The sequence below is a fragment of the Sphingomonas limnosediminicola genome, assembly GCF_039537965.1.
In the GTDB taxonomy this organism is placed as follows: Bacteria; Pseudomonadota; Alphaproteobacteria; order Sphingomonadales; family Sphingomonadaceae; genus Sphingomicrobium; species Sphingomicrobium limnosediminicola.
The window spans coordinates 999,678-1,057,348 of sequence record NZ_BAABBM010000001.1 but is presented as its reverse complement, the minus strand read 5'-3'; the positions used below and the strand labels follow the sequence as shown (position 1 = coordinate 1,057,348).

The 57,671-nt window shown below is 58.9% G+C and carries 49 protein-coding genes and 1 tRNA gene (2 of these 50 cut by a window edge); 27 read left to right on the top strand and 23 right to left on the bottom strand.

Going from position 1 to position 57,671, the window contains the following annotated elements; genetic code table 11:
* The 3 genes in view from ABD704_RS05405 to ABD704_RS05395 are tightly spaced (at most 2 nt apart) and all read left to right on the top strand, a layout consistent with a single transcriptional unit that may run on beyond the window.
* On the top strand, positions 1–218 hold the 3' end of the coding sequence (locus ABD704_RS05405; protein WP_344698656.1) for a Gfo/Idh/MocA family protein. It extends 862 nt beyond the left edge of the window; 218 of the gene's 1,080 nt are visible here — the last part of the coding sequence; the start codon falls outside the window, past its left edge; it ends in the stop codon at positions 216–218.
* Positions 215–1,045, top strand: a complete 831-nt coding sequence (locus ABD704_RS05400) for a WecB/TagA/CpsF family glycosyltransferase (protein WP_344698655.1) — start codon at positions 215–217, stop codon at positions 1,043–1,045. Before ABD704_RS05405 ends, ABD704_RS05400 begins: the two co-directional genes overlap by 4 nt.
* Positions 1,046–1,047: 2 nt before the next feature.
* Entirely contained in the window at positions 1,048–1,917 is an 870-nt protein-coding gene (locus ABD704_RS05395) for a hypothetical protein (protein ID WP_344698654.1), read from the top strand.
* Positions 1,918–1,920: 3 nt separating this feature from the next.
* Here ABD704_RS05395 and ABD704_RS05390 read toward each other — a convergent pair whose 3' ends face one another.
* Together ABD704_RS05390 and ABD704_RS05385 are read right to left on the bottom strand one after the other, a co-directional pair.
* Positions 1,921–3,417: an exopolysaccharide biosynthesis polyprenyl glycosylphosphotransferase gene (locus tag ABD704_RS05390; RefSeq protein WP_344698653.1), complete on the bottom strand. Its 1,497-nt coding sequence runs from the start codon at positions 3,415–3,417 to the stop codon at positions 1,921–1,923.
* Positions 3,417–4,853, bottom strand: a complete 1,437-nt coding sequence (locus ABD704_RS05385) for a tetratricopeptide repeat protein (RefSeq protein ID WP_344698652.1) — start codon at positions 4,851–4,853, stop codon at positions 3,417–3,419. The genes ABD704_RS05390 and ABD704_RS05385 overlap by 1 nt, the downstream gene beginning before the upstream one ends.
* A gap of 102 nt (positions 4,854–4,955) precedes the next feature.
* Between ABD704_RS05385 and ABD704_RS05380 the strand changes: the two genes are divergently transcribed.
* From ABD704_RS05380 to ABD704_RS05365, 4 genes are all read left to right on the top strand, one after another.
* Complete coding sequence (locus tag ABD704_RS05380) at positions 4,956–5,552, top strand: polysaccharide biosynthesis/export family protein (RefSeq protein ID WP_344698651.1); 597 nt, start codon at positions 4,956–4,958, stop codon at positions 5,550–5,552.
* Positions 5,553–5,623: 71 nt separating this feature from the next.
* Positions 5,624–6,781 (top strand): porin family protein, encoded by a 1,158-nt coding sequence (locus ABD704_RS05375; RefSeq protein ID WP_344698650.1) that lies wholly within the window; start codon positions 5,624–5,626, stop codon positions 6,779–6,781.
* Positions 6,778–8,211, top strand: coding sequence for a GumC family protein (locus ABD704_RS05370; RefSeq protein ID WP_344698649.1), 1,434 nt, complete (start codon positions 6,778–6,780; stop codon positions 8,209–8,211). The genes ABD704_RS05375 and ABD704_RS05370 overlap by 4 nt, the downstream gene beginning before the upstream one ends.
* Positions 8,212–8,383: 172 nt before the next feature.
* Positions 8,384–9,037, top strand: a complete 654-nt coding sequence (locus tag ABD704_RS05365; protein WP_344698648.1) for a P-loop NTPase family protein — start codon at positions 8,384–8,386, stop codon at positions 9,035–9,037.
* Between the two features lie 153 nt (positions 9,038–9,190).
* Here the strand turns inward: ABD704_RS05365 and ABD704_RS05360 are convergent, their stop codons facing one another.
* Positions 9,191–10,021, bottom strand: a complete 831-nt coding sequence (locus ABD704_RS05360) for an EpsD family peptidyl-prolyl cis-trans isomerase (RefSeq protein ID WP_344698647.1) — start codon at positions 10,019–10,021, stop codon at positions 9,191–9,193.
* A 69-nt stretch (positions 10,022–10,090) separates the two neighbouring features.
* On the opposite strand from ABD704_RS05360, the gene ABD704_RS05355 reads away from it, so the two are divergent.
* On the top strand, positions 10,091–10,348 hold the full coding sequence (locus tag ABD704_RS05355) for an XrtV sorting system accessory protein (protein WP_344698646.1): 258 nt from the start codon (positions 10,091–10,093) through the stop codon (positions 10,346–10,348).
* 6 nt (positions 10,349–10,354) lie between these two features.
* Here ABD704_RS05355 and epsI read toward each other — a convergent pair whose 3' ends face one another.
* Both epsI and xrtV read right to left on the bottom strand, forming a co-directional pair.
* Positions 10,355–11,038: an exosortase-associated protein EpsI, V-type gene (gene epsI, locus ABD704_RS05350; protein ID WP_344698645.1), complete on the bottom strand. Its 684-nt coding sequence runs from the start codon at positions 11,036–11,038 to the stop codon at positions 10,355–10,357.
* The gene (gene xrtV / locus ABD704_RS05345; protein WP_344698644.1) at positions 11,035–11,916 is read right to left on the bottom strand and encodes an exosortase V; all 882 of its coding nucleotides are present in this window, start codon (positions 11,914–11,916) and stop codon (positions 11,035–11,037) included. The genes epsI and xrtV overlap by 4 nt, the downstream gene beginning before the upstream one ends.
* 222 nt (positions 11,917–12,138) lie before the next feature.
* Between xrtV and ABD704_RS05340 the strand changes: the two genes are divergently transcribed.
* On the top strand, positions 12,139–13,266 hold the full coding sequence (locus tag ABD704_RS05340; protein ID WP_344700496.1) for a glycosyltransferase family 2 protein: 1,128 nt from the start codon (positions 12,139–12,141) through the stop codon (positions 13,264–13,266).
* On the opposite strand, the gene ABD704_RS05335 is transcribed toward ABD704_RS05340, so the two are convergent.
* Genes ABD704_RS05335 through ABD704_RS05315 form a run of 5 tightly spaced genes read right to left on the bottom strand, consistent with a single transcriptional unit; the run spans position 13,263 to position 19,320 of the window.
* Positions 13,263–14,003, bottom strand: a complete 741-nt coding sequence (locus ABD704_RS05335; RefSeq protein ID WP_344698643.1) for a glycosyltransferase family 25 protein — start codon at positions 14,001–14,003, stop codon at positions 13,263–13,265. The genes ABD704_RS05340 and ABD704_RS05335 overlap by 4 nt on opposite strands.
* Positions 14,000–15,220, bottom strand: a complete 1,221-nt coding sequence (locus ABD704_RS05330; protein WP_344698642.1) for a glycosyltransferase family 4 protein — start codon at positions 15,218–15,220, stop codon at positions 14,000–14,002. The genes ABD704_RS05335 and ABD704_RS05330 overlap by 4 nt, the downstream gene beginning before the upstream one ends.
* On the bottom strand, positions 15,213–16,229 hold the full coding sequence (locus ABD704_RS05325) for a glycosyltransferase family 2 protein (protein ID WP_344700495.1): 1,017 nt from the start codon (positions 16,227–16,229) through the stop codon (positions 15,213–15,215). The genes ABD704_RS05330 and ABD704_RS05325 overlap by 8 nt, the downstream gene beginning before the upstream one ends.
* Positions 16,229–17,953, bottom strand: a complete 1,725-nt coding sequence (locus ABD704_RS05320) for a glucosamine inositolphosphorylceramide transferase family protein (RefSeq protein WP_344698641.1) — start codon at positions 17,951–17,953, stop codon at positions 16,229–16,231. The genes ABD704_RS05325 and ABD704_RS05320 overlap by 1 nt, the downstream gene beginning before the upstream one ends.
* On the bottom strand, positions 17,950–19,320 hold the full coding sequence (locus ABD704_RS05315; protein ID WP_344698640.1) for an oligosaccharide flippase family protein: 1,371 nt from the start codon (positions 19,318–19,320) through the stop codon (positions 17,950–17,952). Before ABD704_RS05315 ends, ABD704_RS05320 begins: the two co-directional genes overlap by 4 nt.
* Before the next feature lie 133 nt (positions 19,321–19,453).
* On the opposite strand from ABD704_RS05315, the gene ABD704_RS05310 reads away from it, so the two are divergent.
* Both ABD704_RS05310 and ABD704_RS05305 read left to right on the top strand, forming a co-directional pair.
* Positions 19,454–20,533 (top strand): glycosyltransferase family 4 protein, encoded by a 1,080-nt coding sequence (locus tag ABD704_RS05310; RefSeq protein WP_344698639.1) that lies wholly within the window; start codon positions 19,454–19,456, stop codon positions 20,531–20,533.
* A gap of 69 nt (positions 20,534–20,602) precedes the next feature.
* A complete protein-coding gene (locus ABD704_RS05305; RefSeq protein ID WP_344698638.1) occupies positions 20,603–21,934 on the top strand; it encodes an O-antigen ligase family protein in 1,332 nt (443 codons plus the stop codon).
* Positions 21,935–21,985: 51 nt separating this feature from the next.
* Here ABD704_RS05305 and ABD704_RS05300 read toward each other — a convergent pair whose 3' ends face one another.
* Together ABD704_RS05300 and ABD704_RS05295 are read right to left on the bottom strand one after the other, a co-directional pair.
* Positions 21,986–22,363 (bottom strand): retropepsin-like aspartic protease family protein, encoded by a 378-nt coding sequence (locus ABD704_RS05300; RefSeq protein ID WP_344698637.1) that lies wholly within the window; start codon positions 22,361–22,363, stop codon positions 21,986–21,988.
* A 141-nt stretch (positions 22,364–22,504) separates the two neighbouring features.
* A complete protein-coding gene (locus ABD704_RS05295) occupies positions 22,505–23,590 on the bottom strand; it encodes an acyltransferase family protein (RefSeq protein ID WP_344698636.1) in 1,086 nt (361 codons plus the stop codon).
* A 301-nt stretch (positions 23,591–23,891) separates the two neighbouring features.
* Between ABD704_RS05295 and ABD704_RS05290 the strand changes: the two genes are divergently transcribed.
* Positions 23,892–24,827 carry a UDP-glucuronic acid decarboxylase family protein gene (locus ABD704_RS05290; protein WP_344700494.1) on the top strand — a complete coding sequence of 312 codons (936 nt, stop codon included), beginning with the start codon at positions 23,892–23,894 and terminating at the stop codon, positions 24,825–24,827.
* A gap of 36 nt (positions 24,828–24,863) precedes the next feature.
* The gene (locus ABD704_RS05285) at positions 24,864–26,258 is read left to right on the top strand and encodes a mannose-1-phosphate guanylyltransferase/mannose-6-phosphate isomerase (RefSeq protein ID WP_344698635.1); all 1,395 of its coding nucleotides are present in this window, start codon (positions 24,864–24,866) and stop codon (positions 26,256–26,258) included.
* A gap of 195 nt (positions 26,259–26,453) precedes the next feature.
* On the opposite strand, the gene ABD704_RS05280 is transcribed toward ABD704_RS05285, so the two are convergent.
* Both ABD704_RS05280 and ABD704_RS05275 read right to left on the bottom strand, forming a co-directional pair.
* Complete coding sequence (locus ABD704_RS05280) at positions 26,454–27,053, bottom strand: FxDxF family PEP-CTERM protein (protein WP_344698634.1); 600 nt, start codon at positions 27,051–27,053, stop codon at positions 26,454–26,456.
* 396 nt (positions 27,054–27,449) lie between these two features.
* Entirely contained in the window at positions 27,450–28,274 is an 825-nt protein-coding gene (locus tag ABD704_RS05275) for an N-acyl amino acid synthase FeeM domain-containing protein (protein WP_344698633.1), read from the bottom strand.
* 623 nt (positions 28,275–28,897) lie between these two features.
* Between ABD704_RS05275 and ABD704_RS05270 the strand changes: the two genes are divergently transcribed.
* The 3 genes from ABD704_RS05270 to ABD704_RS05260 all read left to right on the top strand — a co-directional run bounded on the left by ABD704_RS05270 (position 28,898) and on the right by ABD704_RS05260 (position 33,097).
* A complete protein-coding gene (locus ABD704_RS05270) occupies positions 28,898–29,701 on the top strand; it encodes a PEPxxWA-CTERM sorting domain-containing protein (protein WP_344698632.1) in 804 nt (267 codons plus the stop codon).
* 220 nt (positions 29,702–29,921) lie between these two features.
* A complete protein-coding gene (locus tag ABD704_RS05265) occupies positions 29,922–30,809 on the top strand; it encodes a class I SAM-dependent methyltransferase (RefSeq protein ID WP_344698631.1) in 888 nt (295 codons plus the stop codon).
* Between the two features lie 1,127 nt (positions 30,810–31,936).
* Positions 31,937–33,097 (top strand): glycosyltransferase, encoded by a 1,161-nt coding sequence (locus tag ABD704_RS05260; RefSeq protein WP_344698630.1) that lies wholly within the window; start codon positions 31,937–31,939, stop codon positions 33,095–33,097.
* 135 nt (positions 33,098–33,232) lie between these two features.
* Here the strand turns inward: ABD704_RS05260 and ABD704_RS05255 are convergent, their stop codons facing one another.
* Positions 33,233–34,003 carry a hypothetical protein gene (locus ABD704_RS05255; RefSeq protein ID WP_344698628.1) on the bottom strand — a complete coding sequence of 257 codons (771 nt, stop codon included), beginning with the start codon at positions 34,001–34,003 and terminating at the stop codon, positions 33,233–33,235.
* Between the two features lie 377 nt (positions 34,004–34,380).
* Between ABD704_RS05255 and ABD704_RS14665 the strand changes: the two genes are divergently transcribed.
* Both ABD704_RS14665 and ABD704_RS05245 read left to right on the top strand, forming a co-directional pair.
* Complete coding sequence (locus tag ABD704_RS14665; protein WP_425565402.1) at positions 34,381–36,327, top strand: acyltransferase family protein; 1,947 nt, start codon at positions 34,381–34,383, stop codon at positions 36,325–36,327.
* Between the two features lie 325 nt (positions 36,328–36,652).
* The gene (locus ABD704_RS05245) at positions 36,653–37,549 is read left to right on the top strand and encodes a class I SAM-dependent methyltransferase (protein ID WP_344698626.1); all 897 of its coding nucleotides are present in this window, start codon (positions 36,653–36,655) and stop codon (positions 37,547–37,549) included.
* A 135-nt stretch (positions 37,550–37,684) separates the two neighbouring features.
* Here ABD704_RS05245 and ABD704_RS05240 read toward each other — a convergent pair whose 3' ends face one another.
* The 4 genes from ABD704_RS05240 to ABD704_RS05225 all read right to left on the bottom strand — a co-directional run bounded on the left by ABD704_RS05240 (position 37,685) and on the right by ABD704_RS05225 (position 41,495).
* Positions 37,685–37,978, bottom strand: coding sequence for an excalibur calcium-binding domain-containing protein (locus tag ABD704_RS05240; RefSeq protein ID WP_344698624.1), 294 nt, complete (start codon positions 37,976–37,978; stop codon positions 37,685–37,687).
* Between the two features lie 213 nt (positions 37,979–38,191).
* Positions 38,192–38,515 carry a putative HNHc nuclease gene (locus tag ABD704_RS05235; RefSeq protein ID WP_344700493.1) on the bottom strand — a complete coding sequence of 108 codons (324 nt, stop codon included), beginning with the start codon at positions 38,513–38,515 and terminating at the stop codon, positions 38,192–38,194.
* 291 nt (positions 38,516–38,806) lie between these two features.
* On the bottom strand, positions 38,807–40,135 hold the full coding sequence (locus ABD704_RS05230; RefSeq protein ID WP_344698623.1) for a sensor histidine kinase: 1,329 nt from the start codon (positions 40,133–40,135) through the stop codon (positions 38,807–38,809).
* A complete protein-coding gene (locus tag ABD704_RS05225) occupies positions 40,125–41,495 on the bottom strand; it encodes a sigma-54-dependent transcriptional regulator (RefSeq protein ID WP_344698622.1) in 1,371 nt (456 codons plus the stop codon). Before ABD704_RS05225 ends, ABD704_RS05230 begins: the two co-directional genes overlap by 11 nt.
* A gap of 193 nt (positions 41,496–41,688) precedes the next feature.
* Between ABD704_RS05225 and ABD704_RS05220 the strand changes: the two genes are divergently transcribed.
* From ABD704_RS05220 to ABD704_RS05205, 4 genes are read left to right on the top strand one after another with little or no spacing between them, the layout of a single operon-like run.
* Positions 41,689–43,002, top strand: coding sequence for an efflux RND transporter periplasmic adaptor subunit (locus ABD704_RS05220; RefSeq protein ID WP_344698621.1), 1,314 nt, complete (start codon positions 41,689–41,691; stop codon positions 43,000–43,002).
* Between the two features lie 25 nt (positions 43,003–43,027).
* Positions 43,028–43,699 (top strand): ABC transporter ATP-binding protein, encoded by a 672-nt coding sequence (locus ABD704_RS05215; protein ID WP_425565453.1) that lies wholly within the window; start codon positions 43,028–43,030, stop codon positions 43,697–43,699.
* Positions 43,700–43,745: 46 nt separating this feature from the next.
* Positions 43,746–46,238, top strand: a complete 2,493-nt coding sequence (locus tag ABD704_RS05210; protein ID WP_344698619.1) for an ABC transporter permease — start codon at positions 43,746–43,748, stop codon at positions 46,236–46,238.
* Positions 46,239–46,275: 37 nt separating this feature from the next.
* Positions 46,276–48,771, top strand: coding sequence for an ABC transporter permease (locus tag ABD704_RS05205; protein WP_344698618.1), 2,496 nt, complete (start codon positions 46,276–46,278; stop codon positions 48,769–48,771).
* 305 nt (positions 48,772–49,076) lie between these two features.
* On the opposite strand, the gene ABD704_RS05200 is transcribed toward ABD704_RS05205, so the two are convergent.
* From ABD704_RS05200 to ABD704_RS05185, 4 genes are all read right to left on the bottom strand, one after another.
* Entirely contained in the window at positions 49,077–49,694 is a 618-nt protein-coding gene (locus ABD704_RS05200) for a response regulator transcription factor (protein ID WP_344698617.1), read from the bottom strand.
* A 2-nt stretch (positions 49,695–49,696) separates the two neighbouring features.
* On the bottom strand, positions 49,697–50,797 hold the full coding sequence (locus ABD704_RS05195) for a sensor histidine kinase (protein WP_344698616.1): 1,101 nt from the start codon (positions 50,795–50,797) through the stop codon (positions 49,697–49,699).
* A gap of 74 nt (positions 50,798–50,871) precedes the next feature.
* Entirely contained in the window at positions 50,872–51,159 is a 288-nt protein-coding gene (locus ABD704_RS05190; protein WP_344698615.1) for a hypothetical protein, read from the bottom strand.
* A 325-nt stretch (positions 51,160–51,484) separates the two neighbouring features.
* Positions 51,485–51,558: transfer RNA gene (locus tag ABD704_RS05185), tRNA-Cys, on the bottom strand.
* 208 nt (positions 51,559–51,766) lie between these two features.
* Between ABD704_RS05185 and ABD704_RS05180 the strand changes: the two genes are divergently transcribed.
* The 5 genes in view from ABD704_RS05180 to ABD704_RS05160 are tightly spaced (at most 37 nt apart) and all read left to right on the top strand, a layout consistent with a single transcriptional unit that may run on beyond the window.
* Positions 51,767–52,417 (top strand): protein-L-isoaspartate O-methyltransferase family protein, encoded by a 651-nt coding sequence (locus tag ABD704_RS05180; RefSeq protein ID WP_344698614.1) that lies wholly within the window; start codon positions 51,767–51,769, stop codon positions 52,415–52,417.
* Between the two features lie 9 nt (positions 52,418–52,426).
* Positions 52,427–53,923 (top strand): TolC family outer membrane protein, encoded by a 1,497-nt coding sequence (locus ABD704_RS05175; protein ID WP_344698613.1) that lies wholly within the window; start codon positions 52,427–52,429, stop codon positions 53,921–53,923.
* Positions 53,924–53,938: 15 nt separating this feature from the next.
* Entirely contained in the window at positions 53,939–54,370 is a 432-nt protein-coding gene (locus ABD704_RS05170; protein WP_344698612.1) for a DUF2497 domain-containing protein, read from the top strand.
* Between the two features lie 37 nt (positions 54,371–54,407).
* Entirely contained in the window at positions 54,408–56,492 is a 2,085-nt protein-coding gene (locus tag ABD704_RS05165) for a dipeptidyl-peptidase 5 (RefSeq protein ID WP_344698611.1), read from the top strand.
* 31 nt (positions 56,493–56,523) lie between these two features.
* Positions 56,524–57,671: the beginning of a valine--tRNA ligase gene (locus tag ABD704_RS05160; protein WP_344698610.1), read on the top strand. Its footprint extends 1,471 nt past the window's final position; the window shows 1,148 of its 2,619 coding nt (coding positions 1–1,148); the start codon lies at positions 56,524–56,526; its stop codon lies beyond the right edge, outside the window.

The window sequence follows — 57,671 nt, the reverse complement described above, 5'->3', positions numbered from 1 at the left end:
TCCGCGGCGAGGAATATTCGGCGCAGCTTGAGACATTCCGCGATCGGGTGTCCGGTAAGTCGAAGGAAGTGGTGAACAGCTTCGCCGACGCGGCGATGACGGACGCGACCATTCGCATGATCCGGTCCGCTGCCGGTGGCGATGTGACGGTGGCACGGCCGGTTGCGGCCAATGATGCGAAGCGCGGCCTGCTGTCGCGTGTGCTCGGGCGGTCGTGAACAGCATCATCCCAGTAAGCTCTTCGCGGTACCCGGCCTGGAAGAAGTGCCGGATCCTCAACGCGTGGGTCGATGATTTGATGGTTGAGCAGGTTGTGGATCGCCTCGATGAAGGCATCTTGTGGACGCTCAATCCTGATCACCTTTACCACCTTCAGCGTAATGCGGATTTTGTGGAGGCCTACCGGCAGGCCGCGATCGTCTCGTCCGACAGCAAATATGTCTATTGGGGCCTGAAGTTTCTGGGCCGCGCCATTCAGTCCAAGGCCTCCGGGTCCGACATTGTCCCCGCCTATTGGCGCCGGCACGCGGACAATCCGGACGTTCGCATTTTCATGCTCGGCGCCAAGCCGGGCATTGCTGAACAGGCGCGGCAGCGCATCAATGGCATCGCCGGACGCGAAGTGGTGGTCGGCGCACACGGTCCGTCGATGAACTTCGTCAATGATCCCGGCGAAACTGCTGAAGCGATCCGCATGATTAACGAATGCAAGGCAACTTGCCTCATCGTCGGGCTTGGTGCGCCGAAGCAGGAAATCTGGATCGTCCGCAACCGGCACCTGATGCCGACCGTGAAAGTCTGTATGGGAGTTGGCGCGACCATCGATTACGAAGCCCAGGCAGTCGTGCGCGCCCCGCAGTGGATGGCGCAGAACGGCCTTGAATGGGTCTATCGCATGGTTACGGAGCCGCGCCGCTATTGGCGCCGCTATGCGAGGACGCTCGAATTCTTCTGGCTCGTCCTGTTCGACCGGCTCGGCCTTTACCGGCCGCCAGCCAAGCTCGGGCAGACGATCGCCGTCGCGAATGAAGTAAAGGCAGCTTAGGCGTGGACAGGATTCTCTTCGGCGACAACCAGTTCTTCGGCGTTAACCACATGTCCGAGGAAAAGGCGCGCCAACAGGCGATGCGCTTCCAGGACCTCGGCGAGATCATGCGCGTGCTGGAAGCCGCGAAGGAACTAGGCGCCGGCGGGTTCATGTGCACGACCCACGACCGCATCGCCGACGTCTGCGACCTGATGCGGACGGCACCGGCCAAGTGGGAAGGCTTCAACCTCCTTCCGTGCATGCCCTATGCGCACAAATACGCGAACGCGGTGACCGAGCTCGGCTATTTCGATGCGCTCCGTAAGTTCCTGCCCAAGGATGGCCTGGTCGACACCGTGCTTCGCGGCGGCAGGGCGCTCGCGACGCAGGACATGAGCGCGATGATCGGCTTGCTCGTCGATGCCGAAATGAAAATGTTCCATGGCCTGCCGACGCCGATCATCTTCCTTCAGAACGTCGTCACCGACCTTGTAATCGGCCTTCGGGCCGTCGACGCGCTGGGCGCTTTCGCCCGGCACGTGAAGAAGAAATATGGCGCGGAACCCGGCTTCATTACGATGAACGTGCCCATGTTACTACCGTTGCTCGACGAAGCAGGGGTCAAGAACCCGATCGTCTGCGCCAACGTCAACAAGATCGGCTTCCGCATGAGCGGTGGCATCCAGGGATATCGCGATGCGGCCGAGCGGTACTCGCCGCGGATGATCGCCATGTCGATCTTCGCGTCGGGTGGCATCGCGCCGCGCGAGGCAATCGAGTGGGTGCTCGATGAGCCTTACGTCCAGTCGATTGTGTTCGGTGCATCCTCGCGCGGCAACATCCAGAACACGATCAGCCTGATCAACGAGAAGTTGGGCGAGCCCGCTTAATAATTAATAAGCGTCGGCGTCGTAAAGGACGGCGCGGAAAGTCGCGAGCAAGATCCCGAGATCCAGCCAGACCGACCAATTCTCGATATATTTCCGATCATATTCGACGCGGAGCTTCGCGCGCTCGATCGTGCGGATCTCGCCGCGCACACCCTTAACCTGCGCCAGTCCAGTGATGCCGGGCTTCACGCGATGGCGACCGGCGTAGCCACGGACCGCATCCTGATAATAACGCTCGCCGACCTTCATGTGCGTCGCGTGCGGGCGCGGCCCGACGAGCGACATGTCGCCCTTGATGACGTTCAGCAGCTGCGGCAGCTCGTCAAGGCTCAGGCGTCGCAGCCAGCGACCGATCGGCGTCACGCGCGGGTCGTTTGCCGTCGTGGTCTGCTCGGCCTTCAGGTCCGACCGGTCGGCAAACATGGTACGAAACTTGAGCACGCGGATGAGCTCATTGTTAAAACCAATGCGCGGCTGAACGAAGAAAACCGGGCCCGGGCTGGAGATTTTCACGAGTAAGCCAACGATCAGCATAACCGGTGAAAGAAGGGCCGTCGCCGTGCCGGCGATAAGCAGATCCTCGCCGCGCTTTACTAGACCGTTGATGTCACGGAACGGCCGTTGCCACAGCGTCAGCACGGGCAGCTGGCCGAGAAGGTGCACGCGATAATCCGGTGCTAGCTGAATGGCCTCGGACGGGACGACGGCAACGTCGACGGAGACGTTGCTGAGTTCTTCAACGATTGCGTGAAGACGCTGCGGGGGCATGTTCGGCACGCAGAACAGAACCTGATCGAGTTCGCCCTGACGCGCGAGTTCCAGCACTTGGTCCAGCCCACCGATCATCTTCAGGCCGTCGACCGACTTCACCTTCGGCCGGTCGTCGGCGACTCCCAAATACTTAAGGTGCGGTAGGTCCATCAGCTCGATGATGCGGCGGATCATGGCTATCGAAGCCGGATCCGCGCCGTAAAAGACGATCCGCTGTTCGATCGATCCGCTGCCGGCAAGGTACCGAACGGCGCCGCGAACAATGGGTCGCGATGCGAGAAGCAGAGCACTGAAGGAAAGCAGGAAAAGTATCGCAATGCCCCGCGAGAGATTCTCAATCATCCCGAACTGCCAAACGAGTGCAGAGGCGATGAGCACTGCTGCGAGCGCGTCAATCACAGAATCCGCTTCGTGCTCGAAGAGGTTCACAAGCGTGCGATTGTAAGCGTGACGTGAGGCCCGGATCAGCAGGTAGGTCGCGCCAGCAGATGAAAATGCGAATATGCCGACCGACGTGACTAGCCGGTCAGCGAAAAACAGACGGTAGGCGATTAGTGAAAGGGGTACGCTGAGGCCAAGGCAAATCAGATCGGCGACGAAGAAAATCGGCCCTGCAATGTTTGATGTGAATCGGATCCGATGCCGTGCAAATGCACCTGTGTTCAGGCCGCTTTGCGAGGACGGCCGATCCGTCAAAGCCGTTACGGCTGACTCGCCCGCAGAGCGCATTACAGAAATTCCTTCTCAAGAATGCTCGATCGTCGATCTTCAACTTCGCGCCTCAGACGACGCTCACCGTCTGCATCGCCAGTGGACACCAAAACGCTTTTTAAGGCGGAGAAAACGCGGTTGTCTTGCGGCATGTCCTGAAATGCATCCCAGAGAGTCCGACGCACGTCTTGCCGACGTCCTGCCGCAAAAAAGGCGCGTGCGAGAAGAATGCGATCTCCGCCATCCTTCGGATTTGCAATGACGAGCCGTTGAGCGTCGATGATCGCCTGCTTTGTATTTCCTGTCTGCATTAGTAGTGCGGAGCGGCCGCGCAGCGCCTGCGGTTGATCGGGTTCAACCGCCAACACTTCGCCAAATAATTTCAGTGCGTCAGCCCGACGCCCCTGGAGAGCCATCGATTGCGCGATCACGGCGTTGAGCCCGGCGTTGGCCTGTTTTAGCGGCAGCTGAGGAGGACCGAGCAATTGCTCGGCCGAAGCTGGCTTTCCAACTCGATTAAAATAATCGGCGAAAGCTACGCGCCGGTCTCCCGAATAACGCTGAGCCAAGTGAATTGCATTGGGCAGAGTGACCTCTTCGGGCGCGAATTCCGCCCATAGTCCAAGCGTCGCGTAGATCGTTTGTACGGGCGCATCACCACTTAGGATTGAGTTCGAGACGCTCGCGGCACGGCCGAGGTCGCTCGATCGAAGCGCCGCCTCGAGCAATTGCTGCGAGATGCGACTATCTTTGCCATTGAGCTGATAAAGCCTTGTCGCAACGCGTGTGGCGCTAGGCCAGTCACCTCGGCTCCTGTAGATAGCGGATAACGCTCGGAGCGCCTGCCCATCGTCTGGCACCATCTGTAATTGCTGCTCTAACAAGGCCACAGCGTCATCGGGCCGGCCAGCGCCCATCAGCACCTTAGCCTTTAGAATTTTCGCGATAGGGTCAGCCGGAGCGGCTCTTAATAGCTGGTCGGCCGCAGCGTTCGCCTTGTCGAGATCGCCTCGTTTCAGATCTACAAAACCATTGACGAGAGTGATCGTGGGGTCGTCGGGTGCGAGTAGCTCGAGACTTTTTGCTTGCTCTTCGGCAAGATCTAACTGACCTGCATATATCGCAAGCTGAGCCAGAGTCGCGACCACCTGAGCATTGGTGCGATCGAGTTCATGCGCGTGAGCGAACGCATCGTAAGCCCCTCGGAAATCGCCCAGCTGCAAGTCGATCTTTCCCAGCTGCACCCACCAGTCGCTGACATCTTCTTGGGTTTGCACGAGCGACAATAGCGCAAAACGCGCGCCCTGGAGGTCTCCATTGGCGGTCGCGGTCTGATACTGGGCGTAGTATTTCTTCGCTTCGTACGTTCGCCAGTAGCCGCAGCCGGACAATGCGGGAGCTACGATCGTCAGCGCCAGGACGGTCAGCCGGAAAAAGAGGGTTCGTTTTGCCACCTTCTGCTTATATTACTGGAATGAAGACATTTGTAACCGGGCTCGAGTAGGGTTGAAGCGTGATGTGCCGCGCCGGTACGCCAAGGGGAGGGTATTCGTGAAATGAAAAGGTTCATCGCGCTCGTCGTCGCGCTATTCCTGATTGCCCTCGGCTCCTCGGCCGCTCCCGCGCAGTCGAGCCCGACATCAGTTCCTGGGCCTGCATATCGGATCAATCCCGGCGATGATCTTGAAATTCTTGTGTGGGGGGACGAGCGCCTACAACGAGTGGTGCGGGTCCTTCCGGATGGAACTTTCGGTTTCCCACTCGTGGGCCAAGTGATGGCTGCCGGTCTTCTTCCCGCGGACCTCCAGCGAATCATCACCGCGGGGTTGCGGCCGCAATACAAGGACGCTGTTCCCCAGGTCACCGTGCTCGTGAAAAACCCGAGCGGCTATTCGTTTTCTGTGATCGGGAAGGTCAAAGCTCCGGGCACGTTCACACCAGGGCGTTATGTGAATGCACTCGAAGCCCTTGGCGTCGCTGGGGGGCCAACAGAGTTCGCCCAGACGAGCCGCATACGAATTATCCGAAAGGTCGGGCAGCAACTCCAATCGATCCCCGTCAGGCTCGGTGACGCATTGAAAGGAGATTTGGAAGGCATAGGGCCTGGTCAGATTCCCGCGATTCAGAGCGGCGATACGATGGTTGTACCATGATTAGCGTGCGTATGTATAAGGCGTTCAGGTTCGCGCTGGCTGCGGGGACCGCTTTCGCTGTCACTGCGCCAGTGGCGGCCGAAACTGTCGACATTCTTGATCTGAATGCGGGACTCGGAGCGGCGACGAATCCGTTCCTGAGCATTCCGAGTCATTCGAGCGCCTTCGGGCGCGTGAGCCTGACAGGGACCCATTCGATCAGGTCCGAGCATGGGAGTACGACCCTAAGCGCCTTCGTTGAGAACACCACGTACTTGCAAGACTACGGTTCCAAGCAAATTTTTGACTTGAGTGCACAAGCCAGCCGCGCAGTGAGCCCAACCGCGCAGATCTTTGGGAGTCTCAATTTCTCGGGCGATTTCGCCGGGCAACTTTCGAACCGCATCATCGGCGTGCCGACCGAACCCCCGCCCCCCGACGAGGGCAATCCCATTCCACCGGCCGGGGCACCTGACCTGCTCGGCTTGACTGGCCGCAATTACCGAGTGAGCGGCCAAGTAGGCGCGACGATTCGAAGCGGAGCATCCGGCACGATTTCGCTGTCCGCGGGTGCACAGCGCAACTGGTACAGCCACAGTAGTTTTCCGGGATATAATACCTATTCTACTGACGCTGGTTATTCCCGGCAGATATCGGAACGCACGTCGGTGGGCGCTTCCCTTGCGCTTCAGCGTCAAGATTACGCGGGCAGCGATTACACCAATATTTTGAACCCGGCCTTGACGGCCCAGATCTCGCTAAGCGAGCGAATGTCGGCACATGGAGCCGTTGGCATCATGGTCGTTAACGAGCACTTTGATGGTGGATCGCAGAGCACCGTGACTCCGTCCTTCAGCGCTTCGCTTTGTGATCACGGGACGGTCAGCAATCTTTGCGCTAGCATCACTCGCGACGCGCGTTCGTCATTCAGCCCGGTATTATCAGGTGGAGGCCGAGGTCTCGCGACGATCACCACGTCACTTGGATTGAGCTATTTTCGGAAGCTTGGAGAACGAGATACCCTTCAGGCATCGATTAACGCGAGTCACTATTCAAACGCTGCGGCGGCGCTTTCCGATGTGAAATCAACCTATGTATCTAGTGAAGTGGAATACGACCGGACTCTTGGCGCTCGAATGTCCGCTGGAGTCTCTGTGGGCGCGCGTAAGCTGTTTCAGTTTGGGGCAGACCCGAAAGCCGATATCAACGGATCGGTATACCTGCGGTATCGCATCGGTAGGCACTTATGATCGAATCACATAATTTCGAGCAGACCTCAGCAGGTTTCGGCTGGGTCATCAATCACTTGCCCCACATTATGTGGGAACGTCGTTATTATGCGGTCGGTGTCTTCATCGCTTTTTTCGCAGTTGCTCTCATCGCCGCGTTCATGCTCCCAACGCAATATCGCTCAACCGCGACGTTGCTTATCGAGTCTCAACAACTTTCGACCACCGTGGCACAATCTCCGGAAACCGGCGCGATCGAACAGCGCATATCAAAAATACGCGAAAAAGTGCTCAGCCGAGGCGACCTAATTGCCTTAATCGAGCAATACGATCTGTATTCGTCAGAGCGCCGTTCGCAGCCGCTGTCGAAGATCATCGATAAGATGCGCACTGCAACGAGCGTCGGCGCTCTCCAACAGGACATCGGCACGGCAAATCCGAATCAAAGCAACGTCATCGCCATCAATATGAGCTTCGATTATCCAGACCCCATCAAGGCGCAGGAAGTTCTCCAGAGCTACGTCGCTAGTTTCCTGCGCATGGATAGTGATGTGGTGGAGGACCAGGCGACATTAAATGTGCGTTTTCTTGAAGATCAGGCGGGAAGATTGCAGGGCCAGATCCAGCAAATTGAGGGGCAGATCAGAGATCTTAAAGCGCGCAACGGAAGCGTCCTCGCACCCGGCGCGGCACCGTCGATGCTCGATACAGGCAGCTACAGTGCGCAAATCGTGCAATTGGAAAACGAGAACCGCCAGTTGATCATTCAAAGCAAGCGCCCCGCGGCGCGGGATCAGCAACTTGCGCAAGCCGAGGCGGCCCTCGCGGCGGCCCGCGCGACTTACTCGGACTCTCATCCGGACGTCATCGCAGCGCGCCAGCGGCTTAACGCAGTGAGGGACGCAATACAGGGCCCGGGCGATTCCGGTGATCAAGGGGCGCTTCAGGCCCAAATCCAGGCAAACAATCAGGCGATTGCACAGCTCCGAGGCGAGCGGCAGGTTCAAATTGCTCGCGCTACTGCTAGCGCGGCAGGCCAAGCGCGGGGGCCGGCTATTTTAGAGCAGGCATCTCAGCTCGAAGATCGGGTTTCCCAACTTCGAACGCAGTACAAGCAGGTGTCGGATGATCTCCTAAAGGCGCAGACCGGGGCTCGTATGACTGGCGAGCAGCGCGGCGAACACCTCTCTCTTGTTGAACCGGCGAGCCTTCCTGACCGCCCCTATTCACCGAACCGGCCGCTTCTGATTGCAGCTGGGGCAGCCGCGGGCGCGGCGCTGGGTTTGCTTCTTGCATTGATCGTCGAAATGCTGCGGCGACCCGTCCGCAGTCCGGCTCAGATCGAGGGGCTGGGCTTCCCGATACTGGGTATTGTTCCGGTCGTTGGGCGTCCTGACCCCAAGCGTCGCACCTGGTGGCTCTTCAAACGTCGGGAGACAGGGATTGCGTAATCCGGTGACGTACCAACAAGAGCATTCGCAAGGAGCGTCCGAGCGCACGCCAACAGCGCTTGCGGTTCCAACACTCCGCGAGTGCGAAGTGTTACAGTGGGACTCTGCTATCGCTAAGTCCCGGGGGGTTTACGGGTTTGATAGCTTGGACCCGCGGTCGCGTTCGTTCAACATGATCCGGGCGAAAATACATGAGCTCCGTACGCAACGAGGCTGGCGACTTTTTGGTGTGCTTTCAGCGACCCCGAAGGTTGGCAAGTCATTCATCACATTCAACGTCGCGGCCGCGCTCAGCCGGGATCCGCGATTTAACACCACCGCAGTTGATCTCGACTTAAGGCGCGCATCACTCACGGAAGTGCTCGGAGTGGACCCCCCTGTGAGCATCAGAGCGTTTCTGGAAGAGCGTCCAGGCGCTTCGATGCCAACTGCGTACGCTCTCGACGGTGAGCGCCTGGTGATACTCCCCACCACAGCTGGCCCGATCCGATCAGCCGAATTGCTGGCTGGCCCCCGCGCTCAGGCATTGCTGCGTTCGTTCCGCGCCACTAGCGAAAATAGTTTGTTCATGGTCGATCTGCCGCCGGTTTTTGCAAACGACGACGCGGTGACAACCATGGCGCAACTCGATGGCTACATCGTCGTTGCCGAAGAGGGCCGAACGACAACTCGCGAGGTGAAAGACGTGATCGGGTTGCTTGGTGCTCAGCGGTTAGCGGGCGTTATCCTCAATAAGTACCAGGGCGGCATCGTGAGCGAGGGCTACGGCTTCGACAGTTATTATGGTGCGGGCTATTACTTTGAGCCACCTGCAGTAGACAGCTGAACAGCTTCTGCCGACAGTTATTCTGAGCCTCGCGCATAAGATTCAAGCTGCCTGCAATTGTGCTCAGAGCGTGAGCGAACGCTCAATCGCAACAATCCGAGGAGTGCCAATTGAGTGTCGCCGGAGTCATAGCCGAGGGTGGAGCTAAGCGCCTTACTTTTTAGCGGGCGGGGCGTACCCAGGCTGATATTCCAGTTTTGCCGAACCGCGCAGCGAGTTCACCAGGCCCTCAAGCGCCTTGGCAGTCTGAGTTTTGCGGATTGTCTCAACGGCGAGGGGATTGGCTTTCGGACCCGAGATGGGCTGTGGTTGTTTACCAGTGATCACGCTAGCGACTGAGTTTTTGCCGGCCGGAACGACGAAGGGCTCGCCCGGCGGAATAGCGTTGATCTTGCTAAACATCGCGGAGGGAATGATGGCGGTATCAACCCGGTTCTTCTGCTCTTGAAAAGCGATATTATGGGCCTGCAGGACGGAGATCAGGGCGGGCATGGTACTCGCCTTCACGATCTCCGAGAGGATCGCAGGATCGGTCGGAGTTGGGTAGCTTATTTGCTGGAGGTCCCAAAGCTCTCGCTTGTCGAACATGTTCGGGTGAGCTGAGATGTAAGCTTGAACCTCGCGGTCGGAAGGGAGTTGCGCCGTCTTAAGGCGCTTCGCCGCCAACATAGAGATTAGCATATCCTCGTCGGCGCGGCGCACGCGATTGAGATACTCTGGCGACTTGTCGATGCCTTCTTTGCGAGCCTGTTCAGCAAGCAGGCGCCGGTCTACAAGCTGTTGGAGGATCTGGGACCGCGCAGCAGTCTTGTCCATGCTCGCGGGCACGTTGGTCGAGTTCAAGGCAAAATTGAGATCCGGCAGTGTGATCTCCTCCCCGTTAACTACGGCAACGGTCTGCCCCTCAGGCTTTCGATTGCAGCCGCTAGTCAAAACTCCCAATGCAATTATTGCAACAGCTGCCTGTCTCACTTGCCCACCCATACATTAGAATTAGACATTCGTGGGCATAGCATGCGAGATTCAGCCGTGCCAGTATCAAGGAGGGGACTTGTGCAGACTGTCTACGACTGGGTCACCGTGGCAATCTTTGCCGGATTGGTGGTGTTATTCGTCCAGCGCTCCACTTCGGAACACGACGCGCCCGAACACGATTCCCTCCTCATATATTTGGGTGCCGGGCTCGGCTGCGCCGTTGCGAACTACATCGGCAATCAGGGCATGCACTTGCTTGCAATACCGCTGATCATCGCGACGATCATTTTTATTCTTTATTATCTGAGGCCATTCAAGTTTTGGCCCAAGTCCTGAGTATTGTTATGCGATGAACACGCGCCGCAGCGGTGGCGCGACGGAAGCTATCATCGCTTGCGCGAAGGCGTCCAACCTGCTCATTGCTGCGGGTCCGTCATCGCCAGTCGTCGAGATTCGGATCAGCGCCGCGTCAGGTATTAGCCGCCTTAGATTGTCACCGGCCACTGCCAGCTTCTGCTGCGCCCAACTTAGAGGGATGTGGTTTCCTATACGGGTCCAGTAGACCATCTTCTCAATTCGGTCATCTCGCGTCGCCGTCAGACTGTTAGTCGTGAAGCCCGAAGCAGCTTCGAGTGCGATGCGGTGGTGTCCGAAATCGGAAAGACTGTAGCCCGCGGCCGTGTAGCAGAATTCCGGGCGGTGGACCTGCAGGAACCCTGTTTGGTTGGCGCTGTAAGCAAGCAGCAGCCAGATTGGCGCCTCGCCATCGTAATAGACGCGCGTCAGTAGCTGGCTGTAAACAGCGCGCTGTAGTTGGTCTGGAGGCGCCGTCACCAGACCACTTGCTGTAACGAATTTCCATCGCCCGATGTTAGTAGGAACGATCTCGTCAAGCTTGTGACTGCCCATATAGTCAATTTGAATGTCGGGCTTTCGAGCCGCGGCGATACCCGCTGCTGTCAACATCGCCAAACCGGCGACGACTTCCCGCCGGGATATGAGATCGGATCGCAATTCCCCAGTCATGCTAGCGCCAGGGATTTTCGGTTGCGGAGACGGTTGAACAGCGCGTCGACACCGAAAATTGTAAGCAACGCCACGACAAATAACGTCAATCCAGCGAATTCGTGCATGAAGCCCTGCGCCGCGGCCTCACCGAAATAGTAGGTGATAAGAATCAGAGCGACAACGCGGACGAAGTTCGAGAACACGGCAACCGGGACGATAAGAGCGCCGACCACGAGGAACGATAGCCAGTCCGATCGATGGCGAAGATAAACATAGAAAAGACAAATCGCAGAGAGACTTATGATGGAATTAAGCCCGGCGCATGCCGCCGCAACGAACAGCTCGTAGTTGGAAATTTGGATCATCACGCCCGCCCGCGCAATCGGGTAGCCGAGGGCGCCAAGAAGCGCGACAGCAAATTGGGAAATTGCAATTTTTAAGGGCTGAGTGATCGCCGCTACCAATTGATCGGGCGGTGGAAGTGCAGCTGCAAGGTAGAGGATAGGAAACCAGAGAGCTCTCAGAAGCGGCCCGCCGATCAGCAAATAGAACGCGGAAATAATCCCGAGATACATGCCACCTGCCTCGATCTCGAGAACACCTGTGATGCGTCCGACGACGTATAGAATGAGACAAACTGCCAGCATTAGAGACCCAAGCCAGGGCTCGCCCGGCCGTGCACGCGCCCGCGTGCTCTGCAGCTCGCGCCAGAGAAGCCAGGCACCAGTTGCAACGATGATTGGAGCGTGGCCTCCTTGCTCGGAGGTCCACGTCAGCCTAGCGACGTCAATCATTGTAGGCAGCAGAACCGCTGCCAATCCCAGCAGGAAGATCGCGAGCGGCCAGCTTAGGCTTCGCTCGAGCAATTTCGGTGCCGGTGTCTTGACTAGCAGCAACGTGTAAACCTAGCGCTATCGAGGCGACGCCTCTCCCACTTTAACGCTAGACGCGAGCCCATCGGCCTGCAAGTCGTCAATAGGCACCCTGTGGACAATCGTGACCCAAAAACAGACTGTTCGCTTTTCGAACGGCCGAAGGCATAAGTTCGTTGTCTCATTTAGGTCAGGGCGAAATTGAACATCCTCACTTTGCTTTCTGCCCTCATTTTGGCCCCCCTGGTGCTCGTCACTGGGTTTTTCGCAGTGGAGCTATTTGCAGGCCTTCAGCGCCTCGGAGGCAGCTATCCAGTCCTAGAAGATTGTTCGGCAACGATTGTCATTCCGGCTCACGATGAAGGGGCATTGATCTGCGATACGGTAACGCAGATCATCACCGGCGCCAGCGGTCGTTTTCCGATCTTGGTCGTCGCCGACAATTGCACTGATAAAACGGCCGCCCTTGCACTTTCAGCTGGTGCTCGGGTCGTGGTCCGACAGGATCCTAATCGACGGGGGAAGGGATTTGCTCTTTGCGCAGCTCGCGAGCAGCTTCGCCACAACCCACCTCAGATCATCATTGTGCTCGATGCAGACTGCAGAATGGACGGCGAAAGCCTGCAAGGTCTTTCTGCCGCGGCGAGATCAACTGGGCGGGCCTGCCAGGCGGTTAATCTTCTTGCGCCGGACCGCAACGCGCCGCCGATGGTTCAGATTTCCAGTTTCGCGTTCATGGTCAAGAACCTCATCCGACAACGCGGCCTGCAGCGCCTTGCCGGCAGAGCACATTTGACGGGGACCGGCATGGCTTTGCCTTGGCGGTTATTCGAGACCGCCAACCTTGGCGGTGATAACATCGTAGAGGATCTGGCACTGGGGCTTGAACTCGCCACTCAGCGGGTACCGCCAGTGTTAGTTGAGGCTGCCACAGTCTGGAGCGCTGCGGCGTCGGAGGCGGGGACACTTGTTCAGCGACGACGATGGGAGGGCGGCTATCTGGCGACGTCGGTGCGGACGGTGCCACGCACGATTGCGAGAAGCGTAGCGCGGGGCGACCTTCGCGGAATCGCGGCGGCGCTAGACCTGAGCGTTCCGCCCTTGGCGTTGCTCGTTTTGCTCAACTTCGCCGCCGGAATCCTCGGAGGTGCAGCGGTATTCGCGGGTGGCGACGCGTGGCCGCTGTTGGTCCAACTGGTGGTAGGTATCCTCGCATTGACTGTTCTCACAATCGCGTGGGCGCTTGAGGGGCGTAGCTACTTGTCGGGTACAACACTACTACGCCTACCTCTTTACGTGCTGTGGAAGGTTCCGCTTTACCTGGGCCTTGCTCGCCGTGGCGCACCCGTCGAATGGCTGCGCACGGGCCGTTAACGTCCCGAGTAGTGCCACGCCGCGGCAATGGTGATTCCAACTCCGATTACTGCCACGACTATTGCCTCGGGAAGTCCAAAGGTTAGCCGGCCTCGTCGCAATTCGCGTTTGAAGCCTCTTAGCAATCCCATAGGTCTGGCGAAATTTGGGACGAAGTCGAGCCGATGACTTGGCGTGATGTCGGAGCGGGAAGGGCGCTGAACCGCAACAATGGGTGTCGCGAATTCCGTGCTGAAACCTTCACGTTGACGACGGAACCAGACATAAGCGCCATCGATGGGTGGCGGCGACGGATGTTTCAGAAGACCGGTCAGGAAGGGGACAAGTTCTTTGACGGCTCGCGCACTGAACCCCATGCAATGCGCTCCATAGATGTCGCTGTCCTCAAGGCTGTCCGGATTGATCGCATTGTAACCGCCGTAGCAGACATCGCAATCGGGCGAAGGCTCCCATTCGCGGGCAGCGGGGGTGAAATCCACATCGTCCTCTAAGATCAGCACGCTCTCGCCTGCCGCGGCCGCATCCGTGAGGATGGAAAGGTGCGCGAGAAACACGCCCTTCTCCCCCGGCGCCCGGAATGGCCTCTTGTCGTCGACGATTATCCCATCAACGAATTGAACGCGGGTGTCGCGGTCGAGGCCAAGTCTACGAAGCTCACCTGTCATTTGCGCGCGACGGTCTCGGCGCGAGGCCAGATTGATTATCCGGATACGGTCAAAGCGCTGAAATACAGTCATCGAACGCGCTCGTTCAAGAAGATCGCCGCGAGAGTTCTGGCCGATTGTTCGATATCAAACTCGCGCTCCACCACAACGCGCGCTTGGGCAGCTACTCGGCTGCGAAGCGCGTCGTCGCGGGTCAGTCCGCGGATACAATTGGCGAGGTCATGCCAGTCGGAAGGCGTAAAGAGCAGGCCCGACTCACCATGTTCGATCAATTCGGGAATACCCGCGATCCGGCTCGCGATGACAGGTGTGCCAAGGGCCATCGCCTCCATGAGCACGACGGGTAATCCTTCCATAAAGCTTGTCAGGACAAGGCAATCTGCATTCACTATGCGCTCTAACGTTTGCTGCTCCCCGCATCGGCCAGCAAAAGTTACTGACTGAGTGAGATTCAAATCTGCCGCGAGCTGCTGAAGCTTGTCGAGATCCGGACCATCACCAACTATTTCCAGTTTAAGATTAGGATAGTCGCGTCGCGCCTCGCTGAACGCAGCGAGTAATCCTGCCTGGCCCTTCTCAGGCGAAAGCCTCCCAACTGATATCAGACGGACGACAGGTCCCCTCGGCCGGCGGCGAGGCAAAACAGTGAGGTCGAGTCCACAGCGGACTATCAGAAGCTTTGGCCACTGGTCAGGCTCGACTACCCGCATGGCCTGTGCCCTGCCAAAGTAAGAAACACAGGCTACGAATTCTGCAGCTTCGATCTTCCTGCCGAGCATCAGCCCAGCGGGATAATCAGTTTCGGAAATCCCGTGCATGGTGAAGCTCCACGGTATCTGAAGTAACCGTGATGCAAGCATCCCGACGATTGCGCCGGCATTTGCGAAATGATTATGAAGATGAGTGATCTTTTGACGCCGCAACTCCCTAGCGAGCACAAGCGCTTCCGCAAAATAGACGAAGGCCAGAGCGAAACCTCTCACCCCGGGGGGACGATGCCGAAGAGCACGAACCAACGTGCGCGAGACCTCAACGGGATTTGTGAGAGCCATTGCTAGCTGAGCGGCCATGATGCCGGTTGCGCGTTGGTTAAATATTGTGAAGGTTGCCTCCGCTTCGCTCCGGAGTTTCTCGTCGCGCATTTCGTCGGGCAGTGGCGGGCGTACACTAAAGGTTTCCAGCGGCACGCCCAATTTCCGCAAAGCCGCCACTTCCCGACTGATAAAGGTGTGCGAGGTGGCGGGGTACTGAGATGTGAGGTACCCTATGCGTACGCCGCGATCAGTCATTGCCCGGTCCGCGTGGCACTAAACCCTTATACTCAATCATCGAAGAGCGCCGCCGCAACACGACGAAACGTGCAGCTCCGATCAATTCTGGGACCTTGGCTAGCATTAGCATGGCGCTGGCCTTCAATCCGAAGCCGGTTCGATCCGGCCGGCGCGCCGCCATGCGCAAGATTTGCGCGCTATACAGAAGTGGTAAAAGCAGCAGCGTCATTAGGCTGCGGGAGCTTACTGCGAGAATGGCGGTAACGGCGGGTAATACGAGCACCCAAGCGATAGAGCTTCTCAAGAGCTTTACGTTCACTTGCTCGGGGATGTTTCTCGTGGCCGCCCACGCCTGCGCATAGCCGTAACCGGATCGCGTCGTTCGGCGCCACCACTGTGCAAAAGTGAGAATGCGCGCGTCATGTTCACACATGGCCGCATCGAGCCGCCAGATTTGCCAGCCTGCATTTCGCAGTCGGGCGGCCAATTCAGGCTCTTCACTTGCCATTAGTCGAGGATTGAAGGGTCCAACCTCGTCGATTGCGGCAAGCCTGACGAGCGAGTCACCTCCGCATGCGTCGGCCATCCCTATAGGGGTGCACCACTCTTCGTCTGCGAGCCTGTTATACAAAGAGGCGTCGGCATGGGCTTCAAACCTGCGTCCACAAGCGATCGCAGCTTTCGGGTGCGACACTAAGAATTCTAGTCCACATCGGACCCAATCCCGCTCCAGAACGCAATCGCCGTCAAGAAATTGGACGAAACGAGCATCGGGGAAGTGCGCTCGAACGTAAGCTAGGCCTACGTTTCGGCCTCGCGCGGCGTTCATGGGTGCGGAGCCGGGCACTTCCACGACCGCGACGCCAAGTGAGCGGGCGAGATCCTGACTACCGTCCGAGGAACCGGAGTCAGAGTAAACGACCTTGCTTGAGACTTTCACCGCCGAGTTGAGGCACAGTCCAAGCCGCTCTCCCTCATTTCGTCCGATCACGACGATCGCGACTTCAGCTGCATCACATTGGTGCATCAAACACTTCCGCCGAACTTCTTGCGCAATACTCTGCAAAATTCGGCTCCGATGAATACCGATCGAGCTCCGTCCACGATACTCCTTGGTCCCGCTGCGCAAATAGTGTGGAGACCACGCCCATAAGTGCCTGTCTCAGGAAGTAGGAGGCCGGCAAAGTTTTCTGCAAACTCGTCGGTCGTAATCCTTGTAATCCGGTTGAAGCAGATCCCATTGCCGTATCCCGTGGAACAGTCTTGAGCCGGGCGGATTAGGTGCCCGTCATGCACAAACGGTCGCCCTGCGGGACGAGCGCTACGCACGTCTACTTTTAGCGGATTGGCAGTATGAGGATGCCAATCTCCCAAAGGGTCTTCAGCATGCCAGGCGTAAAGCGCCTCGTTTGCTCCCGCTCCTGACTTTGTACAAAACAACCACCAACGGCCTTCATGTGAGAAGATGGTCGGATCGAGCACCGCGCAGCCGGATAGAAGAGATTTGTGCTTGACCCAGGTCCCTGTTGATTGGTTCAAAATATAAAGGGCGACTTCGTTGTTCTCAGCGCTTTCAGGGACGCAGTAGATTTCCCCCTGATGCTCAAACGTGTACGGATACGATAAGTGAAAGTCCTCTCGAACCGCCGACCGTGAATCGATAGGGTCACTTATGTCGGACCTGATGGACGCTATGTGCCCTCGACCCGTCTTCCAATCGAATTCTTCGGCGAGGATCACGCCAGAGTCGCCATCTACGGCGAAAGGGTCCGCTAGGAACCGACCCGCAGGCTCCGGAAGCCAGCTTACGCCTTGGATCGGTGTTGCGGCCTCTCCGGCCTCCTCGAGCAGCTTCTCGGGAGTCTTTTGGACGAAGCCAATCGCCCACTGCTGATGGCTAAAGAGGGATCTACACAGTTCGAAAACTCGTGCACGAACGCTGACCATCAGCATTTCAAAAACAGCGATAGTCCGCGGGTATCGATATATCTGCCCGCATAGGGCGACGCAGGGCCGATCAACGAGCGCGGATGGGTCGCGGCGCAAGTCGATCAGTGCTCGCGCTACGAAGTGCGCGGATCCCATGAGAGTCCTATTGAGCGATCGAGGATAGCTCGCAATGTTGGTCTTGAACCAACCGGAGTGAAGAACAATGCCGCCGTCGAGTTTTTCAGTCAGCCGCTGGAGGACGACTCCTGTAACTGGTTCCTTATTATGGATTTCCCAGAAACCTGGCGGCGCGCCCCTATAGTGCTCCGGATCACCATGGTGGAAGGACCATAGTCCGTACTTAGGAAGCGTCAGGATTTCACCAGTCAGGATACCGAACCCAAAGCGGAGCAACACGTCCACGTCGTACTCGCGGAGCGCGCGGACAGAAGCGTCATCAAATCTCTGTCGGTATTTGCCTACCTTCAACGGCACGCATTGAACGGTGGGTAAATTCGCGATGTCCTCCGGCAGAGAGACTCTTTTGTTCGCAGGGATATTCTCTAGGACACAACGTTCGTACATCCGCCAGAAGAGAAGGCCGTTCGAGAGTTTTCGCCGGAGTCTCGCCCAAAGCGAGTCCGGTGGTGATGTCGGCGTCGCGTCAACGGTCAGAACGACTATTTCCGTGAACGGAAGGCTCTGCACGTTACGAATGCACTCTGCCTGCCAAGCGGCGATTTCCGCCGAGTTGCATAAAAGACCTATGCGCACGTTTGGGCGGAGGTTGCGTTCTTCCTGATGTGGCGAGCGCTCGGTCATATGCTGACCGCTTCCAGCAATGATCTCAGGTGGATCTGCTGAACGCCGCCACCCAGGCCCGCAATAACAAGAATATGGTGCGCTACGAGGGCGACCAACCCAAAGAAAATTGTCAGGACGAGGTCATCGCGGCCAAAGTGAAAATGTTCCCTACGCGTAAACGCCCAAAGCACAACATATTTAACTAGCTCCCCGCTAGCTATAACTGCAACGGCCGCGATGAACCCAGAGTAATAAAAGGCAAGCGGCATTCCAATTATATAGGTTGCTAGCTTGCCTGCATTTGAGAAAGCCGGAAACGCCGGCCGCCCAAGACCCATCAATATTGAATCATTGCAAGAGGTTAGAATTGAAAACCACACGCCTACGCAAAGTATTGGGAGGATTATTGCAGCTCCCTCGTAGCGCGGGTCGTAGAGCAAGCCAATGATTAGGTGAGAAAGTGAAAGAAAGACCCCCACTCCCGCGGCCGCTAGGGCCAGCATTACCCTCCTGCCCCGCAACAGCCTCTGTCTGAGCTGCATAGGCTCCAGGCCTGCAGCCGCGACGCTAGGATAGAGCACCGATCCGCTCGCCCGAGCGACCAGTTGGCTGACGACGTCAGCTAAATTCCGAGCAATGCCGTATACACCGAGCTCAGCTAAAGTGATCTGCTTAGCAAAATATAGACGATCGAAGTTCATAGCGAAGAAGTAGACCATCGAAGAGAAGAATACCCACTTCCCAAAGTGGAAGAGCTCGTGCGCGCTTTGTCGGTCAATTATGATCCGATGTCGAATACCGGGAAGATACAAATAAGTTACGATCATGATCGAAGCGGATGAAATCATCATACCAATGACAACTGCCCAAACGTTTCGGAACGCCAGAGCTGCACTTACCTGAGCGATTAACGAAATGACGGCTAAGGCAATCTCAAAAATGCCCAATCGCGCTATACGTAACTGCTTGCGCAGCAGTCCCCTACTTGTCGATTCCAAACCCGAAAAAATGAAGAATATCGAGGCAACCGGAAGAATTCTGGCCAATTGCTCGCTATGGAAAAAGCTCGCCGTTGGTCGGGCAAGCGCAATACAGATGATAACAAGCGCGAGGTTTCGCACGAGCTGCAGCGTCCAAGCGGTGTCATAAAAATCCGGATTGTCTCCACGTGGATTGCTGATAATATTTTGCGATACTCCGACGTCTGTAACTAGCTCGAGTCCTACGCGCAGCGCGAGAACAAGCGCCATTATTCCGAATACTGCTGGATCGAGCAGCCTAGTAAGAACGACGTTGTTTATCAGGCGCAAGAATTGCACTCCCCCGAAGGTGAGCGCGACCCATGCAAGCCTTACGAACATTGCTTTGGAGATCCCAAGAAACATCTTTGCCTGTTTATCCGCCTCTGAACGGTTCTCGCAGCCCCGCACGCATCCTTGTCTCATGGGGGGACGGCAGCCAACGACGGTTCTGAATTCACCTAGATTCCTATTGGTCAGGCGCTGTAGCAGTGATCAAGTGAAAATCCTGTTTGCATTGTCGGGCCTGCATCGCGTTCATCGTGGCGCCGAAGTTGCCTTCACCTCGATCGCTCGGGAGCTGACGAAGCTAGGCAATACGGTCACCCTCATGGGGTCGGGCGTCGTTCAAGCAAACGACCCGTACCGATTCATCCATGTCCCCGCATTGCCGCGAGAACGATTTCAGGGGTGGCCCAACTTCCCTGCCTTGCGAAGCCAGGAGAGTTGGGAAGATGCGACCTTCGCGCCGGGCTTGTTAACTAAGTTCCGCCCGAGCGATTTCGACGTGACAGTGACGTGTGCTTTCCCATTCACGCACTGGGCTCTGAGACGCCCGGTGTTCGGCAAGCGACCAAAACACGTTTTCGTTACTCAGAATGGTGATTGGCCAGCGCATTCAAACAGGGCGGAGTTTCGGCTTTTCAAATGCGACGGGCTTGTCTGCATCAACCCCGATTACTTCGAGCGTAATCGGTTACGGTATCGCTCAGCGTTGATCCCGAATGGAGTAGATCTCGAACGTTTCACTCCTGGGGCTGACGAACGAACCCGCTTTGGCCTACCGGAAATGGTGCCACTGGTCCTGATGGTGAGCGCCCTTATTGCGAGTAAGAACGTCTCCCAAGGCATCGAGGCCGTGGCGCGCATCCCAGGTGCTCATCTCGTCGTTGCTGGTGATGGTCCGCTACGGGAAGAACTTCACAGACTCGCCGCTACACTTTTGCCGGGCCGCTTCCATCAAATTACGGTTCCCGCTTCGGATATGCCAGCGCTTTACCGATGTGCAAATCTCTTCATGCATCTATCTCTCGATGAGTCATTCGGTAATGTGTACGTTGAGGCGCTTGCGACTGGCTTACCTGTAGTCGCCTGGGATTGTGCTAGGACGCGCTGGATTTTGGGCGACGATGCACCCTTGGCGATTTCGGGATCGCTCAATGCGCTCGTTAAAGCCATAACGCAGGCTCTTCACCCCAGTCTTGTCCATAACGTGAAGAGTCGCGAGCGAGCGCTGAACTTTGGTTGGCGATCCGTTGCCATCAAGTATCATGACTTTTTTGGCGATATACTCCAGTGATAGACGCTCGCCACCGCTCAGCCTTTTTTTTGGCCGCTTGGAAGCGATCAGGCAGAGGATAACAAGTCCGTGAAATGGGTATTCATTGCCGGCCTCGTAATCTTGGTTCCTTTGCTAATTGGCCTGTTTCGGTCAAATCAGAAGTATCTCGTCTACGCTGCCTTCGCCATCGGCGCGTTACCGTTCGTCATAGTTCCACATCTCTATGCCGCACCATATTCGTGGGCAGGGTGGCAGGGCACCGTTAAGGGCATAGAAGTTTCGCTGCTCGATGCGGTCGCGGTCGCCGTGCTCTTTTCCACACCAAAAGCGCGCATTCCGCTTCCGCTGAAACTCGCTTTCTTGCTGCTGATGGTGGGCGTGGCTGTCTCCACGGCCGTTGCCTACCAGAAGTTGCCCGCCCTGTTTTATGTTTGGCAGCTAATGCGGGCAGGAGTCCTATTCGTTGCAGTATTCCGGCTTTGTTCCGCAGTGCCCCAAGCTCCCCTCGCAATGGTTGCCGGGGCAGGTCTGGGACTTATTTACGAGTCAATACTGGCAACACGGCAGTACCTTTCCGGCGACCCGCGTCCCGGCGGGAATCTAGGCCATTCCAACTTCCTAGGCTTAAGCGCCAGCATGGTGACCTTCCCGGCGCTTTCCTGGGCTCTCGGCGGCCGCCGTTTCCTTTTTCCGAGCCTGGTTGTGCTCGGCGGGCTAATCAGCGGTATTGTTGGTGGTTCTCGTGCAACGCTCGGCTTGTTCGGAATCGGCGTGGTACTCACAATCGCGCTTTCGCTAATGCACCGACGCACCAGTCGCAAAGCTGCGATAGCTGGCACTGCTTTCGTGCTGCTAGTCCTATCGCTTCCCGCAATGCTCTGGGCGCTCGATCGGCGCTCAGCGCAAGATCGACAATCTAGCAATGAGGAACGAACCCTCATGAAGCGCGCGGCAGTGATGATGATCACTGATCATCCGCTCGGCGTAGGAGCGAATAATTATGTGCTCGTCGCGAACTTAGGCGGGTACTCTGAGCGCGCAGGGGTCCCTTGGAACTACGCAAATCGTTCTGCGCCCGTACACAGTGCATATTATCTGGTCGCAGCAGAGCTGGGCTTTCTCGGCCTTGGCGGCTTCGTCGCTCTACTTTCGACCCTGTTGCTATACTCCATCCGTGCTGTTGGCCGCACATGGCCCGATCAGGCGTCGGAGCTCATTCCAGGTTTCGGTGCGTCTATGATCATCGTCTCAATACACGTGGGCTACGAGTGGGTCTTCATGCACTTTGACTTGCATTACGTATTTGCGATTGCCTCAGGCATCGTGGTTTCGCTTTCCGCTCGGGCCAGGGCTGCAGTCTCCAAAAGAGTTCCGGTGGGAGTCCAGCTCGGTGGCTCGATGGTGCGACAGGGTGTCTGACCGACTCGAGTAAGACATGAATGTGACAAAGCCGGCAGAGGACTAACGGAATTACGTTCCCGCTTTGCCAGTCAGGCGCATCTCGCCGTCCCGAATGACAATCTCGCCGACTGTTTCAAGGAACGGTTGTCCAAGCAGCGAAACGCTCGCTCCTTGAACGACGACTGCCTTAGCGTCCTCCTGCCGAAGGCCGTTCAGATCGATGCTTCGGAGTTCAACATATTGACCGCGCACGATGCCAGACGCACCGTCGCCGATTACCTCAAACTTCGACGGGTCGACGGCTATGCCGACGGCTTTTGCATCGTCCTCCGTAAGCGCCGTTGCACTTGCGCCGGTATCTATCATGAAGTGAACCGGGTGCCCGTTGACGCTTCCGTCGGCATAATAGTGATGATCGCCGCTGCGCGCGATCACGACGTCTGCCACGTTGGTCTGGACTGCTGCTGCTCTCGAGCTCTGTGACGTAGGCCAAACGAACCCAATAGCTGCTCCAACGGTAATCGTCAGTACGACTGAAAACGCGCGGAGCATGGGCAGAGCAATAGAAGCATAATGGTTATCAAGACGTTACCCGGGAAGGCTCGAAGGCACCTTCCGTGGCCTCAATACGGCCCGTTTCATGAGCTTCAGGAGCGGGAACTCGACGATGTTATAGCCGAGCGCAGCAACAATCGTGCACACGGCAGAGAGCGGCAAGCACAGGAGAATCGCTGTCTGCTCATCTTGATTAAAGGCAGCCACGGGCGTTGCGAGAATCAAGTCGAGGAGCAGCACGTGGGACAAGTATAAAAGGTAGGAGCTGTCGCCGAGTTTGGCGAGGCGACGGCCGAACGGAGAGCGTAACCGCATTTCGAAGGCCAGCGCGCCGCTGACGAGAAGGAGTGCGGGGATCCCCCAAGATATGATCGATGGAAGGCGCTCGTATGGGAGCCAAAAGCCGCTGACAAATAAGCTAACGCCAACTGTCACCAGCACTCCGCCCGTCCGCCGCCCCAGTCTGACACCGTGAGCAAATGCGTAACCGACAGCAGCACCAGCGACGAATTCCAGCAGCAGGGAATTGGTAATCAAGGCAGCTAAAGGTTCTGTATGCGTAATCAGCATACCTGCAGCGATTGAGAGGATGTACAAGCTAGAAAGCAGAATGAGACCACGCGTAAGGCCCAGAAAGAGAGCAAGCGCGAAGCAAAGATAGAAGTACATCTCGAACGACAGCGTCCAACCTGGACCAATGATCAGTGACGCCTCACCAGGGAGCAGCAACAGTGCACCGAAATACTCTTGTGTGCTTAGCTCGTAGCCCCCGCCTATCCAATGATGGGCAATTAGGTAGCAGGCCGCGACGAGCCAATAGATTGGATAAATTCGGATCAGGCGGCGTGACAAGAATGCCCCCGGCGTCAAACCTGAGCGAAAGGTGGTGTACACCATCACGAAACCACTGATGACGAAGAAGACATGCACGCCGCTGGCACCGACATAAAAAGCATGGTCGACGGGCCCGGGAACCCGACCGGCGAAGCGGGCCACCAGGGCATGATGCGAGTGAAACACGACCACGCTCAATGCCGCTACAAATCGTAGGATCTGAATGGAAAGAATGGTGCCGGGCAGATCGGAGTTCGGCGCGACTGCGGGAGGGGAGACGGTCATTTCGGCAGAAGCCTCCGAAGCCTTGGAGCGTGAACTCTGTCCTATGATCACTCGTTTGCAATCCCATCAGTCAGACGTGAGACTCTTGCGCAGCTTGGACCGAAGCGAGCAAGCACTTGCTTCAGAGAACTTTCGCCATGTACCACTTCCGATCAGCGCCAGGTTACTGCTGGATTTTTCGTATTTTTTACGCCAGTCGTGCAATTGGAATCAGTTCAGACAGCCTGACGGACGCGGTTGTTTCGTTTGCACTTGGAAGGGTTGAACACTGTCGCGCTCCTACACTTTGCGCAAACGGGTGATGGTGACGGGGGGCGCGGGCTTCCTGGGGTCACATCTTTGTGAGCGCCTTATCGAGAAGGACTTTGACGTTCTTTGCGTCGACAATCTTTTCACGGGCACGAAGGACAATATCGCGCATCTCCACAACCATCCGCATTTCGAATTCATGCGGCACGACATCACTTTCCCGCTTTTCGTCGAGGTGGACGAGATCTACAATCTTGCGTGTCCAGCGTCTCCCATTCACTACCAGCACGACCCGGTGCAGACGACCAAGACATCCGTTCATGGCTCGATCAATATGCTCGGACTCGCCAAACGCGTCGGGGCCAAGATTCTCCAGGCTTCAACCAGCGAGGTCTACGGCGATCCGGCGGTTCACCCGCAGACTGAAGATTATTGGGGCCATGTAAACCCGATCGGAACGCGCTCCTGCTACGATGAGGGAAAGCGGTGCGCGGAAACCTTGTTTTTCGACTACCACCGGCAACACGGCTTGCCGATCAAAGTGATGCGAATTTTCAACACTTACGGTCCGCGAATGCATCCCGCGGACGGTCGAGTTGTCTCGAATTTCATTATCCAGGCGCTAAGTGGCGATCCGATCAGCATCTACGGCGATGGCAGTCAGACTCGTTCATTCTGCTATGTCGACGACCTAATCGACGGAATGATCGCGCTGATGGAGACGGGGCCGGAAGTTACGGGGCCGATCAACATCGGCAATCCTGACGAATTTACCATCCGGCAATTGGCTGAAAAAGTGATTGAGTTGACTGGCGCACGATCGGAGCTGGTCCAGCATCCACTTCCGGCCGACGACCCTAAACAGCGGCAGCCGGACATCAGCCTAGCTAAGCGCGTCTTGGGTTGGGAGCCAAAGGTAGCGCTCGAAGAGGGGCTCACGCGCACCGTGGATTATTTCCGTGGTATGTCGTCTACGCCAGCAGCTTGAGCGACTTGCCGAATCTCCCGTAAAACGCCGTCCACAATGATCCGACCGGTAATTCTCTCAGGCGGCGCGGGCACGCGTCTGTGGCCACTGTCCACGAGCGGCAAACCTAAACAGTTCCACCGCCTCATGGGTGAGGAATCCCTCCTCCAGGCGACAGCGGAACGATGTCGTGGCACCGGCTTTCTTCGACCATTGGTTGCGACGGGCGAGGAACAACGCTTCTTAGTTTTGGATCAGCTTCGGCGCATTGGGATTGCACCCGAGGCGATTTTGCTCGAGCCTGCGTCGCGTAACACCGCACCCGCCATCGCGGCAGCCGCATATTGGGCACTAGCGCGAGACGAGGACGAGCCGATGTTGGTGATGCCGTCCGATCATCTCGTCGGAGATCTGAGAGCGTTCCGGCAGGCCGTTGAAGTAGCAGTGGATGCGGCGAACAGTGGCAAGCTGCTCACGTTCGGCGTTAAGCCAACTGCGCCAAAAACGGGGTACGGATACATTGAGGCTGGTAAGAGGAGCGGGGGAGTTCGCCAGGTGCGGCGGTTCGTGGAAAAGCCCAGCGCAGAAGTTGCAGCCCAGCTTGCAGCTGACGAAAGCTACTATTGGAACAGTGGGATTTTTCTCTTTCGTCCGAGTGCCTACTGGCGGGAGCTGGAGAAGCATGCGCCAGCTGTCGCCGAGCATACAGCCGCCGCCATGCAGACGTCGACCGCCGAAGGCCTTTTCGTGCGGCCAGAGATTGGAGCTTTTTCCAAGTCGCCGAACATTTCCATCGACTATGCAGTCATGGAGCATTCTGACGAGATACTCGTGGTACCCACACTATTCGATTGGTCGGATATAGGGACCTGGGACGCTGTTCATGAGATGTTCCTTGCAGACGAACGCGGCAATGTCATTAATGGCGACGTGGTAGCGATGGATGTGACGAACTCGCTGATCCGCAACGAAGCTGACGTGACCGTCGGCGCCATCGGCCTAGACCGTATCGTCTGCGTGGTCACTCGTGATGCGGCATTCATCGCGCCGCTCAATCGCGCGCAGGAAGTCAAGCAGCTGGTAGACGAGCTTCAATCTCGCAGCGACAAGCACCGCCATAAAGATGCTCGCCTTTCTGGGCCCTGGGGAAGCTGCCAAATCATCGATCAGGGTGCAGGCTATCAGACTAGACACATCATCCTGAACCCCGGCGCCAAGCTATCGCCACAGAAGCTCCAGCACCGGTCCAAGCACTGGATTGTGGTAAACGGCAGCGCCGAGGTGACCCTGGGGAATGAGGCAATAGTTGTGGGCGAGAGCCAATCTACTTTCATCCCTGCTGGAACCGCATACGGGCTCGCAAATCGATGGGAGGTCCCACTTCACCTGATTGAGGTGCAGTGCGGATTGCATTTGGGCGACGATGACATCATTCCGACAGAAGGCAACTAGAGCCACTTCTGAGGCTCGTTCGTTCACCAAAATTCACTATGCCTGTTGAAGGGCGACGTTTCGAAAGACCAGCTACGTGAACCGCAATTCGCTCCCGCGATGCTGAGGCCGTTACAATCAAATGTTTAAGTTGCGGAACGCAAAAAAACCGGGGCGTCGGAGGACGCCCCGGAGCTCGAGGTCGTAAGCTGCGTGTTAAGCGATTTGTTGGATCAAGCTCGCGCGCTTGCGGCGCATCTGGAACCCGATACCACCGAAGCCCAGCAGCATCATCGCCCACGTTGCCGCTTCAGGAACCGCCCCTGGCGTGAATTCAGCAGTTCCGGCGTATTGACCCGAGCCACGTGCAATGCCGTTGATCGTGATGTTATTCGGGACGCCGAAGAAGATCGGGACACCGGTCACGGACCACTGATCCGTGAGACCGTCGTTGATCGTGTGCGTGGCGAGAACGCCATTCACAAAGACCGAGAGCAGGTCCGTGTCAGTAGGGCCGCCCACGCCCTTAAATGAGACCGCCGTGGTGACCGAACCACTCCCAACGCCGTTATCGTCGATAATGAAGTTGAACATGTCAGTAAACGCAGTCCCTGCGAGGACGCCAGGAATGCCCTGGTGTCCAAAAGTCGCGCTGATCGGTCCTGAGATGCCGCCGCTCGTGAAGAAATATCCGAATTCGCCTGGAGGCGCGCCATACGTTGTGTTCGGCGTGAGAACAATGTTCGTCGCCTCCGCTGCCGCCGCCGGAAATGCGATGGCTGCTGCCGTCGCCAATACGGTAATTATCCGTCGCATAAGGGTTGCCTCCTGTTAAACACTTGTTAACCCATTATCGCAGTCGCCAAAGGCTGTAAACAGTTAACGCACTGCAAAATCTATGGAGGTGTCCCAATCTGGGATTACAGCTGAGGCTCTCTCTTTTGAGCATCATTGCCGGGATTTTGCATGCAGAGGCCTCAGTGCGAGGGATTGCAGTTAGCGGGTCTCCACCGCGATTCAGCTACTAGCGAAATAACGAAGCGCGCCTCCGAGTCGGACGGCATCCCGCGCTTATACGATGGGTCCGGCGACCAAGATCTCACGTCGAGGTGGGAGTGTTCGCTCTAAGCTGCCTAAAGTCTCAGCTTGGACCAGCAGCTGAGAGGCCTGTTATTTTCCTCTTTCCATCGAATCGCCGCCAAGCGAGTGGCTTTAAGCCCGATCAGGATGCAGCCATGAGATCAAAAATGGGCGCGCGCGTTGTTCGCGTTGCTGGGGGGCAATGGAGGGTGCGCCCAAGGCAGCCAATCGCCCGTAGATGCCTTCTGCTTCTTGCGGCGAAAAGAAGTGGCTGTAGAGCGATCGGCTTGTTTCGCATTCATCGCCCGCATGACGGTCAATGAATTCGCGAATCCGGTTTACGTTCAGCCACATCAGCTGCGCAGGAGCATTGACGATAGCGTTCGTCTTCGGTTTCCCAACGGGCGCGAAACCAAGCATGACCTCGTAGAAGCGCCGATGACGGGGGTTCACCTCGATGAACAGGTCGGTGCAATCATAATGCATCGACCCGTACATGAAAATAATATGGAACAGCGCTGCTAACCGCGGCCTAGCAGGGGTCGAGGAATCAAAAGCAAACTTCGCGAGTTCGCAGAGCTTAGCGCCAGGAGCGCCTCGGAACCGCTCGATTTCCTCAGGAAATGTACGGTCGGCAGCTAAGCCCCCAGGCGGCGAATCCACGTTCAGGGTTAGCGTGCCGATTACTTCGTCCTGAGAGCTTGCCGTGAAGGTTACGCTGTTCGGTGTGGCTGGGAGCGCGTGATTATGTCCATATCCGCGCCAACTATACATGCGGTTGAGCAGCAAGCTGGCTTTACTTCGCTGGCCGGCCGAATTGGCCAGACGGATCGTCAAATCGGGCTGTGTTTCGCTCGGCTCGCTTGAGATTGAGAGCGAGTGAAGTTCGATACTCTCACGCCCGGAGCGCGATCGGCGACGCCTTGAACGCCGATCTTGCACGGCAACCATTTCCATCGGTCGGAACCCCTCCGCTTGCAGCTACGTGGCCTTTTCTATTCGGTGTGACCACCGCTCTCCGAATCTACCTAAGCGAAAAGAGTTGCCGAAGGATGGGCGAATTCGCAAGTTTACGTCGAGCTGTGCGCGGGGCGAGTTCCATTGAGACTCGGCGACGGAACTCAGTTAATCTCAATATGTCGGAACTCCGTGCAAACTCAAACGGTTAATCAGAAAGCTGCGCCCGAAGTCTTGGGCTGCAGCGAGAGAACTCGCCTGAGAGAAGAAGCCGCATCAAATGTGGATAGAGTCAGAAACCCTGTATTTCACTCGTCGAGCTCGGCAAGAGCGAGAGGCGGCAACCCGGGCGATACACCCGGCTGCTCGCAATGCTCACCTCGCCATGGCGCGAAAGTTTGACGAAGTGGCTCGCTCGATTGAACAAGGGGAGCGCGTCTGGATGCCCCAAGGAGTCCCAGTGCATCGTTCATCAACTAACTAATTGCCCGACATTATAGATCATCTCGCCGACGTCCCAAAAAGAGACAGCTGGTTGAGCACTAATCCGCAAAACCCGTGTTCATGAGATTGCGGATGGGTTAACTTGTAGTTATCAGAAATGCCATTACTCGGGCGTTAATGTGAGCGAAGTCGTTATTCGCGACATCGCAGGGGCAATGAAGGGAATTTCGATGCGACAGTTTATTATGACTGCGTTTGCGGGTGCGGTCTTCGCCGCGGCGAGCCCCGCATTTGGGGCGAAGCCGCTGGCCGCAGTTAATCCGCCCACACTACACGGTTTCTGCAGCTTGGCAGCGCCTTGCACCGACAACGGGACCAATACACCGACGGGCGTCAACCCAACGGTTTTCAGCTTTGCTGCCAGCGGTAAAGCTGCAACCGGTACGCTCCTGATCGACATTCTCGTTCCGAACAACGTGGCCGCGCCTGGATCCTTCACGATCTCGGGTGCCTTGCTCGGAATTTCGACCTACACAGCCTCGCTGGTTAGCCCGACCGCGTGGACATTGGGCCAGTTGGACAGTTATCTTGGGATAACAGCCAGTCCCACCAATCCGATCGGTGCTTATCTGCCGACGACGCTTACCTACCAGCCGGGCACAACCGGTTTCTATGTATACCAAGCTAATGTGGGCAGCCGCACGCTGCTAGGCCAAAGCGACGTTGGTAAGGCAGGTCAGGACGCCTACCTGATGGAACTTTCTCAGGCGCTGGCTCAGGGGTCCTACATCGTGGGCTATCTCAGCCAGAGCGGCCAGTATGGCGCAACCGCTAATAGCGGCGCCATTCTCCAGACTTCGCCTCCGCCGCCAGCGGTTCCGGAGCCCGCTACATGGGCTATGATGTTGCTGGGCTTCGGCGCGGTCGGATTCTCGATGCGACGCGGGCGCCACACAAGTGGGGCGCTGACTCAAACCGCCTAAACATCGTGAGCACGAAGAAGCGGCCCGGCATGAATCCCGGGCCGTTTTTTTGTGATTGTTTCGCTCGTCCAGACGCTCGAGGTTGGTCTGTAACGGACAAGTCACTGGGCAAAGAGATTGCACGGGTAAAACCGGCGAAACAGCCAACAGAACGGAAGACATTCAAAAGTATGCTAGGATGTGGCAGTCTGAAATAGAATCGCCCGCTCAAGCGAGGTCAATGGACGTGGCGTCGACTGTCAAAATTGTCGGCCCTTTTGGACCGGCTACCAAGGTTGAGGAGTTAAACGTCCGCGTTCTTGAAGATATGTACAGGGCCAAGTGCGGAGTCGACATAGATCTTAGGGCGAGAGGCATAGACAAAATCGACCTCTTCAGGTGCGATCAAACGGGAGTCCGGTTTTGGAGACCCGTTGATGCAGCGGGTGACGAAGAGTTTTACAAAACCCTTTCAGGTGCTTGGGCAGCTTACTACCGCGAATGGCGATGGGAATATGGCAAAGCTCTCGCTCTGACATCTCCCACCGACCGTCTTCTAGAGATTGGTTGTGGTCGGGGCTATTTCTTGCGGCTAACCGAGGGGCGCGTCGCTGCAGCTGCCGGATTGGAGCTCAACCGGGATGCGATCGCGAATAAGGTGACGCGGTGGCCGGTGCATCGAAAGATGTCTGAGGAATTGGCCGCAAGCGAACCCGAATCATTCGATTACGTTTGCTCATATCAGGTCCTCGAGCACGTGATTGATCCGGCATCGTTCATCCGAGCAAGCTTATCATGTCTTAAGCCGGGAGGACTGCTTGTCTACTCGACGCCGAACACTGAATACGGTCCAAACAAGCGCCGGGAGGATGCGTTCGATTTTCCGCCTCATCATATGAGCTACTTCACCCATGCGAGCTATCGGCGTATTGCTGCGCTTCATGGATTGAAGATCGTCACGATTAGCGATGCCCCAACGTTCGGTGCGCTACGCAACCCCACCGATCTTGACCCCTTCTCTCGTCAGGCTCTGATGGAGTGGGTGCGAAATACGATCGATAGGATGCGCCGGCGCACTGGCATGACGACTTTTGTCGCAATGCGAAAGCCGCTTGAAGTGGTTCGGTGAACTAGCCTATCGGCGGCGCAAAATCCCCTCGGACTGAATGACGGCGGCCTAAACAACGTAACGCCTTTTCTGCGGGCTGTCGCATTGGCGGCGCTGCCCCCGGGGGGGCGGGTCGGGGCCGATTAAGCGAAGGGAAGGGCGTGCGCCCGCTCACTGTATGCTAAAATATGCCCGGTAGTCTGACCTGCAGGATTGGAGGATTATCCTGCAGAATGCGCGCTACGAAAAAAGGCGGGGAGTTAAAGGACCAAATGATTGTACGGCCGACCGCCGCCGTACATGCCCGGCCGAGTTATGTTGATGCTCAGGTCCTTACGCCTGCAACAGCAGCCCTCGTAGTGTGGGCTGTCTCTGTTGTATGATCGGCTATTCCGCCAGCGTCTTGTTCTTGCCGCTCTTGGCTTGAGCGCGTTGTCCTATCTCCTTCTGAGAAGGTTCAACAAGGCGGAGCGAACGCGCTAATAGCAGCCGTATGCTCATTGGAACGGTAGTGACGGCGTTTTGGTACGACCAGTATGAGCTCGTCCCTGCGGGCGTGGAACTGAAGCTTAATGCCATTGATCCTGACGAAGCGATGGACGGGAGTTAGTGTAGAGCCTCTCTTTAAGGATGAACCCGGGTTCGATCATTGGTTCAAATCAGACAGGCGCCTGAGTTTCCTCCAGGTACACGGGGTATCGCCGAGGGCGCTCATTCGTTCGAATCCGGATGATCAGATAGCAAGGGTGCTCCCAGGGACCGTTGTGGGCATTCCGGGCAGTCCAATCACGTTTGGACATCCGATTTACACCGCCCAACTGGTCGGGGGCTCTATAGACTACCACTTATGCTATGGGCGTTCGAAATCGGCGATGACAAAAAGTCGGCGCAATAGTTACAACGCGCGAAGCGTACGAAACGCGATGCGTTCAAAATGATCGTTGAACACGCTAATCCGAGGCCGATCAGCTCCGTTGTTGATGATGTCGCCGAGACAATCGTTGCGCTATAAGTAGCCCTCAAATAATGTTCGATAAAGCAGCGCCGGCCTCCCTGAATCAAGCCACGCGATGCGCAGATTGGCTGGTAGAGTCCTCGTCAGGCTTTTAGCTTCGAGCTTGGCGGTTTGTAGCGGATTAGAGGTCGAAGTGGAAAATCAGCGCTCTGTGCTCGCAATCGTTGTTCCTGATCTTTACCATGCCTCCGTCACGTTCTTTCACGCGCACATCGCGTCGATTTGGCCCGGTCGCACGGTTGTGATCCACTTATCCAGCACAGGCGAACCAGCTCGTACGGATGTTCCAGTCCTGGAGATTCCCGCTGCCCGCCCGTGGCCGGTGCCGCCGCGATTCTTTTTGTCGAAGATCGTTGTCCAGGTGAATGCTTGGCGGGCAAACCGTCTGAATCGGCGAGAGCGGGCGCAGGTCGAGAAGTTTATCAAGGAACACGGCGTGACACACCTCTTCGCTGAATTTGCGAGCAGCGGTGTTGTCATCGCGCCCGTAGCGCGAAAGCTGGGACTTCCTCTGACCGTGATGAGCCACGGCTGGGACATCAACGTCATTGGCCAAATGCCGCAATGGCGCCTTAGATACCGCTCGCTTTTTCATTCTGACGCCAAACTCATCGCTGTGTGCGCATTTCTGCGTGATCGGATGAGGGCGATCGGTGCGCCGGTCGAAAGAATCGAAATATTGCCATGCGCCGTTGACGCGGCATCGTTCCGATTGGCTGACCAAAACGCCTCCGGACCGGCTCGTGTGGTCATGGTGTCCAGACTAACGGAGCAGAAGGGACCACTTTTTAGCATTGCAGCCTTTGCTCGCGCTGCGAAGCAGCATTCGAATTTGCTTTTGGACATCGTCGGCAATGGCCCACTTATGCCACAAGTTTGCCAGGCCATTAAGGAAGCGGGACTTGAAGACAGGGTCATCCTTCATGGAGATGTTGACCACCCTAGCGCGCTCGCCATAATGTCTCGGTGCCACATCTTCCTTCAGCACTGCGTAAAGTTGCCTAAGCAAGGAATAGAGTCCCAAGCGGTATCGCTCCTTGAAGCCATGGGTCACGGCTTAGTCCCCATTGTTACTCGCCATGGCGGCATGGAAGATCACGTACTTGACGGCGTACGGGGCTGGCTGGTTGATGAGCGCGATGTCGACACGATGTCCAGCCGAATCATTGAGATGACCGAGAAGCACGATCTGCGTCGCAAACTCGGCTGTGCAGCGCGAGAGTTTGTTCTTTCAAATTTCTCAGGCGACGTAGTGTACCCGCGCTTGAGGGGACTCATTGGCCTCGAGGCCTAATTTTCATCGGAGTCTCGTCACCTGAAGCGAGCGCCTCAAAGCGCGGGTTAGTCAAGCGCGTTCGGCTTTGTAGAATAAGATGCTTAGTATCAGGGTACGACTATCGCAGCGGTCTGTGTGGTGAGCGGCTAGCGATCAGACTCCGTCACCAGTTTCGACTTCGAACCGATCGCATTGGACATCCATCCAACTTCCTTTCGCTGGCGGTGAGGCTTTGAGCTCTCCCAGGCGAGAGTGCCACAAGTGGACCGCTCGCGTTTCCGGCTTGATCCTCTCATTAACAACCGCAGCGGAATCGTAGACAATGCGCGCCTCGTTCCATCTTACGGGGTAGAAAACATCGGGAGAGGAAACATAACGCTGAAGTTTCCTCTTCTTGACAATATGCGTGACCAAACCAGCACTGTACGTGCCCCAGGGCATATCTTCCAAGCCTAAGTAGCCCTCGCGCCACTTCCGGAGGTAGAAGTTTGCTGTGCGGCGAGGTCCAAACCAAGGCGGTCTCACATTCGGCTTGGTTAACTCGAACAAGTCTTGCACGAATTGTGAGTCGGGAGGAGCAAACATCACGGCGTTATTGATCCAGCCCTCATATTCCCAGCCGAGGACGTACGGCTGATCGAAATCAAAGGGCCTGACGAGAACGCAGTCGAGATCACACCAAAAGCCGCCCTTAGCGAGTAAGTGGTAACGCCACAGGTTGGCTCCGAGCTGAACGCCGCCGTCGCATTCGGCGTATGAGATCATCTTCTCGCGAGGCATCACATCGGATGCATCGAGCACCTCTACGCCCTCAGGAACTCCTTGGAGGGTGTCCGCAGTGTACGAAAACACTCGGAACTGATGTCCATGGGCGAGAGCAGATTGAATGCTCAGTCGCTCAACGTACGAGAGCTTGTCGCCCACCCATAAGGAGCTGAGAACTGGAAGATTCAATGCGTTGCCCCCTGTGCTTAGTAGGCTGGGCTACGTGCGCTCGGTTCATCCGTCAACGACGGGAATGAGCCTGCCTCGACCCGAAGTGTCTCAAAATCGAATGCGCTGCAGGACTTAGTTCGGATTGGCCATGCACACGGCTCGGAACGCACGGCCGGTCGTCGGACCCCACTTCGCCGGTCACGTAAAAAGGATTTCGCAGCACCCCCCCGTATATCGCGACGCGCGACCGAGAGCCGTCGGCTGAGTTGCCGCGCGCAAGCCTAGCACCGCGCCATCTGCCATGAGCTTGCAGGTACAGACTTATTGTCCCAGTCTCGGCTTTCGCGCGTTTCTTGGGAGGGTGAGTGCGACCAGCGAGTTCTGCTTCGTTGCAAGCCACGACCGGGCTTACGTTTAGGCCCGATGTAGAGGGCTTGCGGGCTATCGCCGTAATACTCGTTGTGGCCTTTCATTACGGCGTCGCGGAGCTTTCTGGCGGCTTTATAGGAGTCGACGTATTCTTCGTTATATCTGGTTTCGTTATTACGCGCATGCTGCAAGCGGAGTTTCAAAGCCGCGCCACTATTGATCTCATTGGTTTCTATGGCAAACGTGCACGCCGGCTCCTTCCAGCTTGCGGAGCAATGGTCGTTGCGACTCTCATAGCGTCGACAATGGTCTTTTCACCGGTCGAGATGAAATCAGTCGCAAAGGGCGGGGTGGCTTCATCGCTTTACTTCAGCAACTTTTGGTTCATGTCACAGAGCTGGGACTATTTCGCTCCAGAGAGCGCTATGAATCCCTTCTTACATACATGGACGTTGTCCGTTGAGGAGCAATTTTACCTCATATGGCCAACCATACTTCTGTGCACTTTGAGGCTGCCGCGGCGATGGCAAATCTTGATATTTGGGCTGATCGTAACTGCGTCCTTTGGTGCGTCGGCTTGGATTATCAGATTGCAGCCAGCGGTTGCGTTTTATGCGTCTCCTCTGCGCGCATGGGAGTTCGGTCTCGGCGCGCTCGTCACGTATTCTAGATCCGCCAAATGGGGCGCATTGGCGGCAACGACAGGCTTGGTCGCGATTGGGTGGTCAGCTGTGGCATTGAGCGAGAACAGCACGTTCCCGGGCCTTAGCGCTCTTAGCCCGGGGCTCGGGACGGTCGCAATACTCTACGCAGGCGGTCGTCGAAACCTTGTTTCGTCAGGACTGGGAAGTCCGCCATTTCAGTGGGTAGGTAGATTATCATACTCGATCTATCTTTGGCACTGGCCCATGATTGTCTTGGCGCTCGCCGCTTATCCCGACCTCGGACTGACCGGCCGATGCGCATGCGCAATGACCACCCTATTGCTAGCTTGGATGAGTTTCACGGGCTTGGAGCACCCAATAAGAACAAATGCGTGGCTTATCGCGAAACGAGAGAGATCGATTGCGCTGGCAGCAGCGCTGACTGCAGCAGCTGCTATAGCTAGTTCGTGCTTGTGGGGATTTGGTTTTCTGCAGACGACACGACCCGAACAGCGCGAGATCACGGCAGCGGCGAACGAACGGTCGCAGCTGCCTGGTGATTGCCTGCTCTACTTCACCGTTGCCCAGCCGAAAGCATGCTCCTTTCTGAAGGGCAGGGAAGCTCTAGTACTTCTTGGCGACTCCCATGCCGCCCAACTATTCACCCCCGCGCGATGGGTTGCCCAAGCTCTCGGGATGAGAATGGTCACTTACCTGAAGTCTTCCTGTCCAATTTCGGACGTCGAAGTTTTTAATAATCGGCTCCACAGACTCAATCCCGAGTGTGGACAGTGGAGGAGGTCAGTTTTCAGAGCATTAGCTCGGTTGCGACCCGCTGTGATAGTGGTGAGTCAGAGCTCTATGGGCTACGTGAAGGGCAGCGACCGATCAGGGGGGACTATAACGATCGAGCGTCCAGACTGGGCACAAGGTACGAGGCGAAGCCTTCGCTACCTCGCCGGGACCGGAGCTCGCGTCTTTGTTGTTGAAGATAGTCCGCGCATGCAATTTGCTGTCCCAAACTGTCTCTCTCGAATTGCGTACCTGAATCTCCCGCCGGGAACCTGCGATCGACCGCGCCAACGGGTCTTAGACGATCAGCTTGCCCGCGTTGAAGCAGATGCGGCGATCAAGGCAGGCGTTCAGTACGTGACCACCCAGGATCTCTATTGCTCCAGAACTACCTGTGCAGCCAAACGCGATGGCCGAATCGTGTATCGCGATGGAAACCACATAACCGAAGCGTTTGCCCGAAGCCTGTCTCGTCCTCTTTTTGATAAGTTGCATCCCCTCTTATGATTGACTGGCCGTCGCGCGCGCTTTCATCAATCAAGCCACTTCGTCGTGCATAGGCCCATCCCGGGTTCGGAGTAGTCGGGGATTGGCTCTCCATGGCCGCGCCGACCACTGTCATTCTGTCGCTGGTAATCTGCCCGCCGCCACGCGTTTTCGGACCGACCCTATGATTCGCGCTTTAGCCGGCACCTGGAAATGGCCAGGGTGGATTACGCATCAGTGGAATTCGCCCCTGAAGCTCGTCCATGTCTGTGTCGCGGTGAGACATTCGCTGTCCGCACAACCTTAGCCGATGGCCAGTTCCGCCGCTCGCGGCTAGCATGGATCCATGACAGCTGTTGGCAAGATCATCTGGCCCAAAGAACTTGACGCCATAGCGGCCGACGCCGTTGACGGCGCTATCTCAGAACTTTCGGGATTCCATCTGCTCGCGAATGACGAAATGGACGCGGGCTATCACGCCGACTACTTAATCAAGCACCGCCACGAATATGTCCGCACCGTTCGTGATGTCCTCAAATTTAGGCCAGTTACCGACAGTCCTGTAAAGGTACTTGAGATCGGCGCGTTCTTCGGCGTCGTCTGCATTGCTCTCGCCACACTCGGCTATGAGGTAACTGCCGCCGACGTACCGGAGTACATCGAACTGTCCGAGCAGGTCGAACGCTACGCTCGTTATGCAATCGCAACAAAGGGCGTGCGCCTGGAAGACTTCGTGATGCCGTTCAACGATGAGCAGTTCGACGTCATAATAATGTGCGAGGTGATGGAGCACCTCAACTTCAATCCTTTGCCGCTTCTCAAGGAAATCAATCGGATCGGCGCTGCTGGCTCTATCTTTTATTTGTCGATGCCTAATGCTGCAAGTTTATTCAACCGGATTTGGTGCATGCGTGGAAATACCAACGGCGTGAAGATCAGGGAGTTCTTCGCGCAGCTGGACGCCTCTGACGCGCTTATCGCCAACGGCCATTGGCGCGAATATAACGGTGCAGAGACGCGCGAAATTCTTGAGCGGCTTGGCTATCGTATTAAACACCAGTATTTCTTCAGTCTCGGCGAAACTCTTCCACTCAAGAGTTGGAAGAGCTGGTTATTCCGTCGAATATTGAAGCACTGGCCGACACTTAAGGAGAACCAGACGACGATCGCGATACGCGAGAAGCGGACGGAACTGGTGTTCGATATCCCCGCTACGGTCCACCGGACTTTGCGGCGATTGTGAGCCCTGAACGTGAGATGGGCGGCGAGGAAAGTCTGATCCTAACGTGGCGCGATAGGCCCGAGCGATAGTGCCAACGCGTTCACTCTATTCATTCGGTGTCGAGCAGGATGAAACGGGGCGCACGTCGGCGGAGCGTCAATTGGTGGCTATCGGCACGCACCCTACACCGTCACCATCCGGGTCTAGTTCCGCTCGGTAGCCAGGCCGGCCTGCCATGACCGGAGCACTTCCAGCGGCACGGGCGGCGTCGCAGTCTGCGTAATACACGCTGCTTTCCAGTTCTTCGGCGGTCTCGGAGGGTTTCGACACGGCGGAAGGAGAGGTGGGCTGAACGGGTACAGCTCCGGACCACTTGGACCAACTGTAACCACCAACGAGGCCGAGAAGGATGGCCGACAAAAGAAGCACGATCGTTCGCACGATGCTCATATCCCACGTCTACATTGCTAAGTGCTTAAGGCCGGACCCGAGCTATTTGCATGCCCATGACCCCGGCGACACATCAGATCGATGAAGATACACCTACAGGATGCGTCCCCGGCATTACTTCTCTAACCGGATGGGGTTCGTCATCCCGCGACCCGAGCTGGAATTCGGTCAGACGAGCTTCACGCCGCAATAGGGCTCCATGGCACTGACACGTTATTGCCACGCGAGTCTCTCGCGATGAGGGGACCTTCTCGCGAATTCACAAGCCAGTGCGATCAAATCCAAGTCATAGCGCTGCGCGAACCGAGACTCCCCAATGCGATGCTGCTCCCCGTAGTGCCACGTGCAGAGGCTAATCGCCCACCGATCGGAAGGCTTTAATCCGACACCGCCGTCAGTGCCGTGTCGTACATGTGCGCACTCGATTGGAAGCTTCGCACAGCCCAGCACGCAGCAGCGATGCATCCGTACCCAGGCCCGGTGAGCCGGACACACCCTCAACGCCTTTTTCGGCTTGCTCCTGATCTTCTCGGGCATGACGATGCTAGGCATGTTCCGCCTCCACGCGGGCTCCACGAGCTGGCGCTCTGCTCCTCGGCTGCGGAGGGTTGATCGCGGCGGATCGGGCGTGCAGCAAATCATGGGGACTGAGGATTAAATCGCGCTCAACCGGCTGCACAATCCCCTTTCGCTACAGCCGACGCCTTTGGGAAACGGAGAGAGAGGACAAACGCGCAAGCGACGAAAACGAATCCGAATTCGGTCCGATTCCCGGAAAAAGCGATGAAAGCGGGATATTTATCCAATGTCCGGAAACGGCTGAGCTATTTAGATGACCATCCGGATATTCGCGCCGCCTTCCGGCGCTTCCAGCGCACAGATGGAACCGCCATGCGCCAGGGCGACCTGGCGGGCGAAGCTTAGGCCGACGCCGCTGCCGCCTTTGTGCGTGGTGTAAAAGGGGAGGAAGATGTCCTCGCGCCGATCTTCAGGGATGCCGGGCCCATTGTCGCGCACTTCGATCCGGCAGCGGCCGTTGGGCTCGCGCGCGAAGGTCAGCGTGACGATGGGTTCGGGCACCTCGATGGTCGCCCGCAACGCGTTACGCAGCAAATTGAGAAGCGCCTGCGCCAACAGTTCGGGATCGGCATTCAAACTCATCGTCTTCGGCTCGATGACCAGCCGCACATCGATCTTGCGATCAGGGGCATGGGTGAGCGCGAGCTGGAGGATTTCCTCGCCCCAGGATTTGGCCTTGAACGGCCGGCGATGGACGTCGGGCGTGTTGGCGAATTCGCGATAGCTCTCGACGAAGCGGAGGATCCCTTCGGCACGACGTGCCACAGTTTCCGTCGCTGCCTTCGCATCGGCGAGGTCGGCTTTGCCCTTGGCCGCCGCAGCGACCATGTCCGCGCCGGAGCGTGCAAGCGAAGTCACCGGCGTCAGCGAATTCATGATTTCGTGCGTCAGCACGCGGACCAGGTCGGCCTGCGCGGCAACCTCGAGCGCGCCGAGCTCACTCTGAACCGGCAAGATCGACAGCACCGTCACCGGTTGATCAAGGCGTGCCACTTGTGCCGACGCGAAGATCGCCTTTTGCGGAACGCCATCGAGCATCAGCCTGGTGATCTTGCGCGTCCCCGGCGGTAGCCGGATGGCCGTGGCGAGCTCCGCGCCCAGCCCGTCGAGGTCACGGACGTTGTGCATCGGCTGTCGAGCGAAAAGCTGGCGCGCCGCCTTGTTCAGCATTTCGACCCGGCCATTGGTGTCCAGTGTCAACAGGGCGCTCGGAGCGTCGTCGACAATCGCGGCAAGATAGCGCCCTTCAGCAGACTCCACAGTGTGGCGGGACTGGAGCGCCTTTAGCGCATTGTCGAGCGTCTCGCCGAGCACGTCGAAGCCGCCGCCGCTCGGGTCGGAAAAGCGTTGCGAATAATCCTCGAAGCGGACGGATTCGACGAAGCGAGAGACGATAAAGTTGGTGCGCCGGATGAAGTTCCAAAGGCTCGCAAGCGCGGCGATCGCGACGAGCGCGGATACGATCAATCCGGCGCGGACGCCGGGTGTCGCTGCCGCCCAGGCGACGAGCATGATGGCGGCAATGAGGACCGCGGTCCGCCACGCCAGTCCGAATTCGAACTTGCGCCTAAAGCCCATGCTTCTCCATGCGCCGGTACAGCGCACCGCGGCTCAGCCCCAACTCGCTCGCCGCCAGCGACACGTTGAAATGATGCATCCGGAGCGCACGCTCGATCATCTGCTTTTCAAGCTGATCGAGGTTCAGCGTATCGCTTTCCGCCGACAGCGGCGCCGCGCGATGACGCGTCGGAAGCGGAAAATCCTCGGCGCGATACTCGTCGCCTTCCGCCATGATGACGGCGCGTTCCGAGGCGTGGCGAAGCGCGCGGACATTCCCGGGCCAATCATGCTCGATAAGCATTTGCAGCACGCCGGGCGGAAGCTTCCGCTGCGGCTTGTCGTATTTGCGCGCATAAAGGCTGAGATAATGGTCGAGCAGGTCGGGGATGTCCTCGCGGCGGTCGCGCAGCGGCGGGAGTTCGATCTCGATCGTGTTGAGCCGGAATAGCAGGTCCTGCCGGAACTTCTTCTCATCGGCGAGCTGCTCCGGCGATGCGTTGGTTGCAGCGACCACCCGGACGTCGATCGGCGTCGGCCGATTGGCGCCAACCGGCACCACCTCTCGCTGCTCGAGCGCGGTTAGGAGCTTGGGCTGAAGATGAAGGGGCAGGTTGCCGATCTCGTCGAGAAACAAGGTGCTGTGGTCCGCAGCCTTCAGCCGCCCGATGCGCTCGCCCGCGGCACCGGTGAAGGCGCCTTTGACGTGGCCGAACAGCTCAGATTCGAACAGGCTCTCACTGGTGGCGCCGAGGTCGATGGAGATCATCGGCTGGGCGTTGCGGCGCGACAGGCGATGGATTTCGCGCGCGACGATCTCCTTGCCGGTGCCGTTCTCACCAAGGATCAGGACGTTGGCGTCGGTCGGCGCTGCGCGTTCGATAAGCACGCGGACGCGCTCCATCGCGGGCGAATGCCCGAGCAGTGGCGTTTCCGTCGAGGGCAACAGCTCGGTCGCGCGCCCACGCTCCGTACGTGCGTCGATGCGACTATGGCGAAGGGCTGCGGCGCTCCTCACCGTGGCCGCCAATCGCTCGTTGCTCCACGGCTTTGCGACGAAGTCGCTGGCGCCCGCCTTGATGGCCTCGACAGCAATTGAGACGGCACCGTGCGCGGTGATAATGACGACTGCGGCATCGGGATCGAGCTCCATGATCTGGCCGAGAAGCCCGAGACCCTCGCGCCCGTCGGTCGCGCCACGCTGAAAATTGAGATCGAGCAGAATTGCGTCGGGACTGGTGTCTTTCAGTAGCGTCAGCAACTCGGCCGGAGACCCAAAGGTCTCGACCTTTTCGAACAAGTCGCGCAGCGCCAGCTTGGCAGCGAGCGTGATGTCCGGATCGTCGTCAACGATGACGGCAAGGCTGAAAGGCGGCTTCACGCTACTTTTGTAGCGCCACTGTCCGATATTGAACAGTGGGCATGACAAAGAAATTGTCAGTGCCGTTTGGCACGCGCCTTGCAGCGTAACGGTCCATGAACCGTGCACCCTATTTGATCTTCACTACGGGCTCTTTCCTGAACGGCCTCCGTCACGTGTCCGCTTCCGGACACTCACTGACCAAAGGTGGACAGTGAGCCTGGTGGAACTTCGTCAAACCAATCGCCCGGAGCCGGTAAGCGGCGGCGCAATGGACCGCGTCGTTGTCCGAAAGAAGATCGACAAGCGGATCCTGATCGGCGGCGCGGCGGCCGCAGTCCTGGTGCTGGTTTCCATTTTCTGGCTGTTCGCACCGCGCTCAGACTCCATGTCGGTGACTCGCGACCGGCTGACGATCGCGACGATTGAGTCGGGCACGTTCGAGGACTTTCTTCCCTTGCGGGCGCGCGTCACGCCGCTGGTCACCGTCTATCTCGACGCGGTCGAGGGCGGGCGCGTCGACCAGAAGCTCGTCGAGGATGGCGCGCACGTCACGCAGGGGCAAATGCTCGCAGTCCTCTCGAACGCGGAGCTTCAGCTCTCTACGCTCGAGAAGCAGGCCGAGGTCGAGCAGCAACTCAATAACATGCGCAGCCAGGAACTTGCGCTGACGCAGACACGCAACTCGAACCTGCGCGACCTGAATCAGGCGGAGACCGATCTCGCCAAGGCAAGGCGCCAGTATGACCTGCAGAAGCCGCTCTCCGAGCGCGGCTTCGTGTCGATGAAAACCTTCAACGATACGAAGGACGACCTTCAGTATCAGCAGCAGCGCCTGGCGATTCTCAAGCAGAGCATCGGTCAGACGGAAGCACTGCAGTCGAGCCAGTTGCAGCAGCTCCGCATCGCCTCATCCTCGCTCAACAGCAGCATGGGCATCGCCCGCAGCAATCTCGGTCAACTCAGCATTCGGGCGCCTGTAACCGGGGAGCTCAGCGGCTTCGACATCCAGCTCGGCCAGTCGCTTCAGCAGGGCGAGCGCATCGGGCAGATCGACAGCACCGGTAGCAACAAGCTCCAGGCCGACGTCGACGAATTTTATCTCGGCCGCGTGCGCGTCGGGCAGACGGCAACCGCCGACTTCGAGGGCAAGACCTACCGGCTCAAGGTCGCAAAGGTCTATCCGCAGGTCCGCAACGGCCAGTTCCAGATCGACCTGACCTTCGATGGCGTCGCGCCCTCGTCGGTGCAGCGCGGCCAGACGATCCAGACCAAGCTGACGCTCGGCGACAGCTCGAAGGCGGTGCTGATTCCGAATGGCGCCTTCTTCAACGACACCGGCGGCAACTGGGTGTTCGTCGTCGACAAGAGCGGCAACGGCGCGACCAAGCGGCAGGTCCAGCTCGGACGCCGAAATGCCGAATATATCGAAGTCCTGAGCGGGCTCTCACCGGGAGAGCGCGTCATCACCTCCTCGTACAGCGGTCTCATCGACAAGGACCGCCTGACCTTCAGCTCCGGCGAGTAAGAAAGGAACACCACCCGTGCTCACCATGACTGGCCTTACCAAGTCCTACCGCACCGACACGGTCGAAACGACCGCGCTCGACAATGTCGACCTCGACATTGCCGACGGCGAATTCGTCGCGATCATGGGCCCGTCGGGCTGCGGCAAATCGACGCTGCTCAATGTGATGGGCATGCTCGATAGCCCGACCTGCGGCTCTTACGTGTTCAATGGACACGAGGTCGCGGGCCTCAATGAATCGCAGCTCGCCGATACGCGCAAAAGCAACATCGGCTTCATCTTCCAGAGCTTCAATCTAGTCGACGAGCTGACGGTCCGCGAGAACGTCGAACTAGCGCTTCTCTACCACAATCATTCGGCCGCTGAGCGCAAGTCACGCGTCGACCGCGTCCTCGACAAGGTCGGCATCGCCCATCGAGCCAAGCACCGGCCAACCCAGCTTTCAGGCGGCCAGCAGCAGCGCGTGGCCGTCGCCCGCGCTCTCGTCGGCGAGCCCAAGCTCATCCTTGCGGACGAGCCGACCGGAAACCTCGATACGGCGCATGGCGAAGAAGTCATGCGGATGCTTCGTCAGCTCAACCAGGAAGGCTCGACCATCGTCATGGTCACGCACTCGCCGGCGCACGCGGATTTCGCGAGCCGCGTCGTGAACATGCTCGACGGCCGGATTCTCCAGGAGCGCCGGCGCGCCGCCTGAGCGGCCAGTCAGTCACGAAGTCACGATTTTGCAGGGAATGACAGCCATGTGGCGGAATTATTGGACGGTCGCGGTTCGCGCGCTTGCCAAGAGCAGGACCTACTCGGTCATCAACATCGCCGGCCTCGCCATCGGCATGGCCGCGTGCATCCTGATCCTGCTCTATATCCGCTACGAAAAGAGCTACGACACGTGGCTTCCGAACGTCGATAACACCTACCAGCTTCAGGCTTGGTATCCGCATCCTCAGGACGGAGAGCCGATCTTCCTGCAGATGTCGGCCTATGTGACCAAGGACCGCATCCGTAAGGACTTCCCGCAAGTCACGAAGGCCGTCTACGCGCTCGGCAGCCAGCCGGTGTTCTACAAGGACGGGCAGGCGTCGGGGACCAAGGATTATCTGATCACCGACGACGACTTCCTGAAGGTCGTCAACCTTCCGCTGGTGGCGGGAAGCACGCTGCCGGCGGCGCAGACAGCGGTGCTTACACAGACCGAGGCGCGCAATCGCTACGGCACCGACCAGGTCGTTGGGCGGACGCTGACCGTCATCTCCAAGGGCGTGAAGCGCGACTTCAAGATCACAGGCGTGATCAAGGACGTGCCGAAGAATTCGAGCCTCAAGGTCAACGCCATCCTGCGCATGGACTTCACCAGCTTCTTCGCGTCGGAACCAAACTTTCTGACCTGCTGGGGCTGCCAATCGGGTTGGGTCTGGCTCCAGCTGAAGCCGGGAACCGACGTAAAGTCGTTGGAAGCGCAAATGCCGGCGTGGGAGAAGCGCAACATCCCCGACCAGCCCAACGGCAGCGTGCGGTTCAATCAGGGCGACGAACAGGATTGGCATTTCGTCAATCTGCGCGACGTGCACTTGGGCAAGGCGCAAGGCGGCACGATGACGCCCGGCAACGACCGGCGCTCGATCGCAACCTTCGGGATTATTGCGCTGCTGATCCTGGGCATGGCGGTGGTAAACTTCACCAACCTCGCAACCGCGCGCGCTGGTCAGCGCGCTCGTGAGGTTGCGCTTCGCAAGGTGCTTGGCGCCACGCGCGGCCAGTTGATCGTCCAGTTCGTGGCGGAATCTATCCTGATTTCGGCGGTGGCGATGTTGCTTGCGCTGGCGCTGGTCGAGCTGCTTGTGAAGCCGTTCGCGGCCTTCCTCGATGCCGATCTCACGCTTCACTATTTCGGGCAGGGTGGAATCCTGCTCCCCGCGATCGGGCTGACCTTGCTGGTCGGGATCGTCAGCGGCCTTTATCCCGCTTTCTTCCTGTCGCGCTTCCAGCCTGCGCAAGTACTCAAGGCCAATCGCTCTGCTGCCGAAACGCCAGGCTCGGGCCGTCTGCGCACGGCGCTGGTGATCGCGCAGTTCGCGGTGTCCATCGGGCTCATCATCTGCACCGCCGTCATCTACGGCCAGACGGTCTACGCGCGCTCGGTCGACCCCGGTTACAAGCGCGACCACATCCTGCAGGTCGAGGACCTCAATCGCTATCAGCTGCTGCCTAAGGCGGAAACGATCGTCGAGCAGATGAAGCGGATCCCGGGCGTCGTCGCGGTCGGCCTGACCGACATCGGCGTCGCGACCGACAACAACAACAACACGGGCCTGATCCCGCCGGGAAGCAACAAGCAGGTCACCATCGGACAATATGGCGTCAGCGATGGCTTCCTCGATGCGATGGGCATGAAGCTGCTCGCGGGCCGCTGGTTCGACCGTAACCGGCCGGCCGACGACATGACCTTCGATTTCCCGATCCAGAAGGAACAGGAAATCGCGATGGCGCGGCGGGGGGTGAACGTCGTCCTCAACCAATATGCGGTGAAAAAGCTCGGCTTCAAATCGCCGCAAGACGCCATCGGCAAGGTCGTGAAAAGCGAGTTGTTCGAGCCCGGCACCGGCATGGTCGAAATCAACATCATCGGCGTGGTTGGCGACACCCGGTTCCGCACCGTCCGCACGCCGATCGACCCGATCATGTTCCAGAACGTGAAAAAGGGCCCGGCTTTCATGATCATCCGCTATCGCGGCGATCCGGCGACGGTCGAAGCGGCGATCGAGCGGCAATGGAAGCAAATCTCGAACGATGTGCCCTTCCAGGCCAAGTTCAGCGAGGACATCATCCGTGAGCTGTACAAGGCCGAGGATTCCCGCGCGCAGATCTTCGCGGCCTTCTCGTTGCTCGCCGTGATAATCGGTTGCCTCGGCCTGTTCGGCCTGGCGGCGTTCACCGCGGAACGGCGCACCAAGGAGATCGGCATTCGTAAGGTGCTCGGCGCGCGGACGCGGGACATCGTCCAGTTGCTCGTGTGGCAGTTCAGCCGGCCGGTGATCATCGCCAACATCATCGCCTGGCCGGTCGCCTGGTGGATGATGCGGGACTGGCTGAACGGCTTCGACCAGCGGATCACGCTGACGCCGATTCCCTTCGTGATCGCCGCGGCCATCGCTCTCGGCATCGCGGTTGCGACGGTGGTCGGCCACGCCGTCCGGGTGGCGAGGGCTAATCCGATTTACGCGCTTCGGTACGAGTAGAATTCCGGCTCAACCAGTTCGCCAAAGGACAAGGGCCATGTGGCGGAATTATTGGACGGTAGCGGTCAGGGCGCTTGCGAAGAGCAAGACCTATTCGATCATCAATATCGCCGGCCTCGCCATCGGCATGGCGGCTTGCATCCTGATCCTGCTCTACATCCGTTACGAGCAGAGCTACGACAAGTGGCTTCCGGACGTGGAGAACACTTACGAGCTCCAGGCCTGGTATCCCCATCCGTCGGATGGCGTCCCGAGCTTCATGCAAATGTCGGCTTATGTGTCGAAGGATCGCGTGAAGAAGGATTTCCCCCAGGTCCAGGCCGCGGCGTACATCCAGGACAATGGCCCGGTCCTGATCAAGGACGGACAGGCGACTTCGACCAAGGGCTACATGTTCACGGACGAGGACTTCCTGAAAGCCGTGAGCCTGCCGTTGGTCTCGGGAACGACGCTGCCGGCGCCGCAGACAGCGGTCCTGACGCAGTCTGAAGCGAGGAAGGTATTCGGCACCGACCGCGTGCTCGGCCAGACGTTGACCGTCATCTCACGTGGCTTGAAACGCGATTTCAAGATCACCGGCGTGATCAGGGATCTGCCGAAGAATTCGAGCATGAAATTCAACGCGATCATGCGGCTCGATTTTGTCGCCTTCAATTCCGACAACCCCGACTTCCTGACCAAGTGCTGGGGCTGCCAGTCGGGCTACGTCTACGTGAAGCTACGGCCGGGCACCGACGTGAAGACACTCGAGGCGCAGATGCCCGCCTGGGAAAAGCGCAACATTCCCGACGAGCCCAACGGCAGCGTCATGTACAACCAGGGCACGGACGAAGACTGGCACTTCGTAAACCTGCAGAACGTCCACCTCGGCAAGGCCCAAGACAGCAGCCTGACGCCGGGCAACGACAAGCGCACGATCACCACCTTCGCGATCATCGCCATGCTGATCCTTGGTATGGCCGTCGTGAACTTCACCAACCTGGCGACCGCGCGCGCAAGCCAGCGCGCCCGCGAGGTCGCCCTCCGCAAAGTGCTCGGCGCGACCCGGAAGCAATTGATCGTCCAGTTCGTCAGTGAATCAATACTCATTTCGGCGGTGTCGATGCTTCTCGCACTGGCGTTGGTGGAGCTGCTCGTCCGGCCTTTCGCTGCGTTCCTCGATGCCGACATCGCGCTCAGCTATCTTGGCAGGGAAGGCGTGCTCCTGCCGGCGGTCGGGCTGGCGCTGCTGGTAGGCATCCTCAGCGGCCTCTATCCCGCGTTCTTCCTGTCACGCTTTCAGCCGGCGCAGGTGCTCAAGGCAAACCGCTCCGCTGCGGAAACGCCGGGCTCGGGCCGCCTTCGCTCGGCTCTAGTCGTGCTTCAGTTCGCGGTTTCGATCGGTCTCATTGTCTGCACCGCCGTCATATATGGGCAAACGGTCTATGCGCGCACGGTCGACCCCGGCTTCAAGCGTGATCATGTCCTGCAGCTCGACGAGCTTGGGCGCGCGCAGCTCTGGCCGAAGGCGGAGAATATCGTTGAGCAAATTAAGCGAATCCCCGGCGTCACCGCGGCCGCGCTGACCGATATCGGCGTCGCGACCGATAATAGCAGCAACACCTTCATCCTGCCCCCGGGCAGCAACAAGCAGGTGCTGATCGGCCAGTATAATGTCGGTGCCGACTATCTAAACGCGATGGGGTTAAAGCTGGTGGCTGGCCGTTGGTTCGACGTCAACCGGCCAGCCGACGACAGCACTGTGCCTTATCCTCAGGATAAAGCTTATGAGAAGGCGCTCGCGCAGCGCGGCATCAATGTCGTCGTCAACGAATATGCCGCCCGCAAGCTCGGCTTCAAATCGCCCGAGGACGCGATCGGCAAGGTCGCGAGGACGGAGTTCTTCGGCGACGAGAACGGCATGACCAACATCACGATCATCGGCGTTGTCGGCGATTCTCGCTTCCGCACCGTGCGCACGCCGATCGAGCCAATCATGTTCCACAAGGTGAAGACCGGCCCTGGGTGGATGATGGTTCGCTACAACGGCGATCCGGTAACGGTGAAGTCGGCCATCGAGCGGCAGTGGAAGCTCAATACCAGCGACGTGCCGTTCAATGCCAAGTTTAGCGAAGATATCATGGGCGAGCTCTACAAGAAGGAAGACGCGCGGGCGCAGATCTTCGCCGCCTTCTCGCTGCTGGCGGTGATCATCGGTTGCCTCGGCCTGTTCGGCCTTGCTGCCTTCACCGCCCAGCGGCGCACCAAGGAGATCGGCATCCGCAAGGTGCTCGGGGCCCGGACGCGAGATATTGTGCAGCTGCTCGTGTGGCAGTTCAGCCGGCCGGTGATCATCGCCAACATCATCGCCTGGCCGATCGCCTGGTGGATGATGCGGGACTGGCTCAACGGCTTCGACCAGAGGATCGCGCTGACCCCAGTGCCCTTCGTGCTCGCCGCTGCGATTGCGCTTGGCATCGCGGTAGTCACCGTCCTCGGGCACGCGGTCAAAGTCGCGCGGGCCAACCCGATTTATGCCCTGAGATATGAGTAAGGATTGCGCCGGGCCGAGTCCCTTTCACCCGGCGTAAGCTGGTCACCGCGGGCGTGCTTGCTGTGCTCTTGCCCGCGGTGACCTAAGCTTCCGAGTCTGAGCCCAAATCGCTCGCGCTCGAGGTCTGTCGCTGCAGGATGAGGACAGCGCGCACGGGCGTCGCTGTGAACAGGACCTTCCGGAGTTTGGCTGGGGGAGGGGGACTCCGGAAGGTCAACTCGTGCCTAGGCTTCCGCGCCCGGTTTGCTCCATACGTACTGTTACGGAGCCTTCATTAAGGGTGCTGCTACCTGCTCAGGGCACTATCAATTGCCTTGCGCCGCAAAGGCGATCCGAAGCGCTTCGGACAAGCTGCGCACGCCAAGCTTCGTCATCAGGTTCGCGCGGTGTATCTCCACGGTCCGGGAGCTGATCCCGAGATCGTAGGCGATCGTCTTGTTGGGCAGACCGTGAGACAGGCCGTCTAGAACGTCTCGCTCACGGGCAGTTAGCACCTGCAACCGCAACGACGCGTCCCGCGCCCGGTCGTCCGTGACCTCTTTGGTCGACAGTCGGCGATACGCCTCGTCGAGGGATTCAAGCAGCGTGGCCTTCTCGAACGGCTTTTCGATGAAATCGACTGCGCCGGCCTTCATTGCCTTCACTGCCAGAGTCACGTCGCCGTGGCCCGTCATGATTATGACGGGGAGCGCGACGCCCTTCGACTGCAGCGCTTCCTGAACCTCCAGTCCGTCCATTCCTGGCATTCGGATATCGAGCAGGATGCATCCGTCTTTCAGCTTGTTGCTTTGCTTCAGAAGCGCATCACCGGACGCGTATGTCTCGACGCGGTGTCCCGAGGTCTTGAGGAGAAAGCCGACCGACCGGCGGATTGCCGCATCGTCATCGACCAAGTGCACCAATCGTTCTTGCGGATCAGGCATTTCTAGATCTCAGCTTTTGGAAGGGTGAATCGAAAGATGGTCCCACCGGCAGGGTTCGCCTCGCACCAAATGCGCCCACCGTGCGCTTCGATGATCGTGCGGGAAATCGACAGGCCGATGCCCATGCCAGATGGTTTGGACGTGATGAAAGGCTGAAACAGTTGCGCCGCAACGGAATCGTCAATGCCGGATCCGGTGTCCTCGACGCTGATCGTCACGACGTCATCCGCACCCTCGGTCAAAATCGTTAGTGATCTGTGGAGCGCGTCCATCATTGCCTCGATGGCATTCCGGATCAAATTGAACAGGACCTGCTGGATCTGGATCCTGTCGACGAAAACCTGGTCGGCGGAGGGGTCGATTTCCACCTGAACGTCGATCCCATGTTCTTGCGAACCGACCAGCGCCAGTGCGTTCGCTTCGGTGACGATGCGCGCGAGGCTTTCCACCCGGTATTCGGTCTGCCCATGGCTAAGGAAATCGCGCATGCGCTTGACGATCTGGCCAGCCCGAAGCGCCTGATCGGCCGTCTCCCGAAGTGCCTCTCTCGCCGTTTCGATTCGCTCGGCGTCTGGGTCACCGCTCAGGAGATCGGCGACTCCTTCGCAATAACTGGCGATCGCGGTCAGCGGCTGGTTGAGTTCGTGCGCAAGCGAAGACGCTAGCATTCCCATCTCGCTAAGCCGGCCGACATGGGCGAGCTCCGTCTGGAGATCCCGCAGCCGCAGGTCCGTTTCCCGCCGCTGCGTAATGTCATGGATGAAGCCGGTGAATATGCGCTGTCCCTCGACCCAGGTTTCGCCGACCGTAAGCTCGATCGGAAACGTGTTGCCGTCGCGGTGACGCGCGGTGGTGACACGGCCGATCCCAATGATCTTTCGGACCCCCGTGTCTTGGTAGTTTTTGAGGTACCCATCGTGCCGCTCGCGGTCCGGGGAGGGCATCAGCATCGACACATTTTCGCCGACCGCTTCGTCTTCGGCATAACCGAACATCTTTTCGGCAGCGGCACTGAACGAAAGGATGATTCCCTTTTCATCAATCAGGACCATGGCGTCCGGAACGGTCGCCAGGATAGAGCGAAAGTGCTCTTCTTGGCCCACCAGAGACGTGTGCGAGTGATCGGCCGGACCGTCCATCGCGGAACTATAGCAGGTCGAAGCGACCGGTCGAATGTTCAGCGGACGCTCGCAACCTTGAATGGCAATCGGGTGCCGTCGGGCTCAATGACAGTAATCGCCTGGCCGAGCCGAATCGGCTTGCCGTCGAGGCACAGGGCGCGCCCAGGATCTCCGTTGCATTGAAGCGTCCAGTTGCAGCCCGACTGGACGACGACGCCGCGCTTATCGGGTTCAGTGGACCAATGGCGCCTGACGGTTGCATGCGCCGGGCTGTCGCGAAACGCTCTCTCGTCAACTGTATCGCGATCATCCAGCGGCAAGCGGATGAGGTAGACGCGACTCACCGAGCCGGCAGGAAATTCTTCGGTGCTGCCCAACTCCAGGCGAATTGATCTCCAAACCATCGGGTTTTGATGCCCGAAACCCTGGCCCGGATGTATACGTGGTTTCCCATAGTGACTTTGTTGCCATGACTAGCAAAGTCACAGGATTCAGCTCGCCCACTTGGCACGCAAGTTGCAGTTTCAGTGTGGGAATGAATAGCGACAGATCAACAGCCGCTCTGACCGATACCGAGAGGGGCGGGTCATCGGTGTCCGCTTATGGACATCACCTGTTCAAGTCCGGACAGGGCGCCGCGAACCGGTCGTTCCCTAGACCGGATGGAGATGGAGGCCCGAGCCGGAATCGAACCGGCGTGCAAGGATTTGCAGTCCTCTGCGTAACCACTCCGCCATCGGGCCGGGGGAGAGCGGCTGCCTTTGCCGTGCCGGTCCCGCCGCGGTCAACCCCAAGACTGGAAAGCGTGAAACCTTCGGGACACAGCCGCTCGTCATTCTATCAACGGCGGTTGGCCTCGCGTGCCCGTGCCGATATGAGCGCATCTCGACAGCCTGCGTCTTCGCGCAGGAGAAACTTGAACTAACGGTGTATTAGCGGCATATAACAGCTATGACGGTGCACACTCCTATTCCCGATTTCGCCGCCGCCCGCGAGGCCATGGTGGAAAGCCAGCTTCGCCCGCAGGGCGTTGTGGACCCCGCGGTTACGCGTGCGATGGGCACGATCCAGCGTGAGAAGTTTCTCCCTGCTGGCGTGCGCCCGCTTGCTTATGCCGACCGCGCGCTTTCCTTCGGCAATGGGCGCTACCTGCCGCCGCCGGCCGTCCTTGGGCAGTTGCTGACGCAGATGGCGCCCATGCCGGGTCAGCGCGCGCTCGTTGTCGGCGCGGGGACCGGTTATTCCGCCGCCGTGCTGCGGGCGATCGGCCTCGACGTCGTCGCCGTCGAGAGCGATGCTGATCTTGCAGCGGAGGCGCGCGAACTCGGCGCTGATATTGTCGAGGGACCGCTCTCAGCCGGCGCGGCCGACTGCGGCCCCTTTCAGCAAATCCTGATCGATGGCGCGGTCGAGTTCATCCCGGACGAGATCGTCGCCCAGCTCGACGACGGCGGCCGTCTCGGCACGGCGATCATCGATCGCGGCGTTACCCGGCTCGTGGTTGGACGCAAGGCCGGCGACGCGTTCGGTTATCTTTCCATAAGCGATTCGGGGGTTCCGGCGCTGCCCGGCTTCAGCCGCCCGAAAGAATTCAAATTTTAAGGGGGCAGCGTGCTTCGTAAGCTTATTTCCGGATCGCTGGTTGCTGCGCTGATGGCGGGTACGGCCTCGGCCGACACCCTGCGCGAGGCGCTTGTCTCGTCCTACCACACCAACCCGACACTCACGGCGCAGCGTGAAGTCCTGCGTGGCGTGGACGCCAGCGTGGCGGTGGCTCGCGCGGCCGGCCGACCGCAAGTCAGTGGCACCTTGGGCATCAACCGCGACCTCAGCCGCAGCGGCATTCTGGAGACGGGGGGAAACGGGCCCACGCTCTCGGCTGGGCTGGACCTGAGCTACCCAATATTCAACGGCGGCGCGGTCAGGAATGACGTTCGTGCCGCGAAGACCCGGGTAGAGGCAAGCCGGGCCACGCTTCGCGCTGTCGAGGGCGATGTCTTCACCCAGGCCGTCACGGCATACATGGATGTCATCCGCGATCGCGCCATCGTGGAGCTCAACGCCAACAACGTCAAAGTCCTGACCACCAACCTCGAGGCGACACGCGACCGCTTTCAGATTGGTGATCTTACTCGGACCGACGTCGCTCAGTCGGAAGCGCGGTTGCAGCTCGGGCGTTCGCGGCTTGCGGAATCGCAAGGCCGCCTGACGGCGAGCGAAGCCACTTACCGTCAGGTTATCGGCCATCCGCCAGGCGTGTTGGCCCCGCCGCCGCCGCTTCCGCCGCTTCCAACAAGCCCGGAAGAGGCCGTTCGAATCGCGCTCGCGAATAATCCCGACCTCATTGCCATCACGCGTCAGGCGATCGCCGCTGGATATGACGTTCGCGTCGCCGAAGCGAGCCGGCTGCCTACTTTGTCGGCAGTGGGAAGCGGCACCTACGTGAACGAGCTTGGCGGCACGATCGGGAATCAGCAGAGCACCGGCGGGCAGACGGCCATCGGCCTGAGTTCCAGGATCCCGATCTTTCAGGGCGGCCTTCCCTCGGCGCGTATTCGTCAGGCGCAGGCCCAGCAGGGCCAGGTCACGGAGCAGGTCGTCGGCACGGAACGCGCCGTCGTCCAGGCTGCGCGCGCCGCGTTCGCGCTCTACGACGCAGCGCAAAAAGCGATCCAGTCCAATACTGTCGCCGCCCAGGCCAACGAGCTCGCGCTCGAAGGCGCTCGCGCCGAGCAAAGTGTCGGCACGCGCACCGTTCTCGACGTTTTGAATGCCGAGCAGGAACTGTTGAACTCCCAGGTCGAACTGGTGACCGCGAAGCGTGACGCATATGTGGCTGGCTTCCAGCTGCTGAATGCGATGGGTCAGGCGGAAGCGCAGGACCTCGGGCTCGACGGCGGTCCGCTGTACGATCCGCTCGGCAATTATCGTCGTGTCGCGGGGAGCTGGAGCGATTGGTCCACCGATCCTCGCCACCCGACGGCCGCGACCCGCACCGTGGATCCCAATGAGCTACCGCCCAATCCGGCCGTCACGCCGCAACTCGTGCCCGGCACGACGTTGATCGAACCGGTGACCACGTCAGGGGTGACTCGGCCGCAGCAATAAGCGATATCCGCGCCCATGCAGTCGCCCGGTCGCGAACCCTCGATGGAAGACATCCTCGCGTCGATCAAAAAAGTGATCGCGGAGGAGAAGGAATTGCGTTCGACGGCGCCGCCCGTCGACCAGCTCGAAGACGAACCTCTGCCCGAAGAGACGTCCGACACCGGCGATGAGGACGTGCTCGAGCTCGACCAGCCGCTTGCGCCGGCCGCGGACCTAGGACCGCCATTGCTCGATGAGCAGGCGGCAGGTCAGAGCCGGCAGGCGCTCGAGCAACTCCAGACCGTCGCCGCGACGACGCCCGCGACGCCACAGGCCAACCCACTTGAGGAGATTGTGCGCGAGATGCTTCGCCCGATGCTCAAGCAATGGCTCGACGATCATCTGCCGCAGATGGTCGAGGAGCATGTGAAGCGCGAAATCTCGCGTATCACGGGGCGCCCGCTCTAGTCCTTGCGTGACGCTGCGGCTTTGCTACGCCGCAGTCATGATTCAGCCCAAGCTTCTCCTCGCCGCCGCAGCCGTCGCGCTTGCGGCTTCCCCGCTTTCTGCCCGCCCGATGACGGCCCGCGACATGCAATCGATGCATCGCCTCGGCGCTCCGGAAGTTTCGCCGGATGGCCGCCTGGCGGTCTTCACGATCTCGGACACCGACTGGGACAAGAACAAGCGCAACAACACGCTGCACACGCTCGACCTGACGCGGCCGGGCGCGCTGCCGCAGCCGGTCAAGGGCGCCGAGAAGGGTCATGATGCCGTCTTCGGGCGCGATGGATCGATCTGGTTCCTGATGCCGGTCGGCGATCACGACCAGCTGTTCCGCATGGCGCCGCGCGGCGCGGCGGTGCAGGTCAGCAGCTTCAGCGTCGACGTCGGCGGCTTCAAGTTGTCGCCCACCGGTGACCGCGTCGTCGTCTGGGCCGACCGCCCGGCGTGCCCGGACATCAGCTGCGCAGGCGTCACGGCGCCCAAGCCGGCAGGATCGGGTCGCACCTACGATCAGCTTTTCGTGCGTCACTGGGATACGTGGGCCGAGCCCGGCACGCGCTCGCGCCTCTACAGTTACCCGGTCGTCAACGGCCGCCTGTCGGGTCCGGGTCTCCGTATCACCGGCAACCTTGAAGGCGATACGCCGTCGAAGCCGTTCGGCGGCGGCGAGGAACTGGCTTTCTCGCCCGACGGCCGCACGCTCTACTTTACGCTCCGCGAAGCCGGGCGGATCGAGCCCTTGTCCACAAACATGGATATCTTCGCGGTTCCAAGCGACGGCAGCACCCGGCCGGTCAACTTGACCGACGCCAATGACGCAACCGACACCGCGCCCGCTGTATCACCCGATGGTCGCACGCTCGCTTACGTCGCCATGGCGAGGCCAGGCTATGAAGCCGATCGTCAGGTCCTCCAGCTGCGCGACATCGCCACCGGCCAGACCCGGGCGCTAACGCAGAATTTCGACCGTTCGGTCGGGTCGGTCGAATGGGCGCCCGACGGGCGTAGCATCCTGATCACCGCCGAAGACACGCTCGAAGAGCCCGTGTGGCGAGTCGATGTCGCGACCGGCAAGGTCACGCGGCTGACGGGCGAGGGCCATTACGCCAACGTCCACGCGCTCGCCGGCAGCGGCGCGATCGTGACGATGAACAGCGTTTACGCTCCCGACGACATCTATCGCCTCGACGCCGCCGGCCGAGCGACGAAGCTGACCGACGTCAACCGCGCTTTGCTTTCGCAGCTCGACCCGGTCACCTTCCGCAAGTTCAGCTTCAAGGGCGCGAACAACGACACGGTGTGGGGCTTCACGCTGAAGCCAAACCTCGTGACGTCCAAGCTGCCCGTCCTGCTGCTCGTCCACGGTGGCCCACAGGGCAGCTTCTCCAACAGCTGGTCCTTCCGCTGGAACCCGCGGCTCTTCTCAGCACCCGGCTACGGCATCGTGAGCGTCGATTTCCACGGATCGACCGGATATGGCCAGGCCTTCACCGACGCGATCCATCAGAACTGGGGCGGCTGGCCGCTTGAAGACCTTCAAAAAGGTCTCGCCTACGCGACCGCTCAAGACCCGCAGCTCGACGCCAACAACGCCTGCGCGGCCGGCGGGTCCTACGGCGGCTACATGATGAACTGGATCGAAGGGAAATGGCCCGACAGGTTCAAGTGCATCGTCCAGCACGACGGCGTCTTCGATGCCCGCGCCATGGCATATGAGACCGAAGAGCTGTGGTTCGACGAGTGGGAGCACGGCAAACATCCTTATTATGAAGCGCCGGGCGAGTTCGAGAAATGGAACCCGGTCAACTTCGTCACCAACTGGCGGACGCCGCAGCTCGTTATCACCAGTGAGAAGGATTTCCGCATCCCCTACACGCAGGGGATCGCCGCTTTCACCGCGCTCCAGCGCCGCAACATTCCCTCGCGGCTGCTGATCTTCCCGGATGAGAACCACTGGGTGCTGAAGCCGAAGAATTCGGTCCAATGGTATGACGAGGTGTTCGGCTGGTTCGGTCGGTGGCTGGGGAAGGACGCTGCCCAGCCTGCCCCCGCGACGGCACCGGCGCGACCCGAGCGAGGTTGATGCTGCAGCGCAGCGCGTTTAGTCGCGCTGCATGAGCGAACTTCCGAAGACTTTCGAACCCCGCGCGATTGAAGATAGCTGGTACGCGCATTGGGAGAGCAACGGCCTGTTCCGGCCCGAGCGCCCCGATGCGACGCCGTGGACCATCGTTATGCCGCCGCCGAACGTCACCGGCTCGCTGCACATCGGCCACGCGCTCGATATCACGCTGCAGGATGTGCTCAGCCGGCGCGAGCGGATGCGCGGCAAGGACGCGCTCTGGGTGGTCGGCACCGACCACGCCGGCATCGCGACGCAAATGGTGGTCGAGCGCAACCTCGACAGCCAGGGCATCAAGCGCGCGGAGATCGGACGTGAAGCATTCCTGGAGCACGTCTGGGAATGGAAGGCGCAGTCGGGCGGCGCGATCACGCGGCAGCTCCGTCGCCTCGGTGCATCGTGCGACTGGTCGAACGAGCGCTTCACGATGGATGAGGGTTTCTCGAAAGCCGTCACTCACGTCTTCGTCGAACTCTACAAGCGCGGCCTTGCCTACCGCGACAAGCGGCTCGTCAACTGGGACCCCAAGTTCCAGACCGCGATCAGCGACCTCGAGGTCGAGACGCGCGATGTGCAGGGCAAGTTCTGGACGCTCAGTTACCCGCTTGCCGACAACAGCGGCGCAATTCACGTCGCAACCACGCGGCCCGAAACGATGCTCGCCGACATGGCGGTCGCGGTTCACCCGGAGGACGAGCGCTACAAGGCGCTGATCGGCAAGCACATCAAGCAACCGATCACCGGCCGCCTGATCCCGATCATCCCCGATGAGCATGCCGATCCGGAGTTGGGCAGCGGCGCGGTGAAGATCACGCCGGGTCACGACTTCAACGACTATGAGGTCGGCAAGCGCGCCGGTTTCATGCCCGCGGACATGCTCAACATGTTCGATGCCGAGGCATACGTTGTGCAGACGCGGGACGGCCTCATCCCGCAGGAGCTGCTCGGCCTGACCCGCGAGGAAACGCGCAAGGCGGTTGTTGCCAGACTGGAAGACGAAGGCGCGCTGGTCCGCGTTGAGGACCGGGTCATCCCTACACCCTATGGCGACCGCTCAGGCGTAGTCATCGAGCCGTGGCTTACCGACCAATGGTATGTCGACGCCGTCAAGCTGGCGCTGCCCGCGCTCCAAGCGGTCAA

Coding starts and splice junctions, on each gene's coding strand:
- ABD704_RS05390 (WP_344698653.1), bottom strand. CDS start 3,417: ATGCGCTCTGCGGGCGAGTCAGCCGTAACGGCTTTGACGGATCGGCCG.
- ABD704_RS05380 (WP_344698651.1), top strand. CDS start 4,956: ATGAAAAGGTTCATCGCGCTCGTCGTCGCGCTATTCCTGATTGCCCTC.
- ABD704_RS05370 (WP_344698649.1), top strand. CDS start 6,778: ATGATCGAATCACATAATTTCGAGCAGACCTCAGCAGGTTTCGGCTGG.
- ABD704_RS05365 (WP_344698648.1), top strand. CDS start 8,384: ATGATCCGGGCGAAAATACATGAGCTCCGTACGCAACGAGGCTGGCGA.
- ABD704_RS05360 (WP_344698647.1), bottom strand. CDS start 10,021: ATGGGTGGGCAAGTGAGACAGGCAGCTGTTGCAATAATTGCATTGGGA.
- epsI (WP_344698645.1), bottom strand. CDS start 11,038: ATGACTGGGGAATTGCGATCCGATCTCATATCCCGGCGGGAAGTCGTC.
- ABD704_RS05335 (WP_344698643.1), bottom strand. CDS start 14,003: ATGACTGTATTTCAGCGCTTTGACCGTATCCGGATAATCAATCTGGCC.
- ABD704_RS05330 (WP_344698642.1), bottom strand. CDS start 15,220: ATGACTGATCGCGGCGTACGCATAGGGTACCTCACATCTCAGTACCCC.
- ABD704_RS05325 (WP_344700495.1), bottom strand. CDS start 16,229: ATGCACCAATGTGATGCAGCTGAAGTCGCGATCGTCGTGATCGGACGA.
- ABD704_RS05320 (WP_344698641.1), bottom strand. CDS start 17,953: ATGACCGAGCGCTCGCCACATCAGGAAGAACGCAACCTCCGCCCAAAC.
- ABD704_RS05315 (WP_344698640.1), bottom strand. CDS start 19,320: ATGTTTCTTGGGATCTCCAAAGCAATGTTCGTAAGGCTTGCATGGGTC.
- ABD704_RS05295 (WP_344698636.1), bottom strand. CDS start 23,590: ATGACCGTCTCCCCTCCCGCAGTCGCGCCGAACTCCGATCTGCCCGGC.
- ABD704_RS05290 (WP_344700494.1), top strand. CDS start 23,892: ATGGTGACGGGGGGCGCGGGCTTCCTGGGGTCACATCTTTGTGAGCGC.
- ABD704_RS05285 (WP_344698635.1), top strand. CDS start 24,864: ATGATCCGACCGGTAATTCTCTCAGGCGGCGCGGGCACGCGTCTGTGG.
- ABD704_RS05280 (WP_344698634.1), bottom strand. CDS start 27,053: ATGCGACGGATAATTACCGTATTGGCGACGGCAGCAGCCATCGCATTT.
- ABD704_RS05275 (WP_344698633.1), bottom strand. CDS start 28,274: ATGGAAATGGTTGCCGTGCAAGATCGGCGTTCAAGGCGTCGCCGATCG.
- ABD704_RS05265 (WP_344698631.1), top strand. CDS start 29,922: ATGGACGTGGCGTCGACTGTCAAAATTGTCGGCCCTTTTGGACCGGCT.
- ABD704_RS05245 (WP_344698626.1), top strand. CDS start 36,653: ATGACAGCTGTTGGCAAGATCATCTGGCCCAAAGAACTTGACGCCATA.
- ABD704_RS05240 (WP_344698624.1), bottom strand. CDS start 37,978: ATGAGCATCGTGCGAACGATCGTGCTTCTTTTGTCGGCCATCCTTCTC.
- ABD704_RS05235 (WP_344700493.1), bottom strand. CDS start 38,515: ATGCCCGAGAAGATCAGGAGCAAGCCGAAAAAGGCGTTGAGGGTGTGT.
- ABD704_RS05230 (WP_344698623.1), bottom strand. CDS start 40,135: ATGGGCTTTAGGCGCAAGTTCGAATTCGGACTGGCGTGGCGGACCGCG.
- ABD704_RS05215 (WP_425565453.1), top strand. CDS start 43,028: ATGACTGGCCTTACCAAGTCCTACCGCACCGACACGGTCGAAACGACC.
- ABD704_RS05210 (WP_344698619.1), top strand. CDS start 43,746: ATGTGGCGGAATTATTGGACGGTCGCGGTTCGCGCGCTTGCCAAGAGC.
- ABD704_RS05205 (WP_344698618.1), top strand. CDS start 46,276: ATGTGGCGGAATTATTGGACGGTAGCGGTCAGGGCGCTTGCGAAGAGC.
- ABD704_RS05200 (WP_344698617.1), bottom strand. CDS start 49,694: ATGCCTGATCCGCAAGAACGATTGGTGCACTTGGTCGATGACGATGCG.
- ABD704_RS05180 (WP_344698614.1), top strand. CDS start 51,767: ATGACGGTGCACACTCCTATTCCCGATTTCGCCGCCGCCCGCGAGGCC.
- ABD704_RS05170 (WP_344698612.1), top strand. CDS start 53,939: ATGCAGTCGCCCGGTCGCGAACCCTCGATGGAAGACATCCTCGCGTCG.
- ABD704_RS05165 (WP_344698611.1), top strand. CDS start 54,408: ATGATTCAGCCCAAGCTTCTCCTCGCCGCCGCAGCCGTCGCGCTTGCG.